General features: G+C 50.0%; 46 protein-coding genes (2 of these 46 cut by a window edge). 12 read left to right on the top strand and 34 right to left on the bottom strand.

Annotated elements, in window-relative coordinates; translation table 11 throughout:
- From E0496_RS19285 to E0496_RS19220, 8 genes are all read right to left on the bottom strand, one after another.
- Positions 1-662, bottom strand: the 5' portion of a protein-coding gene (locus tag E0496_RS19285) for a sugar-binding transcriptional regulator (RefSeq protein WP_241674885.1). 295 nt of this gene lie to the left of the window's left edge; only the first 662 of its 957 coding nucleotides appear in the window; its start codon is at positions 660-662; its stop codon lies off the left edge, out of view.
- A 42-nt stretch (positions 663-704) separates the two neighbouring features.
- The gene (locus tag E0496_RS19280; RefSeq protein ID WP_141503480.1) at positions 705-1,877 is read right to left on the bottom strand and encodes a response regulator; all 1,173 of its coding nucleotides are present in this window, start codon (positions 1,875-1,877) and stop codon (positions 705-707) included.
- Complete coding sequence (locus E0496_RS19275) at positions 1,858-3,681, bottom strand: sensor histidine kinase (protein WP_141503479.1); 1,824 nt, start codon at positions 3,679-3,681, stop codon at positions 1,858-1,860. Before E0496_RS19275 ends, E0496_RS19280 begins: the two co-directional genes overlap by 20 nt.
- A 213-nt stretch (positions 3,682-3,894) precedes the next feature.
- Complete coding sequence (locus E0496_RS35645; protein WP_206669820.1) at positions 3,895-11,358, bottom strand: 5'-nucleotidase C-terminal domain-containing protein; 7,464 nt, start codon at positions 11,356-11,358, stop codon at positions 3,895-3,897.
- A 447-nt stretch (positions 11,359-11,805) separates the two neighbouring features.
- Entirely contained in the window at positions 11,806-13,587 is a 1,782-nt protein-coding gene (locus tag E0496_RS19235) for an ABC transporter ATP-binding protein (protein ID WP_141503478.1), read from the bottom strand.
- A gap of 12 nt (positions 13,588-13,599) precedes the next feature.
- Positions 13,600-15,342 (bottom strand): ABC transporter ATP-binding protein, encoded by a 1,743-nt coding sequence (locus tag E0496_RS19230; protein ID WP_141503477.1) that lies wholly within the window; start codon positions 15,340-15,342, stop codon positions 13,600-13,602.
- Positions 15,343-15,481: 139 nt separating this feature from the next.
- Complete coding sequence (locus E0496_RS19225) at positions 15,482-16,045, bottom strand: hypothetical protein (RefSeq protein ID WP_141503476.1); 564 nt, start codon at positions 16,043-16,045, stop codon at positions 15,482-15,484.
- The gene (locus tag E0496_RS19220) at positions 16,042-16,890 is read right to left on the bottom strand and encodes a hypothetical protein (RefSeq protein ID WP_206669819.1); all 849 of its coding nucleotides are present in this window, start codon (positions 16,888-16,890) and stop codon (positions 16,042-16,044) included. The genes E0496_RS19225 and E0496_RS19220 overlap by 4 nt, the downstream gene beginning before the upstream one ends.
- Before the next feature lie 322 nt (positions 16,891-17,212).
- Here E0496_RS19220 and E0496_RS19215 point away from each other — a divergent pair, with 322 nt between their 5' ends.
- Positions 17,213-18,286 (top strand): glycosyltransferase family 2 protein, encoded by a 1,074-nt coding sequence (locus tag E0496_RS19215; RefSeq protein ID WP_141503474.1) that lies wholly within the window; start codon positions 17,213-17,215, stop codon positions 18,284-18,286.
- A gap of 8 nt (positions 18,287-18,294) precedes the next feature.
- Here E0496_RS19215 and E0496_RS19210 read toward each other — a convergent pair whose 3' ends face one another.
- From E0496_RS19210 to E0496_RS19195, 4 genes are read right to left on the bottom strand one after another with little or no spacing between them, the layout of a single operon-like run.
- The gene (locus E0496_RS19210; protein WP_141503473.1) at positions 18,295-19,062 is read right to left on the bottom strand and encodes an ATP-binding cassette domain-containing protein; all 768 of its coding nucleotides are present in this window, start codon (positions 19,060-19,062) and stop codon (positions 18,295-18,297) included.
- A 21-nt stretch (positions 19,063-19,083) separates the two neighbouring features.
- Positions 19,084-19,857 (bottom strand): aliphatic sulfonate ABC transporter permease SsuC, encoded by a 774-nt coding sequence (gene ssuC / locus E0496_RS19205; protein WP_141503472.1) that lies wholly within the window; start codon positions 19,855-19,857, stop codon positions 19,084-19,086.
- Positions 19,858-19,877: 20 nt separating this feature from the next.
- Positions 19,878-21,017, bottom strand: coding sequence for an FMNH2-dependent alkanesulfonate monooxygenase (ssuD, locus tag E0496_RS19200; RefSeq protein ID WP_141503471.1), 1,140 nt, complete (start codon positions 21,015-21,017; stop codon positions 19,878-19,880).
- Between the two features lie 36 nt (positions 21,018-21,053).
- Positions 21,054-22,043 (bottom strand): sulfonate ABC transporter substrate-binding protein, encoded by a 990-nt coding sequence (locus tag E0496_RS19195; RefSeq protein WP_141503470.1) that lies wholly within the window; start codon positions 22,041-22,043, stop codon positions 21,054-21,056.
- Positions 22,044-22,322: 279 nt separating this feature from the next.
- Between E0496_RS19195 and E0496_RS19190 the strand changes: the two genes are divergently transcribed.
- Positions 22,323-23,522, top strand: coding sequence for a helix-turn-helix domain-containing protein (locus tag E0496_RS19190; protein WP_206669818.1), 1,200 nt, complete (start codon positions 22,323-22,325; stop codon positions 23,520-23,522).
- 81 nt (positions 23,523-23,603) lie between these two features.
- Here E0496_RS19190 and E0496_RS19185 read toward each other — a convergent pair whose 3' ends face one another.
- Both E0496_RS19185 and E0496_RS19180 read right to left on the bottom strand, forming a co-directional pair.
- Positions 23,604-24,644: an anthranilate phosphoribosyltransferase gene (locus tag E0496_RS19185; RefSeq protein WP_141503468.1), complete on the bottom strand. Its 1,041-nt coding sequence runs from the start codon at positions 24,642-24,644 to the stop codon at positions 23,604-23,606.
- A 12-nt stretch (positions 24,645-24,656) separates the two neighbouring features.
- Positions 24,657-25,274, bottom strand: coding sequence for an ANTAR domain-containing response regulator (locus E0496_RS19180; RefSeq protein WP_141503467.1), 618 nt, complete (start codon positions 25,272-25,274; stop codon positions 24,657-24,659).
- A 320-nt stretch (positions 25,275-25,594) separates the two neighbouring features.
- On the opposite strand from E0496_RS19180, the gene nirB reads away from it, so the two are divergent.
- The 5 genes from nirB to E0496_RS19155 all read left to right on the top strand — a co-directional run bounded on the left by nirB (position 25,595) and on the right by E0496_RS19155 (position 31,093).
- Complete coding sequence (gene nirB, locus E0496_RS19175; protein WP_141503466.1) at positions 25,595-28,036, top strand: nitrite reductase large subunit NirB; 2,442 nt, start codon at positions 25,595-25,597, stop codon at positions 28,034-28,036.
- 23 nt (positions 28,037-28,059) lie between these two features.
- A complete protein-coding gene (nirD, locus tag E0496_RS19170) occupies positions 28,060-28,374 on the top strand; it encodes a nitrite reductase small subunit NirD (RefSeq protein WP_141503465.1) in 315 nt (104 codons plus the stop codon).
- Between the two features lie 13 nt (positions 28,375-28,387).
- A complete protein-coding gene (locus E0496_RS19165) occupies positions 28,388-29,254 on the top strand; it encodes a formate/nitrite transporter family protein (RefSeq protein ID WP_141503464.1) in 867 nt (288 codons plus the stop codon).
- Positions 29,251-30,027, top strand: coding sequence for a uroporphyrinogen-III C-methyltransferase (gene cobA / locus E0496_RS19160; protein WP_141503463.1), 777 nt, complete (start codon positions 29,251-29,253; stop codon positions 30,025-30,027). Before E0496_RS19165 ends, cobA begins: the two co-directional genes overlap by 4 nt.
- A gap of 112 nt (positions 30,028-30,139) precedes the next feature.
- A complete protein-coding gene (locus tag E0496_RS19155; RefSeq protein WP_241674886.1) occupies positions 30,140-31,093 on the top strand; it encodes a TRM11 family SAM-dependent methyltransferase in 954 nt (317 codons plus the stop codon).
- An 8-nt stretch (positions 31,094-31,101) separates the two neighbouring features.
- On the opposite strand, the gene E0496_RS19150 is transcribed toward E0496_RS19155, so the two are convergent.
- From E0496_RS19150 to E0496_RS19095, 12 genes are all read right to left on the bottom strand, one after another.
- Positions 31,102-31,896 carry an alpha/beta hydrolase gene (locus E0496_RS19150; RefSeq protein ID WP_141503462.1) on the bottom strand — a complete coding sequence of 265 codons (795 nt, stop codon included), beginning with the start codon at positions 31,894-31,896 and terminating at the stop codon, positions 31,102-31,104.
- A gap of 188 nt (positions 31,897-32,084) precedes the next feature.
- A complete protein-coding gene (locus tag E0496_RS19145) occupies positions 32,085-32,546 on the bottom strand; it encodes a divergent PAP2 family protein (protein ID WP_141503461.1) in 462 nt (153 codons plus the stop codon).
- Positions 32,547-32,697: 151 nt separating this feature from the next.
- The gene (locus E0496_RS19140) at positions 32,698-33,540 is read right to left on the bottom strand and encodes an MBL fold metallo-hydrolase (protein ID WP_141503460.1); all 843 of its coding nucleotides are present in this window, start codon (positions 33,538-33,540) and stop codon (positions 32,698-32,700) included.
- A gap of 6 nt (positions 33,541-33,546) precedes the next feature.
- Positions 33,547-34,314 carry an ABC transporter permease gene (locus tag E0496_RS19135; RefSeq protein WP_141503459.1) on the bottom strand — a complete coding sequence of 256 codons (768 nt, stop codon included), beginning with the start codon at positions 34,312-34,314 and terminating at the stop codon, positions 33,547-33,549.
- Positions 34,302-35,054, bottom strand: a complete 753-nt coding sequence (locus tag E0496_RS19130; RefSeq protein WP_241674884.1) for an ABC transporter ATP-binding protein — start codon at positions 35,052-35,054, stop codon at positions 34,302-34,304. Before E0496_RS19130 ends, E0496_RS19135 begins: the two co-directional genes overlap by 13 nt.
- 106 nt (positions 35,055-35,160) lie before the next feature.
- Positions 35,161-36,870: an ABC transporter ATP-binding protein gene (locus E0496_RS19125; RefSeq protein ID WP_141503458.1), complete on the bottom strand. Its 1,710-nt coding sequence runs from the start codon at positions 36,868-36,870 to the stop codon at positions 35,161-35,163.
- Positions 36,857-38,722 carry an ABC transporter ATP-binding protein gene (locus tag E0496_RS19120; RefSeq protein ID WP_141503457.1) on the bottom strand — a complete coding sequence of 622 codons (1,866 nt, stop codon included), beginning with the start codon at positions 38,720-38,722 and terminating at the stop codon, positions 36,857-36,859. The genes E0496_RS19125 and E0496_RS19120 overlap by 14 nt, the downstream gene beginning before the upstream one ends.
- Before the next feature lie 223 nt (positions 38,723-38,945).
- Entirely contained in the window at positions 38,946-39,959 is a 1,014-nt protein-coding gene (locus E0496_RS19115) for a zinc-binding alcohol dehydrogenase family protein (protein WP_141503456.1), read from the bottom strand.
- Between the two features lie 19 nt (positions 39,960-39,978).
- Positions 39,979-40,923, bottom strand: coding sequence for an aldo/keto reductase (locus E0496_RS19110; protein ID WP_141503455.1), 945 nt, complete (start codon positions 40,921-40,923; stop codon positions 39,979-39,981).
- A 40-nt stretch (positions 40,924-40,963) separates the two neighbouring features.
- Positions 40,964-42,463 (bottom strand): UxaA family hydrolase, encoded by a 1,500-nt coding sequence (locus E0496_RS19105; RefSeq protein WP_141503454.1) that lies wholly within the window; start codon positions 42,461-42,463, stop codon positions 40,964-40,966.
- Positions 42,456-43,952, bottom strand: coding sequence for a tagaturonate reductase (locus tag E0496_RS19100; protein ID WP_141503453.1), 1,497 nt, complete (start codon positions 43,950-43,952; stop codon positions 42,456-42,458). Before E0496_RS19100 ends, E0496_RS19105 begins: the two co-directional genes overlap by 8 nt.
- Entirely contained in the window at positions 43,949-44,779 is an 831-nt protein-coding gene (locus E0496_RS19095) for an amidohydrolase family protein (RefSeq protein ID WP_141503452.1), read from the bottom strand. Before E0496_RS19095 ends, E0496_RS19100 begins: the two co-directional genes overlap by 4 nt.
- Before the next feature lie 97 nt (positions 44,780-44,876).
- Between E0496_RS19095 and E0496_RS19090 the strand changes: the two genes are divergently transcribed.
- The 3 genes from E0496_RS19090 to E0496_RS35890 all read left to right on the top strand — a co-directional run bounded on the left by E0496_RS19090 (position 44,877) and on the right by E0496_RS35890 (position 46,263).
- The gene (locus tag E0496_RS19090) at positions 44,877-45,788 is read left to right on the top strand and encodes an AraC family transcriptional regulator (protein WP_206669817.1); all 912 of its coding nucleotides are present in this window, start codon (positions 44,877-44,879) and stop codon (positions 45,786-45,788) included.
- Positions 45,789-45,881: 93 nt separating this feature from the next.
- Positions 45,882-46,043: a hypothetical protein gene (locus E0496_RS35895; RefSeq protein WP_175598087.1), complete on the top strand. Its 162-nt coding sequence runs from the start codon at positions 45,882-45,884 to the stop codon at positions 46,041-46,043.
- A gap of 52 nt (positions 46,044-46,095) precedes the next feature.
- The gene (locus E0496_RS35890; protein ID WP_175598086.1) at positions 46,096-46,263 is read left to right on the top strand and encodes a hypothetical protein; all 168 of its coding nucleotides are present in this window, start codon (positions 46,096-46,098) and stop codon (positions 46,261-46,263) included.
- An 89-nt stretch (positions 46,264-46,352) separates the two neighbouring features.
- On the opposite strand, the gene E0496_RS19085 is transcribed toward E0496_RS35890, so the two are convergent.
- From E0496_RS19085 to E0496_RS19055, 6 genes are all read right to left on the bottom strand, one after another.
- Positions 46,353-47,144 (bottom strand): ABC transporter permease, encoded by a 792-nt coding sequence (locus E0496_RS19085; RefSeq protein WP_141503450.1) that lies wholly within the window; start codon positions 47,142-47,144, stop codon positions 46,353-46,355.
- On the bottom strand, positions 47,141-48,100 hold the full coding sequence (locus tag E0496_RS19080; protein WP_175598085.1) for an ABC transporter ATP-binding protein: 960 nt from the start codon (positions 48,098-48,100) through the stop codon (positions 47,141-47,143). Before E0496_RS19080 ends, E0496_RS19085 begins: the two co-directional genes overlap by 4 nt.
- Before the next feature lie 21 nt (positions 48,101-48,121).
- Positions 48,122-49,216 carry an ArsR/SmtB family transcription factor gene (locus tag E0496_RS19075; RefSeq protein WP_141503449.1) on the bottom strand — a complete coding sequence of 365 codons (1,095 nt, stop codon included), beginning with the start codon at positions 49,214-49,216 and terminating at the stop codon, positions 48,122-48,124.
- Between the two features lie 646 nt (positions 49,217-49,862).
- Positions 49,863-50,792, bottom strand: a complete 930-nt coding sequence (locus tag E0496_RS19065; RefSeq protein ID WP_141503448.1) for an EamA family transporter — start codon at positions 50,790-50,792, stop codon at positions 49,863-49,865.
- 121 nt (positions 50,793-50,913) lie between these two features.
- Positions 50,914-51,363 (bottom strand): hypothetical protein, encoded by a 450-nt coding sequence (locus E0496_RS19060; RefSeq protein WP_206669816.1) that lies wholly within the window; start codon positions 51,361-51,363, stop codon positions 50,914-50,916.
- A 166-nt stretch (positions 51,364-51,529) separates the two neighbouring features.
- A complete protein-coding gene (locus tag E0496_RS19055; protein ID WP_141503446.1) occupies positions 51,530-51,991 on the bottom strand; it encodes a hypothetical protein in 462 nt (153 codons plus the stop codon).
- 274 nt (positions 51,992-52,265) lie between these two features.
- Between E0496_RS19055 and E0496_RS19050 the strand changes: the two genes are divergently transcribed.
- Positions 52,266-53,138, top strand: coding sequence for a VOC family protein (locus E0496_RS19050; protein WP_141503445.1), 873 nt, complete (start codon positions 52,266-52,268; stop codon positions 53,136-53,138).
- Here E0496_RS19050 and E0496_RS19045 read toward each other — a convergent pair.
- Positions 53,135-53,989 carry a helix-turn-helix transcriptional regulator gene (locus E0496_RS19045; RefSeq protein ID WP_141503444.1) on the bottom strand — a complete coding sequence of 285 codons (855 nt, stop codon included), beginning with the start codon at positions 53,987-53,989 and terminating at the stop codon, positions 53,135-53,137. The two genes, E0496_RS19050 and E0496_RS19045, sit on opposite strands and share 4 nt — an antisense overlap.
- A gap of 158 nt (positions 53,990-54,147) precedes the next feature.
- On the opposite strand from E0496_RS19045, the gene E0496_RS19040 reads away from it, so the two are divergent.
- A complete protein-coding gene (locus E0496_RS19040) occupies positions 54,148-56,202 on the top strand; it encodes a beta-galactosidase (RefSeq protein ID WP_141503443.1) in 2,055 nt (684 codons plus the stop codon).
- A gap of 513 nt (positions 56,203-56,715) precedes the next feature.
- Here the strand turns inward: E0496_RS19040 and E0496_RS19035 are convergent.
- Positions 56,716-57,671, bottom strand: the 3' portion of a protein-coding gene (locus E0496_RS19035; RefSeq protein WP_421924254.1) for a cation diffusion facilitator family transporter. 19 nt of this gene lie beyond the right edge of the window; 956 of the gene's 975 nt are visible here — the last part of the coding sequence; its start codon lies off the right edge, out of view; it ends in the stop codon at positions 56,716-56,718.

The following is a 57,671-nucleotide window of genomic DNA, read 5'->3' as shown; positions in this document are numbered from 1 at the left end:
ACGGAATCGTCAGTCGGCGCACCTACCGTAACCACCGCGATGTTGGAGAGCTTGCCCAGTTCCAAAATATTGCGGATATGCCGATCCGACTCAATCGTCCGCTTCACAAGCTCATGATCGACGAGCGCAGGCAGCGGAATAAAATAGGGGATCGTATGAAAGGCTTGCCCGAATAAATGAACGATTTCATACGCATAGGTATTGGTCTCCGAATGACTGACTCCGCCGTTTAATTGTACGACCCTCACATCGCGAACAGGCTTGTCCTTAAGCTGTGTAGCCATCTGAAACAGCGTCGTGCCCCAGGTTGTTGCAATAATATCGCCGTCCTTAACCGTGTCGTATAAATAAGAAGCAGCAGCTTCGCCTATGTAGCGCTTAACGATGCTGTCCTCATACTGCGGCACCGAGACGATCACTGCCTTCTTCAAGTGAAACTTTGACTCCAGCCGATCGGCTAACACAAAATTGTTTCCATTCGGATTCACAATTTTGATTTGAACATAACCCTCATCCTTCGCCTGTTGAAGAAACCTGGAGATGGTCGGACGCGACACGCCCAGCTTTTGTGCAATTTCTTCCTGATTATAATTTAATTCATAATAAAGTTTAGCAGCGTCTATCATTTTAGAGAGCTTGTCATCCATTCGATCTTCTGCCATCCTGCCTCAACTCTTTCTATATATAGCTTAACCAGCAAGTCGTCACGTTTTTCTAACTGCTGTCGACATTTTTTTATCGATAATATCCACTACAAGCGAATCGTACAAATGAAGCAGCTCTTTTGAGGGACGGATACCAAGCTCCCGGTTTAGGATTTTCACATAGTCGGTGTACTGAACATTCAACGCCTTCTTGTTCCCTTCCTGAGCGTTCAGCTTCATCAGCAGGCGTACAACCGTTTCGTCTAACGGATTGCGGGCATTCAGCTTTAGCAGCAGCTTCATGGCAGCCGTTGTATTCTGAATAGATAGCAGCGACTCAGATACCCGTTTGACAAAGGATGCATACATTTCTGCCAACCGTTCCGTCTCATGAATCGCCCAGACATAGGCTTTACTGCCGAATAAATCTCCCGTGTACAGCTTCTCGCATTGCAATACGCTGTCCACATCGCTGTCAGTCACATTTTCCCAAAGACTAGACCGTTGTTCAAACTCCTCGTAATCGATAAGCGCATGAGACAGCTCCAAAGCGTACCCGTCATTTTCCGAACGGATGGACTCCCGCAAGCCTATCGGCTCCAATGATTTGCGCAGCTGATAGACGGTCGTATTCAAATACTTATCTGCATTTTCCTTGGACATGCCACCAAAAATATCAGCGACCAGCCGAACACGGGCAATTCGCTTCCCTCGATTGAGAAGCAAATACGCAAATAGCTCTGCGCTTTTATTCGAAATCCATTTCACGCGTCCCGAATCGTTTCGTACGGAAAAATCACCTAACGTTGTAATCATGATTTCATTAGCCACTCTGGCGTTCGAATCCTCCAGTGGCAGCGAACGCAGCGCCTGCCTGCCTGCAAGCGTGCGATTGACTGTCCTCTCCAACCTCTCCTGCGATACCGGCTTAACCAAATAATCCACCACGGAAAGCTCATACGCCTTTAAAGCAAATTCCTTATGCGAAGTGACAAATACGATCTGTACCCCACTCCCCGTTTGTTCTATTCTAGCCGCAAATGTCATGCCATTTTCACCTGGCATCGAAATATCGACAAAAGCCAGTTCAATGTCGGCGTTCTCGCTCAAAAAGGCTGCTGCTGACTGCGTATCCGTGAAAGCGCCGGCCACTTCCACTTCGGGAAACTTCATCAGCATTTTCCTCATAATCAGATGCATGACAGAATCATCATCAACCAGTATGACTTTCAAGTACTTCCACCTCCATCCCCTCGTCTCTTCTCATAACCCCTCCGCTAATGAAGCCAGGCAATGTGAATAAAACATTAGTGCCTTCGCCAGGCGTACTTTCAAACTGGAGGCTTCCACCGTGGATGCGAAGAAATTCGCGTGACAGCACAAGACCGAATCTCATCTCACTTCCTGCATGAAGGGAGCCCGACTCCTTAAAATACAATTCTTCCTGCGTGAGCAGATTCGCCGTCTCCTCATCGATTCCCGCTCCGTTATCTTTCACGGACACTTTCACAAACTCGCCTTCAAGGACAGCACCGATTTCAATTTTGCCATCCATGCCGGTGTACTTAATCGCATTGGAAAGCAAATTACGAAGAATGAGATCGAGCATCTCTTTGTCGGCATTCACCGTCAACGTTTCGTCAACAGACTCGATCATTTGGATTTGTTTCATGCCAGCCCGGCTTCCCGCTAGCGACATAGCCTGCCGGACAACCTGCTGCAAATTCCATGCCTGCGGCCGAAAAGCCACTCTGCCATTTTGACTTCGGTACCAATCAAGCAGATTGTCAACGAGATGAAAGGTGCCGCGTACTTGTTTTTTTATCTCCTGGAACACTTCTGCGTTCTCCAAATCCGCATCCTTCGGCTCCTCTCCAAGCAGCTCTGTCAGGCTGACAAGAAGCGCAATCGGATCACGGATATCATGCGCCACCACAGTGAACAGCTTGTCCTTGAATGAATTTAATTGGGAAAGCTGTCTCGCGTTCTCGCGCAAGCGTTCCTCGTTTTCTATCAGCTCTGTAACCTCGTTGAACATCAGCATTTTCCCAATCGGAGATACTCCCGTATCATAGATAAAAGAAAGGCTGCATATAAAATGTTTCAGCTGCTTCCCCTGCATATGTTGGAAAGGGAAACGCTCCTCCTGGTTTCCGGCAGCGGAGATTCTCACCAATAAATCCGGCCAAGACGCAAAAATATCCGTCCCTTTGGCGGAATAGTTCCTTACTGCACCAAGCTCAGGAAACACCTTCTCAGCCGCACGGTTGTAACTCACGATCTGGTCTTCGTAATCAAACAAAACAACGCCGTCTCGAATTGTCTCGAACACTTTGGCAAGCGCCAGCGGCGTTAAGCGAAGCAAATTGAACCGAAAAATTCCCCACACATAAACGACGCCCGATACCGCAAACCCAATCGGTGTCATATCGACGTTCAATCCGAACAAAAAAACAAAATTCAACAGCATCGGTGCAGCCGCACCAAGGATGAGCACTATGATTTGCTTTCTTACAATAGGCAAGGATCGCAGGTACATCGGGATAAACAATAGTATGCCAAACAAGAGAATCAGATAATTATAAACGCCATGAAGAATATAAAAGGAGCCCTTAATTGTCGTATACAAAGGGACCGCTGCATTTGTATTCGCTATATATTCCTTATAAATGAGATGATGCCAATCATTAGTCAAATGAAGTAGAAAGATCAAGACGGGGATGATTAACAGCAAGAAGGTGATGCGCCGCCTAATTTGAGCGGCAGCGCCGGTAAATTGAATGACCAGAAGAAGCCAGAGGGTAGAAACAAATGGGATGCCCATATATTCTAGCTGGAGTGAGAGTTTAACCCCTCTTAGGCTCGTACTCAAAATCTCAAAGGCATAGCCAAGCGCGTAACAAGAAGCTGCCAGCATAATAAATACCATCGTTCTTGCCACCTGTAAGCGACGTTTCTGATAAGACAGCAACGCGATGAACAGCATCAGCGCCGTCGCGAGAATAAGCAATATGGACATCCATTGTCTTGTTTCCACGACTTCGCCCCCCACCTGATAAATCCATCCTTAATCGATCCGAATAATCTTAATCCAATTAATTATACCATCGATATAGGAGTGGAATAAATTCTTTTTGCTAGCGAAACACCTGAATTTATACTTTCCTATATTTCAAGTAAAAGAAACGTCCCGCTCCACTCTTTGCAAAGTGGAATGGAACGTTTCTACTGGGTTTATCTCTTATGTGGCTTAGCTTTTGCTTTTCTCATACGCTAGCGCGGACAAAATAAGAGTTACAATCTCTGCTCGTGTTGCTTTGGACTGAGGTGCAAAACGATTATCGCCCACTCCTCCAACCAAGCCTGCATTTTGCGCTGCCGCAATATAAGGTCTAGCCCAAGCAGGAATATCTCCCACATCTGCAAATGTTGTTTTTGCATTCGGATCAACTTCGATTCCGAGCGCACGGACCAGAATTACCGTCATTTCTGTCCTCGTCAAGGAACTGGATGGCCTTAGCGTATTGTCTTCATAACCCGCTATGACTTTATCCTCGATAAGCTGGGCAAAAAAGTTTCTTGCCCATGTAGGCACTTGGCCTGCATCTGCAAATTCAAGTTTGCCCTCTGATGTTTCAAGCTTGAAAGCTCGGCCAACCATGGTGATAAATTGTGCTCTTGTCGCAATATCTTTAGGATGGAACGTGCCATCTCCATACCCATTCACAAAACCAAGCTTCACAGCGTCTTCAATTGCTTTTGCCGCCCAATGGTTGCCAACATCACTGAACTTAGTTCCCGTTCCTCCGCTGCCACCTGGTGTCGGTGCCGGAGTAGGATTCGTCGGTATGACGATAGGCGTCGACGTTGGTGGTGTCGGTGTTGGTTCCGTTGGTTCCGTCGGTGTCGTCGGCGTTGGCGTCGGTTCCGTTGGTGTTGTCGGCGACGGTGTCGGTTCCGTTGGTGTCGTCGGCGTCGGTGTTGGTTCCGTCGGTGTCGTCGGCGTCGGTGTTGGTTCCGTTGGTGTCGTCGGCGTCGGTGTTGGTTCCGTTGGTGTCGTCGGCGTCGGTGTTGGTTCCGTTGGTGTCGTCGGCGTCGGTGTCGGTTCCGTTGGTGTTGTCGGCGTCGGTGTCGGCGTTGCTGTATTCACTTCGACAATCCGGCCTTCGGTCACCGTATTAATTGTACCTAATTGATCAATATACTCGCGGAATACTTCGTAATCCACAAGGTTCATCTCATACTGGCGCCCCGCATCCTTAGCCTGCTTCATCGAGCGGTAGAAATCCCCGCCACTAGCCATAAAGGAGTTGGTTGCCACGAAATAGTAGGCTTCTAAATCAATCGGACTGAAGCTGCCATCCGCATTTTTGATTTCCACCTTTGTGATTCGTTTGCCTTCTTGCGTAAGTTGGCCATTCGCGTCCAATATTTCCGGCTGCTGCTTGATATCATAGTAGAAGCGCATGCCAGACACTTGCGGGAAGCGTCCTTGACCGGTTTCGATTCCGCTCACGCCATTCTCCAGTGCAGCAACAATCTCCGTGCCAGTCATGTGCAGTGACGTCAGATTGTTACCGAAAGGCATAACGGTAAGCAGCTCGCCTAGCGTAATATCGCCATCAACCTTGCCTTCTGCGGTCTGCTTAATGGAAGCGCGAATGCCGCCGCCATTTTGTATCGCTACAAAGCCTTTGACATCCAAATCCTTCAAGCTCGAATTGCTGTTCACGAAGCTTTTCACTTTAGAAATCATGCCATCCGCCATCAGGTTTCCGAGATTGGTTTCTTTAAAGCGGACAGAAGCGCGCTCGCCATCCAAAAATACATTCGTTTTGCCGATGACTTCTTTTTGAATCTCAGCAACACCTTTACTGTACTCTTTTAACATTTCCGTCGCTGTTGCGTCAGCAGCATAACCACTGACCGTCAGCAGCTTGCCATTCCATGCCGTCAATACGCCAGCATGGTCGAATTCCAGATCCAGACGGCCCAGGTAATTGCCATACTCCTCAGCTTGCACGACCAGTGTAGGCTCTCCGTCCGCATGATAAACGAGAGGAGCATCTACCTTCGTATGGCTGTGGCCGCCAACAATCACGTCAATGCCTGTTACGGCTTCAGCCAAAATCTTATCAAACTCATTGCCCAAATGCGTCAGGGCTACGATTTTGTTAATGCCTTCATCCTGAAGCATCTTCACTGTTTCTTTAGCCTTGGCAATATAATTTTCGAACTCGATGTTATCGCCAGGTGACGCTAGGAATTTCGTATCTTCGGTCGTCAGACCGAACACACCGATCTTCTCTCCATCACGGTCCAAAATAATCGCGTCGTAAATTTTGCCATCAGCCGCCGGATTACCGATAGCTTGCTCAGAGACAAGCCCATTCAGCGCCGGTTCTTTGCTGAAATTAATATTGGAGCTTACAAATGGGAACTGAGCTTTCTTCACAAAATCAGCGAGAGTAGCTGGCCCCTTATCGAATTCATGGTTTCCGAACACCATGGCATCGTAACCAATGTAGTTCATAAACTCCAAATCCGCCAAACCTAAATATTTATTAAAATACAGCGTACCCGAGAATACATCGCCTGCATCAAGCAGAATCGATTGCTCGACTTCGGAACGAATCTCATTAATCGCCGTGATTCTTTTGGCAACCGAGTCCAGATGTGCATGAGTGTCATTGACATGCATCAGTGTAACCTTGAATGGCTCATCGCCATCGGATGGAAGCGGCTCGCCTTTCAAATCAGTCGTCCGGCCTTCCGTACCTGTGTTAATTGTCCCTAGTCCCTCAATATGCTCCAAGAATACTTCGTAGTCAACGATGTTGAGCTCATGCTGGCGACCTGCATCCTTCGCCTGCTTCATCGAACGGTAGAAATCGCCGCCATTAGCCATGAAGGAGTTGGTTGCTACAAAGTAATAAGCATTCAAGTCAATCGGGCTAAAGCTGCCATCCGCATTTTTAATATCTACCTTCATCACGCGTTGGCCAGCTGTCACCAGGTTCCCATCAGCATCCAGAACTTCAGGCTGCTTCTTGGAATCATAGTAGAAGCGCATGCCCGACACTTGCGGGAAGCGGCCTTGGCCGGTTTCAATTCCGCTTACGCCATTTTCCAGTGCACCAATAATTTCAGCGCCTGTCATACGAAGCGCCGTCAGGTTATTGCCGAAAGGCATAACTGTGAGCAGCTCGCCCATCGTGATTTCGCCTTCTTGTTTGCCAGCTCCGGTTGTCTTAATCGAAGCACGGATACCTCCGCCGTTCTGAATGGCAACAAAACCTTTTACATCATACTGGCTAAGCTCTGCATTGCCGCTCACCAGGCTCTTCACCTTCGCTACCATGCCGTCAGCCATCAGATTTCCAAGATTGGTCTCCTTGGCGCGAACGGAGGTGCGCTCGCCATCAAGCATTACATTCGTGTGTCCAATGACTTCAGCTTGAATTTCCGCAACGCCTGCTTGGTAAGGGACAAGCATCGCAGTTGCTTCCGGATCGGAGGCAAAAGTCGCAATGTCGAGCAGCTTGCCATTCCATCGGGTAAGCACGCCTGCTGCATTAAATTTAAGCTCCAATTTGCCTAAATATTTGTTGTACTCTTCCGCTTGCACGACAAGCGTAGGTTCGCTATTTGCATGGAATACCTTTGGAGCATCTACCTTCGTATGGCTGTGTCCGCCGACGATGACGTCGATGCCGGCAACTTCCTCAGCTAATACTAGATCGAATTCATAACCAAGATGAGTTAAAGCTATAATTTTGTTAATGCCTTTGTCTTGCAGCTTTTTCACTGCCAGCTTTGCTTTCGCGATATGATCCTCAAATTTAATATTTTCGCCAGGCGAAGCAAGGAATTTCGTGTCTTCCGTCGTTAAACCAAATACGCCGATTTTCTGCCCGTCTCTGTCCAAAATAATAGAATCATAAATCTTGCCTTTTTCCGCTGGTTGGTCCGCAGCTTGCTCAGATAAGTAGCCGCTGAGCGCTGGTTCTTTGCTGAAATCGATGTTCGAGCTTACAAATGGGAACTCAGCATCCTTCACAAAGTTTGCAAGCACCGATGGCCCTTTATCAAACTCATGATTGCCGAATACCATCGCATCGTATTTGATCTTGTTCATAAATGCCAGATCGGCCAGGCCTAAAAACTTATTGAAAAACAGCGTGCCTGAGAATACGTCCCCGGCATCAAGCAAAATCGAATTTTCCGTTTCGTTGCGAATTTGCTTAACAGCCGTGAACCGCTTCGCCACATTCGCCAGATTCGCATGCGAATCATTCACATGCATAAGCGTCATTTCAAAATCTGCATCCTTCTTAGCTGATAGATCAAGCTGTGCAAGAAGAGGATCATGATCGCTCACTCTACCCTGCTGTGTAGAGAAGTCTGCATTAACATGAACAACATCGATGGCCGCTTTCGCAGCGGTACCTTTGTCTACCAAAATATGATCCAGCGTTTGCGAATTGCCGTCATAAATATAGGAATAACGTTCCGAAACCGGAAGCGCATCAACCAAATTGGATAATTCCGCGCCCTTGAGCTTATTAAGCGTACCTGAGAATTGGAAATCATTGAAGTCTCCCAATACTACCACGCTAGCTTCTGGGTCTTTTGTCGTCAGCTCTTTAACGAAGCTGTTCACCGCATCTGCCTGCTTCGCGCGTTGTACCTCACTGCTGCGGACTACCGGCTGAATATCGCCCCAAGGCTTGCCATCCCCGCCTTTGGAATTCAAATGGTTCGCGATAGCCACAACGCGTTTCCCTTGGAAAAGGAATTCTGCGACCAGCGGCTTGCGGGATGAAGCGAAGGTCGTTGCGTCCGCCGATCCGATTCGCCCAGGATTTTGCGTCAGTCCTCCGACTCCATTTACCTTAACCGTTGATGAGAAATCGCCTTTTTTCCCTTTGGCAAGATCTACGCGGTCAGGATTGTACAAGAAGCCTACGCGGATGTTGCCTCCCGGCGCGCCGCCATCCTTATTATTTTCCGGAGCGATGTCCGTATAAGCATAAGTTGGGCCGCCTTGCGCCTTGATGGCGTCAATCAGCGTTTTGAAGCTTTGGGAAGCATCGGTTGTGCCGGTATCCTTCTCGCCATCATTGTCCTGTACTTCCATCAAGCCGATAATATCCGGTTTCTTCATGTTTGTGACGATGATAGCCGCGATTTTTGCAGCCTTGGCCGTTTCCGAGGCGCTGAAGTTCTCTACGTTGAACGTAGCAATCGTCAGCTTGTCCGGGTCTGGCACAAGACTCGTTACCTTCTGTGCATTCGTGCTGCGGATAACCGCTGGCAGAGCTTCCGTCGGAAGCAGCTTGTAAAGGTCGCTTGCGTATTGAATGACGCCAACGATATTGCCGTCAAAGGCATCGCCGGTTTTAATCTCGCTGCCCGCAGGCTTTGCGGCAACGAACAATTTTTGCGGATTCAGGCTGCTGTCCGTCTCGTTTAGGCCATTGCCTTGCAGCACAATACCGCCAGCAGCTGTTTTAACCGGATTGTTAGAACCATTGTCAAAAGTAACTGGAGTCACCGCATTGGCATACGGTCCTGTTATCGTAGGATTTGTAATTTCAACAAGCATGCTCTCCAAGCTCTCGAAGAAATCAATCGCATCGACAGCAGGATTAAACTGGCCAAAGCTGTCGGAATCGATCAAATTCGGAATCACACGTCCGCCTGTCCCGATTAGAGTAGCAGTAGGAAGCGGATTGTTGCTAGATAGCTTATTAATGGTTGATGCATTGATTTGTGTAACAGTCAGGGAAGGGCTATTGCCATACTCCTGAACCGTACCCGTTACCGATATGCTATCTTTCACGGCTAAGCCATGAGCCTTCTTATAAACCTGAATGGCCTCAGAGGTATTCGGATTATGATCCTGCTCCGCATCTGGCGCCTGCAAATAGAAGGAATCCGTGCTTACGGAAGTAATAATGCCCGCTACATTGGATACCTGTACATTATTATAGATCGATTGATGCGTTTCGCCTTGAATCGTATGAATGGCGATGCCATTTGTGTTTTGCAGTACTTTGTAAGTAAAAGTGGCTACTTCGCTTGTCACTCCGCCGGCCGTAACGACTGCCTTGATGACGGTATCTTCACTAATGACAATTGGTGCGCTGTAAACCGTACCCACCGTTGCGGAAGGAATCGTTCCATCCGCCTTGTAACGAATGACGCCGTTCTCTGCAAGCGTGCTTAGCTTGACCGAGCCTCCTGTATTAATGCCGCCGGAAGGAATGCTTGCCTGAACAGCCAGCCTTTTCTCAACAATGTCAAGCGATTGGCGAGGAAGCAGCTCCAGCCCTACGCTCGAATGATAGGTCATAACGCCTGTTACCTGCTCAAAGGTTTTTCCAGCGGCAAAGGACGCGTCCGAGGAATAGATAATGACTTTGCCTCCGTTAACAGCATCTGTAGCCGTAACAACACCGCTGGCCACACTTTCAACAGTAATATTGTTCACTTGAACTAATCGACCTTCGAATTTATTGCGGTTTTCCGTTGTTTTGCCAAAGCTCGTTGAATCCACAATCATCGGCGCTGGTACCGCAACAATCCCCGTTACCTTCGTGTTCTCGGCTGCGGCTTCGAGCTGGAGCAAGCCGTTGAATTCCGTCAGCTTTCCGTAAGCTTCAACTTGATCACCTGGCTCAGCAGAGACTGTACTCGGAACTCTGACTACAATGCCGTTATTGGCATCCTGAACGAACAAATTAACGAAAGCTCCAGAATCGGCGCGGTGCGAAATGACGCCGCTAAGCGTAACGCTTGTACCAACCGCAGCAGCACGAGCTTGCGCGATGGTCATCATGCTGGAGAGCGTATAAGTAAATTCTGTAAGCGCACTGTTTGCCAAACCATCCTTCATTGCGTAGGCATGGACGGTTGTTGGTGCTGTAATCACAATGGACGAAACTCCCGGTTGATACAATGTGAAGTCTTCCGGAGCGATTTGCTCATCGCCTGATCCGTATACACTGTAATACACGCTTGCGCCAACCGTTGGCGATGAGAGCTTAATAACTGTTCCGGATGGCACCGCTCCTGGGCTGACGTCAGCAGTTACCGCTTCAACTCCGTCCGCAGCTGCGCCGTAGGAGGAGTTACGTGGATCTGGCGTGCCCACCTCAAAATCAGTGCTGTTGTTATTCGTGTCCAAAGCACGATTGCCCTTACGTATAGCTGCTGTAACATTTGTAAGTGCGACTCCAGTTGGACCCGTACCTTCAAACTCGCCAGCTGTACCGTAACCAACCAAATCAATTGTCTGGTTGCTGCTGTCTACCAGCTTCACCTTGCCACTGGCTCCTGCCATATTCAGCGTGCCAACCGCATCCGGGTTCACCAGATTAGGGGCATTTGTATCCGCACCCGCAGCTTGCTGGGTCAAATAATATTTACCTGGCCCTATTTTACCCGTTAATGCCATCGTATTGCTGCCCGTCGTTGGCCATGCCCCCGTTGCAGAACCGTATAGCAACGTCATCCCCGTTAAAGAAATTTCATGATTTGTCGGGTTATATAGTTCAATGAAATCCTGTCTAAAGGTCGATCCCGTACCATTTCCCCCTGCGCCGTAAACTTGAGAAATAATGACATTGTCCCCCGCAGGCGTTGCATAGGCCGGACTTCCCAGACTGCCCAGCATACCGGATACGACCAGTACCGCCGCTAACAGCATGCAGACTTGTCTTTGTATGCGTCTTGTCAATCGCTGCATTCTTTTTTACTCCTCTCTGAGTACCCTAAATAGTATTTAACATCTGGCATACCTTTACTAGCGTAATGAAAAAATGTCATGAGAGTATCAAAATGAAATTAAGTTCTAGTAAACATGCACATTTGTTCATAGGCGGCAACGAAAATCCCCTTCGCTCCAAAACATGCATGCCATCTGTAAGAAGATTATTTGCATTAAGGAAAAAAGGGGATTTCAGCTTTGGGCCCTAAAGCATGTTGAGCCGTCTATTAATGTAATGTAAACTGACATTAAACTTAATGAAGAGTATACAGCGGAACATTTTTCCTGTCAATTGGTAGAAAGGAGTAATGTTATTGATTGTTCCCACAAAAAAAGTGCCATATATATGACTTATGAAGTCGTATATATGGCACTTAAGACTCTGTTTTACCTGATATCCACTTCCTGGGTCGCACTCGTCGCAGTGACTCCCGCCTTCTCGCCTTTCTGGAGCTGATACATTTTGAAATATCTGCCCTCCAGCGCCATCAAGGCTTCATGATTGCCGCGTTCGACAATTTCACCACGGTGCAAGACGAGAATTTGATTAGCTTCCCTGATGGTAGACAGCCTATGGGCGATGACAAGCGTTGTCCGTCCTTGACTCACTACGCGCAGCGCTTGCTGGATGAGCCCTTCCGTCTCGCTATCGATGCTCGCTGTCGCTTCGTCAAGGATTAGAATCGATGGATCAAAGGCAAGCGCTCTGGCGAAGGAAATCAGCTGTCTTTGGCCAGAGGAGAGCGTGCTTCCGCGTTCCACGACCTGTTCATCATAACCGCCAGGCAGTTGTTCGATGAAAGGAGCTGCTCCGACATCCTTCAGCACGCTTTTTACGCGTTCAATGGAGATGTCCTTCTTGTACAGGCTGACGTTGAACTTAATATCGCCGGCAAACAAATACGGGTCCTGCAGTACAATGCCCATATGCTTGCGCAGCGCCTGCTTCGAATAGGTGGATATGTCGCGTCCATCGATAGAAATCACACCTTGATTCGGCTCATAAAAGCCGAGTAAAAGATTCATAATCGAGCTTTTTCCCGAGCCCGTATGACCAACTAAAGCGACCGTCTCTCCTTTGCGTGCCTCAAAAGAGATCTCCTTCAGCACATTCTCTCCGTCATTGTAGGCAAAGGTGACGTTGTCGAATTTCACAATCCCCTCCGGACGCTTCACCTGTCCGGCTTCTTCAACCTCCACCCCATCCATATCCAATATGGCGAATACCTTTTCCGCCGATACGAACGCCCGCTGCGCATTCGTCAGCTGATCAAATATCCCGATAATCGGCTGGAAGATACGGCCCAAATAATCGATAAAGGCATAAAATACCCCGAACATGATCACGGTTTCAAGCGAAGCACGGCCAAAATACCAAATGACAAGCGCTGTTACAAGGCTTCCGATGGTGCCCACAATATTTCTCGAGGACATGGCGAATACCCGGAATTGCTTGATTTGATTGACATACCTGTCCTCATTCAGCACCTCGAATTCATCCAGCGTGACTCGCTCGCGGCGAAAGGCCTGAATAATGGGCATGACCACGATGGATTCATTGATCATCGCATTCATATCGCTAAGCCGTGCACGCATAATGGTAATATACCGCTTGGAATATTTTAAATGGATGACCATAATGAGCGCGAACAACGGAGGCAGCAGCAGGCAGAACAAGGCTAGGCGCATGTCCAAAATAAAAAGCGCCGTAAATATGCCCAGCAGCTGCACGAAGCTGACGACGAAAGTCGCCATAAAGCTCATGAACAAATCGCGTACAGCCTCCGTATCATTGGCTATTCTCGATACAGTCTGTCCGATCGGCGTGTTATCGAAGTAACGCAGCGGAATTCGTTGAATATGGCCCATAAGATCCATCCGCATATTTTTAATAATTTTCAAGGCTGTCGATTGCAAAATATACGATTGCGAGAAATTGCCGATGCTGGCGATGAGCAGCAGCCCCATGTAGAGGGCAAGCAGCCAAAGCACTGGCTTCAGGTCATTTCCATCGACTGCCAAGTGCTTATCAATTATCGTCTTGATAATGAACGGACCGCCAAGCTCGGCGCCTACTGCGCAGCAAAGAATAAGCAGTGCGCCGATAATTCTGTACTTATAGACGAGAGCATATTCGAATAGTCTTCTCGCCGTTGATTGCTTTGGCATTAAACAGCCTCCTCATTCTTCCAAGCTTGCTTCCATTTGCTGTCGATCCCATTGCTGCTTATACCAACCGCCGAACAGCATCAGCTCTTCATGCGTGCCTTCTTCGATGACGCGCCCCTCATTCAATACAATAATCCAATTCGCATGGCTGACCGCCGATAGTCTGTGTGTCGTAATAAACGTCGTTTTCCCTTCGCGTTCGAGGCGGATATTGTGCAAAATGCGACTCTCCGTACGGGCATCGACCGCCGACAAGGAATCATCCAGCAGCAAGATTTCGGAGTCAATGAGTAAGGCTCTCGCAATGGCTAAGCGCTGCTTCTGGCCACCAGACAGCATAACGCCATTTTCACCGACGATCGTCCCCAGACCCTCCGGCATAGCTGCGATATCCTCCTTAAAAGAAGCCATTTCTACCGCACGGGCGACTTCCTCCAGGGTAGCGTCTGGTTTTCCCAGTGCGATATTTTCTCGGATCGACTTGGACAGCAGCAAATGCTCCTGCGGAACATAGGCAGCCCAGCGCCGCATCTGATCGATCGCAATTCGCTCGATCGGAACGCCTGCAATATACAATCGCTCCTGTTCCAGCGGATATTGCCGAAGCAGCTGCTTAAGAAGCGTGCTTTTTCCGCTGCCCGTTTTCCCAACAATGCCAAGCGTTTGCCCTCGTTCGAGCTGAAAGGATACGTTGTCCAGGCTGGGCTGGCTCGCCGTAGGATAGGTAAAGGTAAGGCTCTTCGCTTCGATGCTTGTAGGCACTGCTACGACAGCTGGCTTATCCAAATCCTTAAGATCCGGCTTTTGAGTAAGTGCCTGATCTAACCGTTCAGCCGATGCGCTGCCGCGCTGCAGCACATTAATAAACTCGCCGAAGGAAATCATCGGCCAAATCAACATGCCCAAGTAAATATTAAACGTCACCAGCTGGCCAAGTGAAATCTCGTTTTGAAAAACCAGATAAGAGCCATACCCTATTCCGATGGAATAACTGACGCCAACAATTAAAGAAATAATCGGCTGAAACAACGCATTCAAGAGGGATACTCGTTTATTCTTCTGCATAACCTCGCTAGTCACTCGATCGAAGGCAGCAAGATCATCAGACTCCTGTACATAGGAACGGATGACCCGTATGCCGGAAATTGACTCCAGCGCGTGATCATTCATTTTACCGAAGGAGGCCTGTGCGTCCAGAAACCGTGTTCTCACCTTCTTGCCAAGCTTGCTGATAACAACCGCAAGCAGCGGTAGGGGAATAAGCGCCGCCAGCATTAATTTAAAGCTGACGAGCGAGATCATCATGATGACAACAACCGAAGCGCCCACAAGCGTATTCACCAGCGTCATTACGCCATACCCTGCGGTTTGCCCGATCGCCAAAATGTCATTAGTGGCCAGTGCCATGAGCTGTCCCGTGCTGTTCCGCTGAAAAAAAGCAGGCGTCATCCGCGTCATATTCGCAAGCAGCCGACCTCTAAGCAGCTTCTCGACCAGTGCCGAGTTCCCAAACAGCCTCGTTATCCAAATAAAGACCATGACGTAGAGCAGCAGCGCCAGTCCGACCAGCAGCAGCACCGTTTGCGTTAAGTCCGCTGAGGTAAGCTGTCCTTCTCTAATATGGTCAACCGTCTTGCCGATCAGATTGGGAGGCACCGTAGAGAGCAGGCTTACTATCGCCATAACGCTGATCGCGAGCGTGTAGCTCCCCCATCTATCCTTTAAAAACCATCGCAACCGATGTACAAATGACATCTAATCCCCTCTTTCTTACGAACATGTGTGCCATTTTTAAGTATAGCAGTTTGCTTGTTCACATTTCACCCTTCTGTAGGACGAAAAAAAAAAAAAAAAGAAGAAGGCGACATAATCCCTGCTTCTTCTTTATCGTTTTTCACAATTCGTCGCTCGCCTTGGCGAACCGAAACGGCAATCGAAGGAAAAGAAGCCCCGCAAGCAAAGAAATGATACTCGTAAGGATCAATACGGATATCCAGCCGTCGTTTATGTTCATTAAGAATGGATAGAAAACAAGGACAGCACCATAAACGATCATGTAAAAATCCCTGCGAAATATAACCAGCTCCCTTAAAGGGTCTTGACCTGCCAGCTGTGCAATTTCAGCAAGTCCGTTGAAAATCCAAAAGGCCAGCACCAAATGAATCAACAAAATGGATTGCGCGTAAATATGCGTGACAAGAGACACGGACATAAAATCATTCAGCGGTATATTCGTATTGATCACCATATCAGGCATCGTCAGAAAAATCATGAGGAAAGCCGCCCATTTGGCTTTGCCAAACACTGGCTGCTTCTCATTCAACCGATGAAGCGCCGATGCTATCAAAATATAACCGATAAAGTCAGGAAGCACATCGATCACCATTCGAATATCAAACAAAACAATTACAATTCCCCAACCAAGCCGCCGAAACGCACCCTCGCGCGACATCATCATAAATGCTCGCCTCCCGAGCGTACGAATCGCCTTAGCTGCTTTTCGCTAATATAGGTATTATGGTTGATGGGGATTTCTTCAAGGACCGAGCGGCCGTCTTCCGTCTTGAAGTACAGACGCAGCTTTACCTGATAGATTTCGAACGCAGCAGGAGCATGGTCCGGAATGGACCATTTGTAATCCACCGATAACGAATTTCCTTTTAAAAAACGGACAGGCATATTTAAATGTCCAATCGGCCTTCCAGATATATTCACCGTTAACCAAGGCTCAATCTTGTCGTAGTGAGTTAACTCTATTTTTTCCAAGCTTGCCGCTTCATTGAGTAGTAAGGACGAGCTGCCCGTGCCATCGGAGGATGAGCTACCCCAATTGTGACTGAGCATTTCTCCCTTTTCCTGCCACTCGACAGCAATTTCGCCGATCGGCACCTTGCGGGGCTCCCCCTCACTGAAATAGACAGTAGCTTCACGGATCGTAATGGGTGTTTTATCCATGGTTTCAATGTCATCCGCCCCCCATACGCCAGATGCCTTCATCATCGTTTGATGAGCGTAGCTATTATCGGGATACAGATTAAATTGAACCCAAGGCAATTCCTCGATTCGAATACTCGTCACCTTGCTGCTTCCCCGCCTATTCTCAAAATAAACAAGCTCCAGCATATCGGATTGGTAGCCGTTCACGGTTATATAATGCTTCAAAAAAAGTGGTTCCTCTAGCTGCGTGCTATCGTAATACCACAGATTCCCAATCCAGCTTCCTGCAATCATCACCAAAAGAGCTGGCCACAAAAAAATACGCTTCAAGTTCGCATCACCTTCCCCCAATTTCCATATTACCATTTATTTAGGAAGTTGATGCCGATCAGGAAACAATTTTTCCTTTTGATCGGTGTTCAGTATAAATTACAGTTTGTTCTTTATAACGAATATGTTATGATGATATAGAATGAATTTAATTTTAAAAAAACAATTGTGGAAGCGAGCTGCTGTTATAGGAATTAATAGCATTCTCACAAATTCTATAATTCTTCTTCAAACAAAAAGCCATCTCCGACAATGATTTAATGCCTCTGTTTTTGATCTCGCCTATAGCTCTTTTTATATCGTTTATGGTTAGGATTCGTTAAGCATCGCAATCACGCTTAATTCCGAGGTGGAGCAAATGAATTGTGCCATTAGTGTAATCGTGCCTATTTTCAATGCTGAAAAATGGTTGCTCCGCTGTTTAAATCGCATTCTGCATCAGCCCTTCCACTCGATTGAGCTGCTGCTTGTCAATGACGGCTCCACCGACCAAAGCGGCGCTGTTTGCGAGGAATTCGCTGCAAGCGATTCCAGAATCAAGGTGCTGCACAAATCTAATGGGGGCACAAGCAGCGCCAAAAACGCTGGCCTGCAAGCAGCCAGCGGCAAGTATGTCGTTTTTCTCGATGCGGACGATGCCATAGACGAATCCTATTTCGTCAAGCTTTATGCAACGGCGGAAGAGCATGCCTGCGACATCGTTGTGAGCGGCTACGAGACCGTCCCTAATAAACTTTCCGTAGTCCCCGGCTTTCAGCTGCATACGCTGATGAATGGGAAGCAATTCGTGCTTAGCGCCCCATCGGTGCATTCCGGCAATGATTTATGTTTTGTTTGGCGGAGCTTGTTTCTGCGAGATACGCTGAAGAAGAACGAGGTTTTGTTTCATGAAGGGCTTACCGTTGGCGAGGATACCATCTTCCATTTGCAAACCATGCTGGCCGCAGAGCGTGTTTATGCGATCCCAGACCCTTTATATTTTTATACCGTCAATAATTTAGACAGTCTAATGAGCTGTCCCTATAAGCCATATTTGGAGAAGAGCCTCTCGCTGCAATACCAGCTGCGTCAGCAACTTTCGGAAAAAAGCGGACTTATCGCCCACAAGCATTATAAAAAAGATATGGCGGCCTATCACATCCGCTCCATTCTTGGCATGCTTTTGCGAAATGTGAGAAACAGCCCTATCCCCGTCAGTAAATCGGATGTAGCCAGAGTAATCAACCTCGACATGATTACAAGGAGCGCGAAGGAGCTTGGCTTCACCTACGCGTGCCTCAGCTTCAAAGAATATCTCTATTATTTGGCGATCAAGTTCAGGTGGTCTGCTGTACTATTCCACTGGGAATTCCATCCGCCTGCCATCGCCTCGATCCTGTCCTTTGGCATCCTAGGCCGAAGCAAGCGAATGAACAACCGAACCTTTCGTTAATCAATCGGTCAAATCGAATAAGAGACCGCTCTTTGCTCATGTTTGCCCCTCTCCAAAATCCGGTCCAAAATCAGCTTTTCAAAATGAACAAAGTCATTATCTCTCTCTCGCGGCCGATCTAGCGTAATCATCAAATCAAGCGCGATATGACCATTTTCAATGAGGATGACCCGGTCAGCGAGCGCTACCGCCTCGCTGACATCATGTGTAACAAGCACTGCGGTAAATTGTTGCTTTGCCCAAAGCTCCTCAATGAGCTGCTGCATATCAATTCGCGTAAGCGCATCTAGTGCGCCGAGCGGTTCATCGAGCAGCAGCAAGCGAGGCTCGCCGACCAAGGCCCGCGCCAGTGCAACGCGCTGGCGCTGCCCTCCCGACAGCACGCCCGGCCATTCCTTGGCCCGATCCCTCAGCCCTACGAGGCCCAGCGCTTCAAGCGCCTTTTCCTTGTCGCCAGAACCGGATTTCACACCGATCTTCACATTGTCTACGCAGCGCTTCCAAGGCAGCAAACGGGCATCTTGGAACAGCATCCTCGTGTCCTCGCGGATGCCATTGATTTCTGAATCATCCAGTGCAAGCCGTCCCTGCGTCGGCTCCTCGAGGCCCGCAATAAGCCGCAGCAGCGTGCTTTTCCCGCAGCCGCTCCGTCCAACAATCGCTACAAACTGCCCCTCAGGTATGTCCAGCTTCACGCCTTCAAGCACGATTTTATCCCCAAAGCGCTTTCCTGCTTCCTCTATGAGCAGCCTCGCTCCTGATGAATGGTTTCGCATAAGCTTACCCCCTTCCACTTTCTAACGTTTTACGTAATTCGGATGCCATTTCAACAGCTTTTCCTCTAAGATTTTGGCGGCTGTATCCGACAGCTTCCCTAATATGGCATACATGATGATGGCAAGCACAACGACATCGAGACGCATAAATTCACGGGCATTCATTGCCATATAACCGATGCCCGAATTGGCCGAGATCGTCTCAGCCACGATAAGCGTAAGCCACATAAATCCAAGAGCGTAACGGACGCCAACCAAAATAGACGACAATGCACCGGGCAAGATTACTTCCTTATAAAGAGCAAAGCCCCGCAGGCCATAGACCTTGGCCATCTCCACGAGACCGGGATCTATCGAACGGATGCCATGCAGCGTGTTCAAATAAATCGGGAAAAATACGCCGAGCACCACCAAAAACACTTTGGCGGTCTCCCCTATGCCAAACCACAAAATCACAAGCGGAATAAGCGCCAAATGCGGCACATTGCGAATCATTTGGATAGAGCTGTCGAGCAGCCGGTTCGCCGTCTGCGATAAACCGTTAAGCAATCCCAGTAGAAAGCCGATTCCTCCACCAATGGCGAAACCAATAAACGCCCGCCACGTGCTGCTGCCGATATAATGAAACAACTGTCCGGATTTTGTCATGGCAATGCCGGCCTCCGCTACCTGTAGCGGGGTCGGCAAGGTACGGCTGGAAATCCAACCAAATTGGCCAAGCAGCTGCCAAATCATTAAGATAAAGATTGGGACGATGGCAGGAGCAATACGACTATTGATCAATCGGGTAAACATGTTTATGATTGCTCCTTCCGTTACGTTGCACTGCCCGTTTTCGGGCGTTTATTATAAGCGACCAGCTCTCCGGAAGCTGTAATAGCACCATGCTCTTCACTTGCCTGCGCCTTCAGAGGCAAACGCGGAAACAGCAGCTCTGCTGAGCGGTAGGCTTCCTCTAAGTGTGGATAGCCCGATAGAATGAACGTTTCGATGCCAAGCTCAGCATATTCCTTCATTCGTTCGGCGACAGTATCCGCATCTCCTACAAGCGCCGTACCCGCCCCGCCGCGGACTAGACCGATACCTGCCCAAAGATTAGGCGAGATGACGAGCGAGGCTTTGTCTCCGTTATGCAGCTCCCCCATACGCTTCTGCCCTACAGAATCATAACGGGCAAGAATTCGCTGCGCCTCGGCAATCGTCTGCTCATCGACATGACTGATGAGTTGATCGGCTGCGGCCCATGCCTCTTCGTTTGTCTCTCTGACAATGACATGCAGCCGAATGCCGAATTTCACCTTTGTCCCTCTCGCTTCAGCAAGCTTTCGCACCTCAGCGATCTTCTTCGCTACTTCCGCAGGCGGCTCTCCCCAAGTCAAATAACAATCGACATGATCGGCAGCAATTTGCATCGCCGCAGGCGATGAGCCTCCAAAATAAATCGGCGGATACGGCTTCTGAAGAGCAGGAAACAGCACTTCACCCGCCTCCACCCGTACATATTTGCCTGCAAAGTCCACTTCCTCGCCCTGCATCATCCGCCGCCACACCGTCATAAACTCATCGGTTTGCTCGTAACGCTCGCCATGCGAGAGGAAGATACCATCCCCACCAAGCTCGTGCGGATCGCCGCCGGTAACGACATTGACCAGCAATCTTCCGCCGGAAAGCCTGTCGAAAGTCGATGCCATCCGGGCAGAAGTCGAAGGGGACATGAGACCCGGACGAATAGCAACCAAAAACTTTAATCTGCGCGTCATTCCAATAAGGGAAGAAGCCGCAACCCACGCGTCCTCACAAGCCTTGCCTGTCGGAAGAAGCACCCCATGGTACCCTAACCGATCAACCGCTTGAGCAATTTGCCGGATGTAATCATAGTCTACCGCACGGGCACCTTTCGAGGTGCCCAAATACCTGCCGTCCCCATGCAGGGGAATAAACCAAAACAGTTCCATATTCGCTCTCCTTAATCCTTTGCAGGGTATGAAGGTTTATTTGATTACCGCATCGCTGACTTTAAGTTCAGAAGGGATCAATTCCAGCTTGAAAAAGGTATCCGCTATGCTCTGCTGTGCTTGAAGCGTCTCATCGCTTACACGGATGACGCCCCAGCTGCGGTGAGCTAGCGCTTGCTCAAGCGGAGCTGTGTCAAGTCCGAGCGCGGGCGCAAGCAGCTTTGCCACTTCAGGCTGATTGTCCTTTGCCCATTTATCCGTTTCTTCCAGCTGTTCAAGAATGACATCTACAGCCTTAGTATTCGACTTCGCAAAATCGCGTGAAGCTAAATAGAATTCATAGTTTTTCACAAGTCCTTCGCCATCCGCCAGCACACGTGCTTTCGTAGCAAGCTGTGCAACAGAATAGAATGGCTCCCAGATCACCCAAGCATCTACATTTCCACTCTCGAACGCCGCTCTCGCGTCTGCAGGCGGCAGATACACAACTTCCACATCACTGTAAGCCAAGCCCTCGCGCTCCAAATATTTTACGAGCAGATAATGAACGTTCGAACCTTTGTTTAACGCAATTTTCTTGCCTTTGAGGTCAGCCGATGATTGAATCGGTGAGTTTTCAGGCACGAGAATGCTCTCGGCTTTAGGACTTTCAGGCGAATGCGCCAAGTATACGAGCGGCGCACCTGCAGCCTGAGCAAAAATCGGAGGCGCCTCGCCGGTATGGCCGAAGTCAATGCTTCCAACGTTTAAAGCTTCTAGCAGCTGCGGGCCACCGGGAAATTCCGTCCATTCTACCGCGTAGCCGGCTTCCTTCAGCTTTTCCTCCAGGCCTCCACGCTCTTTCATAATGTTTACGGATGCATACTTCTGATAGCCAATTCGAACCGTCTTCGCTTTCGCGTCATCTCCTCCCGCATCCTTGCCCGAGTTATTTGCGCTGCATGCCGAAACGACCAGCAATACCGCCAACATGAGGAGAACTGCCCAGCCCCTGCCCTTTTTTTGAACCCATTTGCCCTTATCCATCTTTGCTCACTGCCCCTTTTCTTCATCTCGGTTTACTAAAACTTATAATTCCAATTAACTTACTAAGGTTTGTATAACTCGAAATTATCATCTCCTTTTTGCACTGTCAACAAAATGAGGAAAGAAGAGCAGCTGTGAGGAGGAATGAGGAAAATCAGCCTTCATTTGCATTTATCAATTGAAGTTTAAGAAGCTATAGCTTATCATTATAAATAACTAATAATTCCTATGTATTAACTTTGAATTAATGGTGCAATAGAAATGGAGTGCTCCCATATGATGAATGAACGCTTAAATCTTCTAAGCCTGCAGGAAGCGATGGATATACTGGGCATCAGCCGTGCGACCATCGACCGCTGGCGCAAGGATAAGCAGCTTCCTCATATTAAAATAGGCAAGGAAGTTTGGATTGATCCCCAGCAACTGCAAGCTTGGGTGAAGCTCCATGGCATTTCGGGAATACAGCAGCGAAACGCCATGTCGGGCAGCTCCAATGAGAAGACCGTCACCATCGGCTACCAAAGCGGAGCTGCCCTGCTGTGGAGTCCTTTAATTATTAAGCAGCTGGGCTTATTCGAAGAGGAGCTGCAAAGGGTCTCGCCATCGACCCGCTATCAAATTGTTTGGGTCAATGCCCCAAACGGAATGGAGCTGGTCGAGGAGCTTATTGCCGGACGCGTCCATATTGCATCGGTTGGTGATTATCCGATTATCGCCAGCCGTGCGCTTAGCAATATCCTTCCGCGTTTCCAACCTCAGGTCATCGCCTTTGATGGAAAAACGAGCAGCGGAGGTGGCATCTCGTTAGTCGTTCCTGCCGGCAGCAAGGTTGATCATTTAGATGCCTTATCCTCGTTATCCATTTCTACGGTAGGCAACTCCAGCTCCTCTTATCGCCTGAAAGAGTGGATGAATACGTTCGGCCTGCACTCAGAGCCCATCGTACACCGCGGTATGGGCGATTGCCTAAGCGGTATTCTTGGGGGCCAAGTGGGCGCAAGCATGCTGTGGGAGCCTTATTTAAGCTGGGTTCAATCCATCGGCGCAGGCATACCGCTGCTATCGGAAGGGATCGGTGGCGATTACTTGACCGGTTTAGTTACTGACGGCAATTGGTCCAGAGACAATGAACCGATCGTCATCGCTTACTTGAAAGCGCATCTGAGAGCTCATGAATTCATCCGCAGCGAGCAGGAGCGGGCAGCGGAGCTTATCCATCAGGCAAGTGGCTTCCCGCTCCCGCTCGTAAGCCGGGTGTTAGCGCAAATTCGCTGGGACGCCTCCATTTACAGCCGTGATCTGCAAACCTTGAATCGGTCGAGCGAAGGAAAAACCGATTGGCTTTCCGGGCATAAGAGGGATACCGGTGGCCTAGAATTCCGCAAGCAATACTTGCAGGAAGCCGTCGAGGCGCTGAAGTTACCCCTATTGCCGGATTCTCCGTTGCCCGGGGAATGGTCGAGCGATAATCTTTATTAGCGATCCGTCCATATACTGTGAAACGCTGAAGAGGCTGCCGGGTCATTGCACGGCAGCCTCTTCTTTAACCTGTTAAGTTGTTCAGCAATGTAAAGCATTCTCTCCCTGCATGGCATGCTGCCATTTGTGATAAAGTTCCAAAGGCGCACCTTGATCAAGCAAATCCTTGCAGATATACAACCCTTCTTCGACCGATTCAACCTTCTCCGCCAAATGGAGCCGAACTGCGGCATTAAGAAGCACTTGATTGGTGAAAGCCATGTGACCGCTACCTTGCAGCACGGCCTCCGCCTCATGAAGCTGTCCGGCCGCCGTCCATTCAATTTCAGGAGCGGAAGTTAAAAGCCCGTATGCGTCCGGATCAATGATATGAAGCTGTGATTGCCCGTTTTCCACAAAGTAAGTGCGGGTTGGCCGCTCGATAAACAAATCCTCGGAGCCCTCCATTCCTTGCACGATGAGCGCTTTATGATAATGCAGATGATTCGCTAGCTTCGCTATCCGCTCAAATACGGTATTATGATAGACTCCGAATATCAAATAAGGAGAATGAGAATAGTCAATCAGCTTCTCGGCTGTATTAAGCACTGTGCGCATGCCGAGCTCTATTCGAATCGAACGGAGCGCCTTCAGCGGCGGACACCATTCCTCAGCCGGAACATACAGAACGCCTGTATCAGCCGCCGCCTTAACGATCTGCTCACGGGATAGAAGCGCCGCATCGATGCCGGCTTCATGTAGCAAATCATGCAGCGTAATTCCCCATTTCGGCGGCAAAGATTCCGAGCCGTGCAGCGTTACTGGCAGACCTGCGGCAGCAAGGACAAAGGAGGTGGGAAAGGTCGCGTAGAACGACTTTTTCCTTCCGTCATAGGGACCTGCACAATCAAGCCCCTGCTGAATTGGCGCCCGATAAGCGCGGCTTCGGCATACCGCCGTGAAAGCTTCAAGCTCCTCTACGCTTTCCATCTTAATTCGCTCCGCAATAAAAAAAGCTCCGATTTGGGCAGGGGTCGCCTTGAGATCAAGGATCGCATTCGCCGCGAGCAGCGCTTCCTCATAGCTAAGATCCCGCGCTCCCCGTTTTCCTCGGCCTACTTCCTTTAGCAGATTCGTAATCATGGCATAGCCCCCTTATTTCTGATCCTGAAGAATTTGATAAACTTTCACGATCGACGTGGCGACGTCAACCATTCGCTTGCGTTCATTCATCGCCTGCTTTCGAAGCACATCATAGGCCTCTGCTTCGGAAATGTTTTTTATTTTACACAATATTCCCTTCGCCATATCAATCCACTTCCGCTCTTCGAGGCGTCCCTCCAACTGCTTCTTCTCATTCATCCATTGTAGCCGCTCAAAACATTGCTTTGATCCAAAATGAAGCGCCCAGTGCAGCTCCTGCTCACCCATAGAAGGCGTTAATATCCCATCTACAGGCACCTCATCTTCGCAAAAGGCTGCAGACATAGAAGCAGCCCCAGCGCTGCACCACCACAGCATGGGTACGGTTTTATGCTTTAGAAGCCTTACGCCCCACATCTTCACTTCATTGAGTGGCAAATGCAGAATTACTGCGTCTGCACTGCCCATTTGCACCTCGGCCTTCTGTTCGTCCCCAGCCCGCAAAACCTGATAGCCATACGATTCCAGCCTGTATTTTGGCGTTTGCTGTTTGGACAATTCCTCAAACTGAGAGTCATGGAGCGCTCCCCTGATTGCCGCACGTTGCTCGACTACTAACAAAGAACGCATGTAGAAGCGCCCCCTCCTATTCGACTTTTATCTAAACAGAGCACAAGTCGATACATTTGTGATTATATATAACATAAAATTCTTAGTTTTGTCACCCCACAAGTTTTTCATTGCAATCATGTTATGTATATTGACACAAGTTCTGATGTTGTTGTATATTTACGTTATCAACCACATATCATTTTCGAATACAACGATGTATTCGGCTATAAGCGGCAAAGAAGCCTGCTTTCGTGTTCAAGGGAAACGTACGTTTTCCCAGGATACGGAGCAGGCTTTTATTATTTTACAGAGACAGCGTTTGAGAGGAGAGAAACACAATGACATCATCCAAAAAGAAGTTAGTGCTTATCGGCAACGGCATGGCGGGGGTTCGCGCAATCGAGCATTTATTGAAGCTTTCTCCTGAAAGCTACGACATTACCATATTCGGCGCCGAGCCGCATCCCAATTACAACCGTATCATGCTTTCCTCCGTTTTGGCCGGCGGCGCCGATATGCAGGAAATCATCATTAACGATTGGAGCTGGTATAAAGAAAATAACATTACGCTGCACACGGGCCACAAAATAACGAACATCGATACGAAACGCAAAAAAGTAACTTCCCATCTGGGTGTTGAAGCAGCTTACGACGCTCTCATCATCGCCACCGGCTCCAACCCGTTCATGCTGCCTCTTCCCGGCGCAGACAAGGAAGGCGTAATTGCTTTCCGTGATATTCACGATTGCGAAGTGATGATGGATACGGCCAAGAAATACAAGAAGGCGGTCGTCATTGGCGGCGGTTTGCTTGGACTAGAAGCCGCACGCGGCCTCCTTCATCTCGGGATGGAAGTCAACGTCGTCCATATTCATAGCTACTTAATGGAACGGCAATTGGACGAGGCAGCCTCCAAAATGCTGCAGCGCGAGCTCGAAGCGCAAGGGATGCAATTCTTATTGAAAAAAAGCACCGCGGCCATTAAGGGTAAACGTCGGGCCAGCGGACTCGCCTTTACGGATGGAACTGAGGTTGATGGCGACCTTGTTGTGATGGCTGTCGGGATTCGGCCAAACATAGAGCTCGCCAGAGCGGCAGGCATTGACGTCAACCGCGGCATAGTCATCGATGACTATATGCGAACGAGCATGCCAGACATTTATGCTGTCGGCGAATGCGCCGAACACCGCGGCATCGCCTATGGCCTGGTTGCTCCACTTTATGAGCAAGGCGCAGTGCTTGCCAAACTTCTGGCGGGTGTGGAAACCGCTGGCTATGCTGGCTCTGTTACCTCAACCAAACTAAAAGTATCCGGCGTTGATGTATTCTCAGCTGGACGATTCGGCGAGTCGCCGGGCACTCGCTCATTGAAGCTGCAGGATGATCTGGCTGGCACCTACAAAAAAATTGTGATCCAGGATGGAAAGCTCGTTGGTGCAGTCCTGTTCGGCGACACTTCCGATGGTGCTGAATTATTCGCTTCTATTAAGAAAGGCGAATCTGTAGCAGGGCGAGAGAAGGAAATTTTGCTTGGCATCTCCTCGGAGCTGCTTGGACAATCGTCCGGAGGCAGCCGCCTTGAAGCGATGGCCGATGACGAAATCATCTGCGGCTGTAACGGCGTATCCAAAGGAGCTATTGCCGATGCCATTACGAATAAAGGCTGCAATACCGTTGGTTCTATCAAATCCTGCACGAAAGCTTCCGCTTCCTGCGGCGGCTGCAAGCCGCTTGTTGAAGGCTTATTGAACCTATATTCGGGCGACTCGCTTGGCGAACCGGTCAAGGAAGGCATTTGCGGCTGCACGACGCTTAACCGGGATGAAATCGTCGAAGGCATCACGAAGATGCGCCTCATGAGCACGAACGAAGTCATGAACGTGCTTGGCTGGCATCATCCCGAAGGCTGTACGAAATGTCGTCCGGCTCTCAACTACTATCTCGGCATGCTTTATCCGGAAGAATACGTCGACGAGAAAGAATCCCGTATCACCAATGAACGCTATCATGCTAATATTCAAAAGGATGGCACGTTCTCCGTCGTCCCCCGCATTTACGGCGGTGTAACCTCCCCTGCGGACCTTAAAAAAATTGCTGAGGTTGCTGAGAAATTCGAAGTTCCTATGGTTAAATTTACTGGCGGGCAGCGCCTTGACCTTCTTGGCGTGAAGAAAGAAGACCTTCCAAAAATTTGGGCAGAGCTCGACATGCCTTCGGGGCACGCTTACGGCAAAACGCTTCGCACCGTTAAAACATGCGTGGGCAATACCTTTTGCCGATTCGGCACACAGGATTCCATCGGTATGGGCATTCGCTTGGAGAAGGCCTTTGAGCGGTTGAACGCTCCTGCCAAGGTGAAACTTGCGGTATCCGGCTGTCCCCGCAACTGCGCGGAATCCACGATCAAGGATCTTGGCATCATCGCCATCGACGGCGGCTGGGAGCTGCATGTTGGCGGCAATGGCGGCATTAAAGTAAGAGCGACCGAACTGCTTACGATTGTAAAGACCGAAGATGAAGTGATGGAATGGTCCTCCGCCTTCCTGCAGCTGTACCGTGAGCATGCGCAGTGGAACGAGCGTACCGCCCAGTGGATTGAGCGTGTCGGCCTTGACTACGTCAAGAAAGCGCTTGAGAAGCAAGAGGATCGCCTCGCCCTGACGGAGCGAATCGAGAAAACGCTTAGCCTGACTACGGACCCATGGAAGCAAATCATCGAAACTGACGAGCTCCGCAAGAATTTCGAGCAGCTCTCCAGCGCTCAGCCTGCGCAAATTTAGATTACTAAGGGAGGTTTACACTAATGACGACGAAGCTGCTCGTAGCCAACCTATCGGATATCGATGTGAAGGGCTCACGTACCATTAAGATTCAAAATACCGAAATTGCTGTATTCCGTCTTACCGACGGCAGCGTGCTGGCGGTAGAAAATAAATGTCCGCATAAAGGCGGCGTATTATCGGAGGGAATGGTGTGCGGCACAGCCGTGCACTGCCCGCTTCACGATTGGAAGATCGACCTTCGCAGCGGACGCGCGCAAGAGCCGGATGAAGGCTGTGTGACGACCTTCGAAACCGAAATCGATCGTGAGAGCGGCTCTATCTATGTAACCATTTAAGGAGGGCACCAAATTGGCGTATATAAAACCTGCTGAAGTACTAGACGCCATGATCGACGCCGGAACTGCAAAAGCAAGCTTAGGCGCCTTTCAGATGATTATTCGCGGATTTCTAGGAGGCGCAATTCTTGCCTTTGCCACAACGCTCGCATTCACGGCTGTCAACCAGACCTCCATCGGCCTGGTTGGAGCCCTGGTTTTCCCAGTAGGCTTCGCCATGATTGTCCTTCTTGGCTTTGAACTGGTGACCGGCAGCTTCGCACTCCTTCCGCTAGCCGTGCTTGAACGCAAAACAACCCATACCCGGATGCTGTCGAGCTTCGGATGGGCGATACTCGGCCATTTGATCGGCTGCGGATTGTATGCCGTGCTTTATGGCTTGACTGTGACGAAGATGGGGACAGACATGAGTAATCCTTTGGTTCAAACGCTCATTCAGACCAGTGAAACCAAAACCATCGGTTATGCGAAAATGGGCTTTAACGGTTTGCTGCTTGTCACCATCAAAGCTGTGCTATGCAACTGGATGGTAACGTTTGGCGTCGTAATGGCTTTCACGTCCAAATCAACCGCCGGCAAAATTTTAGCGATGTGGCTGCCGATTCTAACGTTCTTTGCCCAAGGCTTCGAGCATGCCGTCGTCAATATGTTCGTCATTCCCGCAGGCATGCTGCTTGGCGCAGACGTTACACTAGCCGATTGGTGGCTCTGGAACCAAATTCCCGTATTGATTGGAAACTTTATCGGCGGCGCTTTGTTTACCGGCCTCTTCTTCTATTATTCTCAGCGCAAGCCCTCTTCAACATCAGCTGCGGCATTGCAAGTTGTAAAGCCGGTAGCCACTAAAACGGCGGAAAAAGCCAAAGGGAGCAGCTTATGAGACATTTAACGTCAGGCAAAGTCTATATTGTCGGTGCAGGTCCTGGTGATCCGGAGCTTATTACGGTGAAAGCGATGCGACGTATCCAAGAGGCTGAAGTTATTTTGTATGACCGGTTAATCAGCAAGGAATTGCTCAGCTACGCCAGCCCCGAAGCCGAGCGGGTTTACTGCGGCAAAGCGCCAGGCTCACATGCGATGTCCCAACAGTTAATTAATGAAGCGCTCGTCCACTATGCGCGGGAAGGCAAAACGGTCGTCCGTCTCAAAGGCGGCGACCCGCTCGTCTTTGGAAGAGGCGCGGAAGAAGCCTTGGCACTCGCCGCATGGGGGATTCCTTATGAGATCGTGCCCGGCATTACGTCCGCCATTGGAGCCGCAGCCGCGGCTGGCATTCCCGTCACTCACCGTGAATATGCCGCTTCCTTCGCTTGCGTTACCGGCAGCCGCTGCCATGGTGATAAATCGCCGATCCGCTGGGATTTACTGGCGCATAGCGTAGATACGCTTGCCATCTATATGGGTGTCAGCGAACTCCCCGCTATTCGTGAAGAGCTTCTCAAGCATGGCAAAGCCGCTTCCACTCCCGTTGCGCTTATCGAACGCGGTACGACCCCTCAGCAGCGTACGCTGATTGGCACACTATCCGATATTCATACGATTGCTGTCTCGATGAAGCTAAGCAATCCGGCGCTGATCATCATCGGTGAGGTCGTAAGGGTAAGGGAACGCCTTCTGCATGCCGAGCAGCAGGCCCTGCAACAAATCGGCTAACCTCCTTATCTGTCCGCCTTTTGCTGCTTCTATTACCCTGTCGCATGACGGCGCTCATTCATTTGGCGTATAATAGAAGACTCAGCACGTTAATGAAAAGGATGCGACAACACTGACGACAAAAAAGCATGAGCCATTATATATATACACCTACGGATACCGCTTGGAGGAAACCGAGCTTTGCCAGCTGGAGATGCGTACTTTTTTTGGAACCCATTCGGAAAGCGGTCTTCTGGGGAGCGATATTGCCATTCATCCCGACCGCAGCCCGTTTATGAGAGAGCGCCTTGAAGTGCTCTATGAAGGTGAATGCCTTGAGGAGATATGGGAGCAAGTCAAGCAGATTGAACTGAAGGATGAAACCTTTAAAGTCATTTTTATCAAAATGAATGATTTAACGCCGGACAATAAAATCGAGTTTGATGAGCAGCGAAGCATTGAGCGAGATATTGGCATTTATATAGAAGGTGAAGCGGATGTTCGTCAGCCCGACCATGTTTTCGGCATTTTGACCTGGGGAGGACGCTGGTACTTCGGGAGTTATCTCAAAAGCAAAGCCGTCTGGCTGACGCATATGCAGAAGCCCCGCAGCTATTCCATCGCTTTAAGCACTCGCGTAGCACGTGCAGTTGCCAATATCGCCGTGCCCGACCCAGCTACGGTTAAAGCGATTGATCCTTGCTGCGGCATCGGAACTGTGCTCGTTGAAGCCCTATCCATGGGTATCGATATCGTAGGACGGGATATTAACCATTTCGTCGTACAAGGCACCCGTGAGAACCTGGTTCATTTCGATTTGCATACGGAAGTGGTCTGCGGTGACATTTCGGAAGTAACGAGTCATTATGATGTTGCGGTTGTGGACATGCCGTATAACCACTTTTCCCACACTACGCCAGAGGCCCAGCTTTCCTTGCTCCAGCATACCCGCCGAATCGCGGACAAAGCCGTTATCGTAACGGTTGGCGCGATCGACGAGCTGATTGCAAGTGCAGGCTTTACGATTCAGGATCGCTGCACGACCCGGAAAGGCAATTTTATCCGGCAAATCATCGTTTGTACGTAGCAGGTTGTTTATTTAAAATCTTGAAAAGCAAGCCAGGACGCGCACGCATCCGTCCAGCTTCGCGTGTGCTCCTCGTCGTCCGCTAAGCCTAAGCCATGACGCCCTTTAGCGTAGACATGCAAATCAAATAGGACCTTGTGCTTGCTGAGTGCTGCAGCGAACAAGAGACTATTTTCTACGGGAACAGCTGCGTCATCTGACGTGTGCCATATAAAGGTAGGCGGCGTATCCTCCGTTACATTGAGCTCACTGCTGAGCTGCTCTGCTTGGGCAAGCTCCGCCCCTTTGCCCAGCAAATTGTCACGCGATCCCTCATGCGCAAACGGTCCTTGAAGCGTGATGACAGGATAGCATAAGACAAGCAAGTCTGGCCGGCATGACACTTGCTCAATGACGTCTTCCGCTTCTTTATTTCCTTTGTCGTAGCTTGTTCCGGCATTGGACACTAAATGGCCGCCGGCAGAGAAGCCCAACACACCGATTTGATCCGAATTAATGCGGAATTGCTCTGCTTTGAATCTTACGGTGCGGATTGCGCGCTGAACATCCAATAAAGCGCATGGATACTGATAAGGAGCAACTCGGTATCGAAGCACAAAAGCAGAAATACCAAGTCCATTTAGCCACTGCGCAATCGGTTCTCCCTCATGATAAGCTCTGGTACCATACCCTCCACCTGGACATACGATCACGGCAGGACGATTGTCGCCTTCCACAAGATATGGCGTAATGGCCGGACAATCCTCATCTGCATTTCCAAGCGCGTAAGGCGCTCCATGCATCCATAACAACTTCTCTGTCATCCGCATTTCCCCCTAGATTATCTGCATATAAAATGATTGCTTTTCCCATTATATAACGATGAAAGCGCTACATCCATTAAAAAGTATAAGCTCAAACTCGACGATCAGCAATCACGTACGGCAAGCTTAAACAGGCTTAAGCCGCGGTGAGCCTAAGCCTGTGCAAAAACCATATTATGGCTGCCGTTTTACCTATTCGCCGATACAGCACTAAGAAAGCCTATAACCGCGCCAAGCACAGAGCCCGCCGCCACCTCGCGAGGCTGATGGCCCAGACTTTCCTTCAATCTCTCGCGCCTTCGCTTATGGTATATACCGGGTTGACGACCTGCAAGCCGCTCCATATCTTCGTCTAAATCATTCACCTGCACCGCGATTTCTCCCGCATGCCTGCGAATATTCATCGCATCATACATCACAACGATGCCAAGCATCGCTGATATGGCAAAGGCCGGAGTCCTCACCCCATAGCGCGTTGCCGTATAAGCGGCCAACGCCGATACTCCGCTTGAATGCGAGCTTGGCATGCCGCCAGAGCCTACCATTTTTCTAACGTCGCATTTGCCGGTTTTTGCATAATGAATGGGCAGCTTAAGCAGTTGTGCCGCTCCTACCGCCGCAAGCGCCGTAACCAAACCTCGGTTAGCCAATGGTGATCACCCTCTCCCATTTGTTGATTACACCGTAGGTTGCCCTTTATCCAGCACGATCATGTGAGGGATCCGTCAAAAGATTCATTGGCATAGGCATCATGATTGCCAAGGTTATCGTATTTAAGCTGAAATAAATGTCTCTGTGCCGTTACTTCATATAGATGAATCGCTCGCCGGGAGCGAACATATGAAACTTTTGGGCCGGATAATGGCGATAGATGTAGTCAACGAAATAAGCCGGATTCTCATCGTTGTGCGGAAATAAGCCATAATGCATCGGAATGAGCAAATCAGCATGGCTTTGCACCGCAATTTCAATCGCCTCGCGGTAATTGCAATTGCCAACGATGCCTTGTTCGCCGCGAACGAAGTCCCTTCCGTTAATAGGCATCAACGCGATATCGACCTGCCTGCTTTGCAGCCAGGTCACCAGCTCAGGAAATCCGACCGTATCTCCCGAATGATAGAGACGTATGTCTCCAAAGCTCGCTGCAAACCCCAAAAACCGATGCTCCCCCGCTTCATCCTGCTCAAACTGCTCATGCTTGGCAGCGAAGGCTTCCAGCGTAATTCCTCCATCCAGCTCCAAGGTTTGCCCGTGGGAGATGCCGATGAGCTGTTCGTCCCGCAGTCCCCAGTCCTTGACTAGAGGCAAATGTGCTTTTGGCACGATAAATCTCGTTTTGGATGATTTCCCGATGGCTTGCAGCGTTAGCTTGTCCATGTGGTCCTCATGATGGTGCGAGCAAACAACATAATCGACATCCAGACATTGCGAAGGCGCAAGCGGCGATTCAAACGCCCGCATCCACGGGTCTCCGCTGAGCTCATGCACCCAGTTTGTTAAGTAAGGATCGAAGAGCACCTTCGTCTGCTTCCATTTCACAAGAAAACCCTCTTGCCCCAGTGCCCAAAGCGCAAGCGCCTGCTCTGGCAGTTCGGTAGCTGCAATTTGCTCCTCTAATGCGGTGCCGCTGTTATATACCTCCACTAACGATCATCCCTTCCGCTCTGGCTCTATGCTTAATAAACGCAAATCTTTGGTAAACCACTCCCGATAGCTTAACAAGCTCAAAATAATGCTTGTAACGGCTGCCGAGCTAGCGAATGCAAATACGATCAGAATCTGGTAACGCACCGCTTCGATCGGATCGGCTCCTGCAATAATCATGCCTGTCATCATGCCAGGAAGCTGAACCAGTCCAACCGTTTTCATGCCATCAATGGTTGGAATCATGCTGGATTTGACCGAGCGCTTCATCACATCCTGAATCGCCTGCCTGGCCGTTGCCCCAAGCGAGAGCAGCGTCTCGATCTCTCCTTTGGAGGAACCGACCTCTCTTCTCATTTGATTCAGCAGCAAGCCTGACACCACCATTGCATTCCCAATCGTCATGCCGCTGATCGGAATGATATATTGCGGCGTAGCCTCAATGATGCGAAAACCTAGCAGCAGGCCCATCATAAGCAGCTCCGTCGTAGCGATCGCAATAGCAATCTTCCAGACGATGCCCCGCAGTCCCTTGCCTCTTTTGCCAGCATGGTATGCAGCTACCCCAATCATTAACAGAAGGATCAATGCAATAAACCATGGATTGCTGGTATTAAATATAAATTGAAGCACATAACCAACTAACAGCAGCTGAATCGCAGAGCGGATCGTTCCGATTGCAATATCCCGCTCCAGCCCGAGCTTCTGCCACACCGATACGAGCATCGTAATCATCACAAACAGCAGCGTAAAGCTGAGACCTAGGATAGACATGGCTGCTCCTTAGAGGCGGGACCCTGCATGTAATTCCGCGCCGTCTCCGTTGCAGGGCTATCAAAAAAAGTAGTCGTAGCACTGTTCTCCAGAAGCGTCCCTTCTCCCATGAACCATACCTGACCGCTTATTTGCCTCGCCTGCTCCAGATCATGCGTAACCCAAATCATGGTCGTGCCCTCCGCAGTATGCCACTCCTGCAGCACCTGTTCCACAAGCTCCTTACTGCCGCGGTCCAGCGAAGCCGTCACTTCATCCAGCAGCAAAACCTCGGGGCGCAGCAGAAGCGAGCGCAGCAGCGATATCCGCTGCTTCTCCCCACCTGAGAGCAGCTCCGCGTTTTTGCCAAGCTCCAGATGCTCCAGCCCTAGACGAGGCAGCAATTGCTTGACCAGCTTATCCTCATAAGGAATGCGGTGGAGGAAGCTAACGGCACGAAGATTTTGCTCCACGCTTCCTTGAAGCATGACCGGCTGCTGGGCAACATAACAAACCTTCATTCTCCAAGCCTTCGGATCCATCTCGCTTTGCGGAACATCATGTAAGCGAACGCTGCCTTCATCGATGCGATCCAAAGCGGCCAGCATGCGCAGCAGCGTGCTTTTCCCTTGGCCTGACACACCTAGAAGGGCAATCATCGATGGTTCGGTTATTTGTGCCGATACATCCATAAATAGAGGACGCGTATCCGCACCCGTTCGGTTTTTCTTTACTTGTTGTAATTCCAAAACTGGCTTCACGGTTGTCCTCCTTGCTTCTTCCTTTCCATTATAGCGTTATAGGCGCTATTCGAGAATCGCGAAAACCAATGGGATGCCGACTTGACCAGCAACAAATAGAAAGCCCTTAATGCTGGGCCATTAACAGCTGCTGATATACCTTGCCGCTCGCAAGCAGCTCCGCATGCGTGCCCGTTTCAGCTAATGCACCTTGATCCATGACAAATATGACATCAGCATTCTCTATCGTAGACAGGCGGTGGGCAATCATAATCGTCATCTGCCCTTTTCTTCTCTCCTCAAGCGCGCCGAGCAGCTGCCGTTCCGTCTCCAAATCAAGGGCGGAGGTGGCTTCATCAAGCACCAAAATTTCCGGGTTGCTGACAATGGCCCGCGCAATGGCAATACGCTGGCGCTGTCCGCCAGACAGCTTAATGCCCCGCTCACCGATGTCAGTATTATAACCGTCAGGCAGGCTCAAAATAAAATCATGGATCTGCGCGATGCGGCAAGCCTCCTCAATGTCCGCTTCCGATACACCGTCCCTGCCCAGCATCAGATTTTCCCGAATCGTATCGGAGAACATATACGGGTCCTGAAATACAATCGCTACCTTCTCTGCCCATTGCCTGCGGTCATATTCCTGTGCATGTACACCATTGAGCTTTAAAGTCCCCAGCGGCATATCATAGAAACGGACCAGCAGCTGGGCGATTGTCGACTTGCCGCCGCCGCTTGTGCCGACGAATGCTATTTTCCTTTTCACCGGAAGATCGGCCGTGAATCCACGAATCACCTCAGGAAGGTCTGGCGAGTAGCGAAAGCTCGCTCCTTCAAAGCTTAAATTGCTGATTTCCCCGTCTATACTTCTCCTGCCCTCATCCTGCTGCTCCAGCTCCAAGATGCGCTGCACTCTGTCTATATTCGCTAGTTGAGAAGACATTCCCATCATAAATTGAAACAAGTTATAGAAGGCATCCGACATTTGGGTAGCAAATTGGAACAGAATAACGAAAGTTCCGATGGACATTTGGTTTTGAATCAGCTGCATACCGCAGTAGCCGAGGACAAGGATACCGATGCCCCATTTCATGGGATCGCTGTACCGGATTTGCCGATTTACGAGCTTCCCTTCCTCCATAACCTGTTCAAAATATTCCGAGAACATTTTCTGGTATAGCTTCTCTTCCCATTTCAATCGGTGGTAAGCAACGACCTCCCGTGTCGATGCTACCCCTTCCTCAATCTGAATAAGCAGTGCCGTACGCTTCTCCGCCACCCGCTTAGCCTGCGCCTTCAGCTTTGGCGTAAAGTAGTAGCCGATCAATACGTAAATGGTGCAAAGCGCTACGATCATCAACAGCAGGACTGGGCTGGCCAAGCCGATAATGACCATCAGAATGCACAGGTTCAGCGCCTCCTGCATGCCGCGCGGAATTTGCCAGCCGATGACGCTCGCCGAAAGGAACAAATCCTGCGTGAAAGAGTAAACGTACTTCCCTGTCCTCTCGCTCTGGAAACGTTCGATTGGCACGCCTTCAAGGCGCTTCAGCATGCGGGAGAGCAAGGATCGGCTAACCGCAAATTCATTGCGTACCAAGCTTCGGCTTGTCATCGTAAACATAAGGGAATATACGGTGCCCGCCAAGGCGAAGACAGCAATCACAATCGGTAGCAGCTCGTAATTCCCTTGCGTGAACACGTCATCAATTAATATTTTTTGAACATAGACAAGTGTGTAGTTGGACACCGATTCCAACGCGAGGTAGAGCAGCACGGTTAAATACGTTCCTTTTAACATCACCGAGTTGGACCAAAAGATTTTAAGATATTTCATGAGCTACTCTCCCCTCCGCCGCTTCCGATTGCCCGATTTCCAGCTCATACAGCAGGCCTTTGCGGGCAAGCAGCTCATCATAACTGCCTGACTCCGCTACGCGGCCCTCGTGAATAACCACAATTTTGTCAAAATGCTTAACCGTCGACAGCCGATGCGCGATCGCAATCGTCGTCCGGTTCACAAGCACCTCGTCCAGCGCGCGCTGGACCTCGTACTCGCTGACGTTATCTAAGGAGGACGTCGCTTCATCGAGCAAAATAATAGCCGGCTGCTTCACGAACATACGCGCGATGGACACGCGCTGCTTCTGTCCGCCGGACAGCTTCATCCCGCGTTCGCCAACCAGCGTGTCGTAGCCCTCCGGCAGCTTCATAATAAAATCATGCGCATAAGCCGCTTTGGCGGCTGCGACCACTTCATCGTCACTGGCTTCCGGCTTGCCGAACCGGATATTTTCTTTAATCGAAGACCCGAACAAGTAGGTTTCCTGAAAGACGTAGCCAATCGATTCCCGGAGCCGCTCCAACGCCAGTTCGTGAATGGGAACCCCGTCAAGCCGAATGACGCCGGACGTCGGATCATAAAACCGGCCAATCATTTTGAACATTGTCGTCTTGCCGTTACCGCTCGCTCCTACGAAGGCAACCTTCTCCCCCGGTTTAATCGTCAGCGAGAAACCGTTGATTACAGGGGGCTGCTCCGGATATTGAAAGCGGACGTCTTCAAATACCAGCCCGCCTCGCACCTCGCCCAGTACGATTGGATCTTCCGGGTCTTCAATTTCGATAGGCTTATGCATGAAACGAAACAGTGGAATGGTCTGGTGGATAATCAGCTTCTGCTCTGTGAGCTGCGTAACGAGCAGGGTAAGCCTGAACATCGTAGTCATGTACAGGAGGGTGAATGCGATGAAGCCGCCCAGCGTAATCCAATTGTTTTGCAAAGAGTAGTAACCGGCAATGAATAAAGCGATGGCGCCCAAATAAAAGGTGAAGCGCCTGAAGCTTCCCCGTCCGAAGCTGTAGGTTGCGGCAAGCAAATAAGAATGAGACCAGTTTTTGTGCTTGCCCAGGGTGCGCTCATGGTACCATGGCTGTGAGCCGAATGCGCGGAATTCGCGCAAGCCGGATATGCTCTCGTAGATGGATTGATTGTACTCAATCCGGGATTGGCCCGATTGCCTTCCATAAAGAGCGGCTTTGCGCTCAAAATACGGACCGAACAAATAATACAGCCCGAACGTCGGCAGCATAATCAAGCATAACCATCCGCTTATGCTTAGGAGCAGCACGATGGCTACGGCAATGAACAGCAGGTTATCGATTACGCTCGGCAGCACGTTCCGGTATATTTTCTGAACGGATGCGACCTCCGAGTTGAACATGGACAGCGTCTCTCCAGCTGGATGCCGTTCATAATGAGCAAAGCCTAGCTTGCGCAAATGTTTGAAAATGGCGGTCTGCATATCTCGCGAAGCAAGCTCGCCTATCGTCCGCTGCAGCAGGTTCCGATAGTTTTTGGCGACGAGCATCAATAAATTGATAGCGGTAAGCACCGCCAAAATAATAAAGAAAAGCGAGGTATCCTTGCTCGGCACAACTTGATCAATCACGTATTGAATCATTTTTGGCGTCAGCGTTTCTCCGGCTACGGCCATGGTGCCGCAAGCGGCAAGCGCTGCAATTTGTTTCTTGTATGGCGTTAGAAACCGCAGTGCCCAGACATAGGAACGCTTGGACTCGTCAAGCTCATGCTTTTGCTTTTCTTTTTCCGTTTGTTTCTTCGGATGATCGTCTTCCTCGCGTGCGATACGACTATCAGCCTCCGCTTTCTGCTCTGTCTTTGGCATCGTTATTCCCCCTTGCTCTTTCTTGCTAGCCCCTATCGGCAGCCTAATATTTGGCAGTTAGCTACCAATCATAATTCCGCTCTGCCTCCATTGTCAACGGTCGAAATTATTATAGACGTTCTATACCGCAATCCCTCTTGGAAGCCCAAACGAACAGAAAGTCCGGCTCAAGGCTAAAGCGCCTTTTTTCGCCGGACTTTCTATTGTATTTGCCATAACTAAATTATAATTCCACCATTGCTTTGATGACCTTGGATTCCGGTCTCAACCAGCTGTCATAGTGGCTGATCATTTCGGTGAACGACGAGCGGTGTGTAATGAATCTGTCCACATCGATGCTGCCGCTTGTTACCGCCTCTTGAACAGCGGCAAAATCCTCAATCGTCGCGTTGCGGCTCCCCATCAGCGTCATTTCCCGCTTGTGAAACTCCGGGTCGTTAAACGTAAGATCCGCCTTCACCAGGCCAACATACACAAGCTTGCCGCCATGTGCCACGAGCCCGAACGCATCCGTCATCGACCGTGCATTTCCGGTTGCATCGAATACGACGGTCGGAAACTCACCGTCCGTTAACTCGGCAAGACGCTCCTTGGCGCCCTGCAGCGCATTTACGGTTTCATCCACTCGCGCCCATTGCCTGCAAAACGCCAGACGCTCCTCCTGAATATCCATCGCGATGACACGCGCTCCGCGGTGCTTCGCAAATGCCATAACGCCGAGCCCAATTGGCCCTGACCCAATTACTAATACCGTCTCTCCCGCACGAAGCTCCGAGCGGCGAACCGCATGTGCGCCAATGCTCAGCGGCTCCAGAACCGCTGCTTGGTCCAGCGTCAGCCCACTAACAACGAGCAGATGCGTCACCGGTACAACGATTTTCTCCCGCATGCCGCCATCGATATGAACGCCAAGCACCTGCATAGCCGTGCAGCAATTCGTTTTTCCATGGCGGCATGCAATACAGACTCCGCAATGCATATAAGGGATAATACTCACTTGATCGCCTGGCCGAATGTTTCCCGCTGGATCATCTACCTGTTCAACGATCCCCGCCAGCTCATGCCCCAGCACACGCGGATAGGAGAAGAAGGGCTGATTTCCTTTATACGCATGCAAATCTGTGCCGCATATGCCAATTCTCCGTATCCGAACCACAGCTGTCCCGGGCTGCAGCGCCGGATCCTCCTGCTCCACCAAACGAAGCTGGTCGATCTGCTCACATACGATTGCTCTCATCTTGCCAGCTCTCCTTTTTTTATACGATAACTCCCGTATTGTATTCTGCTTGTCCGCTTTCCCAGCTCCGATTGTGCACCGGCTCCAAAATCGCAAGCACCTCTGCCAGCAGCTCCTCGTTCATGGGCTCATCTGTCCATTCGATATTTTTACGGATATTGTCCGGATTGGCCGTACTGACAAGCGTCGTCGGAATCCGCTCGTTGACCGTAGCGAACTGGATCGCCAGCTTCGCAATGTCTTCGCCTTTGGCTGCGCAGTGCTCAGCTGCTTGCTTGCATACCGCACGCAGCTCGGCGCCCGCAGGATGCCAATCGGCTAGCGGACGGTTGCCAAGCAGTCCCATCGACAACGGCGAAGCGCTGACGAGTCCCACCTGCTTCTGCTCCAGCAGGGGCAATACGTCCAGCAAGGAAGTATCGTTCAGCGAATAATGGCAATAGGAAAGAACAGCGTCAATCTCGGTATGGGCAAGCGATTTCTCGAATACGGCAAGCGGCAGCCCCGAGACGCCGGAGAAGCGGATCTTCCCCTGCTGCTTAAGCTTATCCAAAGCAAGAAATGCGCCTTCAGCCACTTGCTCAAATGGCACAAATTCGATGTCATGCAAAAACAAAATATCAACATAGTCTGTTTGCAGTCTTTGCAAGCTTTCATCCAAGCTGCTGATGATCCGCTTCTCTGAGAAATCGAACCGATCAGCGCCATAGCGCCCAGCCTTCGTTGTCAAATAAAATCGGTCACGCGCCATTTCGCCAATCGCCTTGCCCAGCACCGTCTCCGCCTTCGTCAAGCCGTAATAAGGTGATACGTCAATGAGGTTGATGCCTCCATCTACGGCTGCATGCACCGTACGGACGCTTTCCGCGTCATCGGTCTCCCGAAACACGGAGCCTAGCGATGACGCGCCAAAGCTAAGCGCCGATACTTCCAGTCCTGTCTTCCCAAGCTTTCGGTATTTCAACGTTATCCACTCCTGTTATGAGAATTCGTTCGCTAGACCTCTATAAAATAACGCCGTCCTTGAAAATCGCAATTTCCTTAAAGCCATTACGCTCGTTATTCGTTTGGATATCGCCCGATGCGAGGCTGATCAGCTGCTCCCACAACTCGTCGGTCAACGTTTCCATGCTTTTATCCTCAAGCAGCTGCCCCGCGTTGAAGTCGATCCAATTTTTCTTGCGTCCGGCTAGCTCGCTGTTCGTTGCGATCTTCACCGTCGGCACCGGCCCGCCAAACGGGGTTCCCCTGCCTGTCGTAAACAACACGATATGCGCGCCGCCAGCAGATAGAGCCGTAACCGACACGAGATCGTTCCCCGGTGCCTCAAGCAAGTTGAGGCCGCTGCTTGTGATCCGCTCTCCGTAAGGCACAACATCCTGTACGATGGCGTGTCCGCCCTTTTGCGTACAGCCAAGCGACTTCTCCTCCAGCGTACTGATGCCGCCAGCCTTGTTCCCTGGTGACGGATTCTCATAGATTTCCTGGTCATGCTTAATAAAATATTGCTTGAAATCGTTGATCAAATGAACGATCTTGCCAAATACCTGCTCATTCGCTGCACGTCTCATCAGTATCGTCTCCGCGCCGAACATCTCCGGCACCTCGGTCAAGATCGCCGTCCCGCCTGCTTCGATCAAACGGTCAGATACCGCGCCTACGAGCGGGTTCGCCGTTATGCCCGACAAGCCGTCCGAGCCACCGCATTTGAGGCCCAGCTTCAGCTTGGACACCGGCACGGGCTCGCGCTTAAAGCGCTCGGCATAGCCGACAAGCTGCTCAACAAGGTCAAGCGCCTCTTCAATCTCGTCCTCGGCTTCCTGCGACTTTAGAAACTTCACCCGTTCCTCGCTATGCTCGCCAATCGCACGCTTGAACGCATCGATTTGATTGTTCTCGCAGCCAAGGCCGATGACGAGCACCCCGGCTGCATTGGGATGATTGACAAGCGAGGCAAGCAGCTTCTGCGTATGAACAAGATCGTCGCCAAGCTGGGAGCAGCCAAACGGATGCGCGAAATGATACACCCCATCCACCCGTCCCTCATAAAGCGCATGCGCCTTTCGAGCCACGATTTCACACGTTTTGTTAATACAGCCTACCGTATTGATAATCCAGATTTCGTTGCGGATACCAACCTCGCCATTGTCGCGAACGAAGCCCTGAAAGCTTCGGCCAGCATCAGGCGATGCCCCCTTCACCTGCTCAGAAGTCGTCTGCTCGTAGGTATACTCGAGAAAGCCCTTTAAGCCTGTTCCCATATTATGCGTATGAACCCAGCTCCCCGGCTCAATATCTTCCTTCGCCACGCCGATGGAATAACCGAACTTCAGCACATGCTCGCCCTGCCGAACCGCGCGCGTCAGCACCTTATGCCCCTTGGGCACCTCGTCCATGAGCTCAAGCGTGATTCCGCCCTCAAGGGTAAGCTTCTCCCCTTTAGCAAAAGGCTGCAGCGCAATCACGACATGATCATTCTCATGCAATCTGACCCAGTTATTCATTGGCTTGTCGCTCCATTTCGGTTATATTCGCGCTTACCGCTGCCGTCAAAAGCGGCCACTCGGCAGCTAAGTTCCGACCCCAGACGCTCTTTAGGCTAAGCAGCTTGCCGACCGTCTGTTCCAGCGTCCAGCCCTGCGTTTCCGCCTCCGACCACACGCCCGCAATCATTTCAAGCAGGCTGGCGTCATCCCGTACGATATAGGAAACACCGCTCAAAGTCTGGCCCTCGAAGCCCGCCTCTGACGGTTTCACCTTATAATAACGTAGCAAGCCCGCCAAGCCTTGTGCCAAGCCGCCCGGCACTGGCTTGCCGCCTTCCACGTAATGAAGCAGAGACGGCAGCAGCCTTACTTTGAATTTGCTCAAGCTGTTCATCGCTATATCTGCCAGCCTGTGGCGAATGAACGGATTCAGAAAACGCTCGTACACATCGCCTGCGTAAGCTTGCAGCTCATTCTGTGCAATCGCGAGCGATGGAATGATTTCTGTCTCCACTGCCGCGCGCACGAGCGCTCCCAGCTCCGGATGCTCCATCGCTTCTCTCACCTGCTCCATATCATGCAGCAAGCCAAGTGGCGTCATCAGCGTATGGGCTCCGTTCAAAATGCGGACCTTGCGCAGCTGGAACGGCTTCAAGTCCTCTACCCATTGAACATTGAGCCCTGCCTTGCGCAGCGGAAGCAGCTCCTCAAGCTCCGGCTCAGCTTCTATCGCCCAGAGATGGTAAGGCTCAGCTGTCGTCAGCATCGGATCAGAGTAACCCCATTCCTTGAACCATGCCTCTGCCTGCGCTTCCTCTGGATATCCCGTTACAATACGGTCTACGAGTGAATTCAAGAAACGGTTATGCTCGTTGATCCATGCTTTAAATGCTTCGGAATAACCCCAATCGTCACTGTAGCGCAATATGCAGCCGCGAAGCTCATCGCCGTTGCGCTCCAGCAGCTCGCAAGGCAAGCAAACCAAACCGCGTTCCGGATCTCCGGCAAAATGGTTAAACCTGCGGTATAGCAGCTGCGTCAGCTTTCCTGGGAACGACTGAACCGGCTGGCCATCCACAAGCGCCTCCGGCCGATAGACAAGTCCTGCCTCCGTCGTATTGGACACAACGACCTTCAGGTCTGCATTTTCGGCTAGGCTAAGAAAGGTTTCCCAATTGGAATAAGGATCGAACGCTTCGTCAAATACGGAAATGACTTCTGTGCGCTCGACGCGCTCGCCATTTTCCAGCCCGCGAATGACCAACGTATATAGCCCATCTTGGGCTGCAAGCGCATCGATCTTCGGCTTGCCTCCCGGCCGAGGCTGCGTAACCACGACACTGCCTTCGTATAAGCCTTGCTTCCTGCACTCATGCAGCATCCAATCAAAGAAGCCGCGCAAAAAATTTCCTTCCCCGATTTGCAGCACGGTTACCTTTGCTTGCTTTGCTTCCTCATATAAACGTTTCTGTCCCTCATTTAACTGGTTAGCATTCAAAGTTGTCATAGTCGATAGAACTCCTTCGCATTTAATCCGAACAGCCGCTCCCGCTCCGCCTCGGTCCATGTGCCTGGCAGTGCTTTCTCCAGCACTTCAACCTGTTCATCGTAACTGGCCGCAAGCAGACTCACTGGCCAATCGCTGCCATACATAATTCTCTCTGTTCCGAATGCCTCCACGACATGCTTAATGTAGGGCACAAATTGTTCCGCTTTCCAGTTGCCGTGCTCAGCCTCCGTAACCATCCCTGACAGCTTGCAGTAGATATGAGGATAAGCGGCGATCTGGCTCATTTGGCTCTTCCAAGGCTCAAGCACACCATCCTTAATACGCGGCTTCGCGATATGATCAATAACCGCATGAAGGTTAGGCACTTGATCAAGCAGCTTCACCAGCGGCTCCAGTTGATGCGATACGACTAAGATATCCACGGGCACGCCCTTCTCCGCAAAAAAAGTGAGCGCTTCCACAAAGCCCGGCTCTAAGATCGCATTTGCGTCTGGCATCTCTTGAATCATCGTACGGAAGCCTACAAATTTAGGATGCTTTGCGAAACGCTCATAATGGCTCCTATACTCTGGGTCCGCTAGGTCCAGCCAGGCCACGACCCCTAATATGGAAGCCTCCCTCTCGCATAGCGATAACAGATAATCAGTCTCGGCAAGCGTCGCTGCCGCTTGAACGACAATCGAGCCGTCCAGCTGATGCTTATTTAAAAGAGGCTCCAAATGCTGCGGCAGAAAATCCCGGTACAGCACCGGAATATCAGGCGTAATCCAGCCATAATCCCCTCGTTCTATACTCCAATAGTGTTGATGCGCGTCTATTCTCATCTTTTCCGCCTCTTTTCTAGCAGATTAGCTTCCCTTTTATTATAAAAAACAATATCGATCTCTGAAATAATCAATTAGCGCTTATTTGTACTCTTTTTTGATATTTGCTACAATCAGGCTGACAAATGCTCAAAGTGAGGTGAAGCTCTTGAATCCCTATCGCAAAAGGTTCGACGCTGCAACACCGTTTCCTTTCGAATGCGTCTATCGGGATACGAAGAGCGCGCAGAACGAGCTGCCCGACCATTTTCATGACTGGTATGAGCTTGTTTACATTTATAGCGGCCAAGGCACTTTTTTTATTGACCAGACCTTTTACGATGCTGCTCCGGGCGATGTATTTCTTATCCCCGGCAACACGATCCATCGCTCCTTCCCTAATCCCGACAATCCCAAAACGTCTACCGCGCTGTTCTTCAACGCGTCGCTTGTGCATACCCCGCCGCTCGGCGAAGCCTTCTCCTATTTGCGCTGCTTCGAGCAGGCCAAGCGCCGCAAAGCGTACCGCCTGCCGCTGAGCGAGGAGGACCATTCGGCGCTCGCCGCTTGGATCGATCACATTCATGCCGAGGAAACCGGCAAGCTGCCGGGCTATCGCCAGGCCGTGCTGCTTCAGCTGCAGCAAATATTGCTGCTGCTCGGGCGGTCCCTTCATCCGGCAGGCGCGGAGCCGGAGGTATCATCAACAGCGCCAAGCTGGATGACATCTATATTGGCCTACATCGATGGGCACCCAGGCAGTCCGCTGGGATTGTCGCAGCTGGCTTCGCAAGCATCCGTAACGCCAGCCCACTTCTCGCGTGTATTCAAGAAATTGACGGGCATGAACGTCACGGAATACGTAACGACCAAGCGCATTATACGAGCAAAGGAGCTGCTAGTGGAGAGTGATGCCAACGTCGCCTCCATTGCCGAGCAATGCGGGTTTGAAAGTCTTCCGCATTTTCACCGTATGTTCAAAAAACTAACAGGCACTACCCCCTCGCAATACAAAAGGAGCGAGAATTGATAGATTTGACGGTTATCATTGGCGGATACAAGCTGTCAGCCCCGCTCATATAGTAATCCTGTAAAGCAAACATGCTGGCAGGGGGGTTCATCCATGGTTCGCTCAAGCGTCAAAACCTTAAAATATCGCGTAGGCAAGAACAACTATCTCGTTATTAATATTTATCAAACATCCGAGGCAAGCGCGCAGCAAGGAAACGTGCTCGCAAGCAACGCCGCTACCGTGCAAATTTTCAAAAAAACAAAAAAACGCTAAGCTCACTCCGCCGCGGCTCTGTTCTGCAGAACGCTTGAAAGGGGGTGAGATCATGTCACGCAAATACTCTAAGCATGGCAATTCCGTCAAGAAGGACAACGGCAAAACCTTTGTCAACGTTAAGCAAGGCGCTAACGCCTCCATTAACCAAGGCGGCAACGCCTTTGCGATCAACGCATCCGACATCGGCGTCGTTCGCATCCGTCCAGGCCAGCAGTAATGTTCCAAGCAAAATAAGGGCTGCTCCAGTAGGTTTATCTCCAACGGAGCAGCCCTTATGGCTGAATTCGATGCTCGCCTTGGGCTCAGTTACACCCGCCAGCTTACTAAACGATTGACAATGAAGATGGTTAGGCAGCTGTACAGGAGCATCATCGCGCAATCCAGCATGACGCCATTCGTCCAGCCATGCAGCAGCACCGTGCGCAGCGCATCCGCCGCATAGGTTGTCGGAAATAGATACGACAGCCATTGCAGCATTTTGGGAAGCTGGTTCATTTCGACCATTACGGGCGACAGAAAGGTGACCACCATCATCAGAAGCTGGGCAAGCATGCTTGTAAGCTGTTGATTCGGCGACCAGAATCCGATACATACGCCTAATCCCACAATACTCGTTAGCGACAGCAGCATAACAAACGGAAGCGCCCAAGACAGCTGCAAATTCACGCCGTAAATCCAATAGCCAATCACGCCAAGCAGGACGAAGGAAGGAACCGTGCTCATTAAGCCGCGCAGCAAATTAGCGGCAACAAAGTTTAATTTCAATATGGGCAATGACGCATAAAACGTAAAGTGGCCTTGATGCTTTTGCATCGATATCTCTTGCCCGATACTGTTCAGGCCCATAATAATGACCCCAAAGATCATATTGCCTGCAATGATCTGAACCATCATCTCCGGCGTCGGATCGGCAACAAAGAATCGCATAAACAAGATCGTCGTTAGCGGAAACATTGTCGCGAGCAGCAAAACGATCACCCAGCTGTCGCGAATAAGCGCAAATTGAATACGGAACAAAATGCTCAGCTCCGTCCATAACCGGCTTGCTCCAAAGGGCTTCGGCTGCTTCAACCTCATTTGCATCTGTGCTGTATTCATGATATTAAAGCCTCCTTGCGCGCTGCATGATCTATATGGAAATAAACATCTTCCAGGCTAGGGGGCATTAGGGCATACTCCAAAATCGGCAGCTCCTCTTGTTCAACAATAAAAGCTAATGCTCGGCTTGCCTGCTGTTTCTCTACAAGCAGCTGCAGACGGTTTTCCGCGCTCTCCTGTACGATGCCGAATGGCTGCAGCGCTGCCACCGCTTCCGCACGCCGCCCGCTCCCAATCGTCAGCTCAAACTTCAGCCGCTGATCCACCTTCTGCTTCAGCGTGCTGACATGATCGATCGCTAGCAGCCTGCCATGGTTGATAACAGCAGCCCGGTCAACCACCTGCTCTGCCTCCAGCACATTATGCGTGACCAAAATAACCGTTGCTCCCTCCCGATTGCGCTCCTGAATTAACTGCCAGACAAGCCGCCTTTTTTTGGGATCAAGCTCATTGGTCGGCTCATCGAAGATCAGCACAGGCGAATGCCCAATTAAAGCAGTACCGATGCCGACCATCCGTTTCTGGCCGCCGGACAGCTGCTTCAATTGCTTGCCGCCCCAATCTGCCATATCGAATTGCTCCAGCAGCTCCTTTGCCTGTTTCTCTGCATCCCTAGTTGCCATTCCCCTCAGCCTTCCAGTAAAGGCCAGCGCTTCATGTACTTTAAGCGCCGACAGCACATGCGGCTCCTGCGCGTAATAGGCGACCAGACTAGCAGCGGAACGCGTATGCTTGATAATATCCTCCCCGCAGAATAACACTTGCCCTTTGGTCGGCTTTAATTGGCCTACCAATTGCTTGATCAAAGTCGATTTGCCCGCGCCATTTGGTCCAAGCACGCCCAGAATCTCTCCCTCGCGGATCGAAAGCGAAATCCGGTCATTGGCCGTTACCATCGTTTTGCCTTTCTTGTAAACCTGGCTGACATCCTTCACTTCATATACAAATTCACTCAACCTGCATTCCTCCTTCGTCCGCTACGGAAGCAGTATCCGCTTCGTCTGCTCCCAGTAATAACCGATCTTGTCTTTATCCAGCTCATAATAAATACGGTTGTCTACGCGTATCAAATGAATGAGATTAAGGTCAAATAACATATTGGTGTGATAGCTGATAGCCGCTGGCGTTAAGCCCATCACCTGGGCAAGCTCATTGCCGTAGTAATTTTTATGGTGGAGCAACTCGATCATTTCCAGCCTGCGCTTATCTGCAATTACCTTCAGGAATCGTTCAATCGTCTCCTGATCCTCGCGCTGCCATGCAAAGGCGTCATTATTTACGCCAAGAATGATGAGATGAGAGCGACCCTCCTGCTCCTCGCGATGGATCGCTACCCGTACCTGTGAAATGTAACTGATATGGACTTCGGTTTCCTTATCAATGAGATCGACATCGCTCCTCATAATTTCGCGGATGGCCAGCTCTGGCTGTTCTGCGAACAAGGACTGGTATTTCGTAACTCCAGCCTCGCCGAGCTCACGCAAACGGTCCCGCATCGGCAGATAGGCGCGCTCATGAAACTGTTCAAGAACAAGCAGGGTGCGCTGCTTGTATTCCTCTGCATAACGGATATGCTCCAGCAGTACCTCATGCTCCGCTTGATCCTGCAAACGGGCAGCCTCAACGAGCCGAAGAAGCAGCCCGTGGTCCTCCATAATGAATCGCCAATCATGTCCCTGCGTCCATTCCATCTTTTCATCGTTATATATGGTGGCAGCCAAATGGCTGACTAGCTCCATTGCAGGCTTTGCGCGATAACAAGCCAAAAACTGCTCCGAGCTGCTCAGTGTCTCCCGATTTCCCAGATACACCTGCACCATGACATAGTCCAATCTCCCTGTAAATAGGTTATCCGAGAAGAAAACCGCCATTTCCTCTTTTATATGCTTGCTGAGGCGCGCCTTCACCTCGTCAATCATTTGAAGCAGTTCATCATCTAGTGAAAAATGCACCTCGCGCGCAAACTCCTTCATATGCTTCTCCTGCGCAATGAGTGATACGGCAATCATAAATTCAATCAACTCATGGTACTTAAAATGCAACCGTTTTGTTGCAGCTTCCCATTCTGTCATTGGCCTTGCCTCCTTCTTACCATTAACATTCAATTAAAATTAAATGTTTTTTTAATATTTTCAATTAATGTTTAATAACCATTTAACATTAATGTAAAGGAAGATGGTTTGGTTGTCAATAAGTTCCATTATCAAACGTTGTTTACTCCCTCGCATTAAATTATGAAGGTTCGGCCATTTCTCGTGTATATGTCATTATGAATCCGGATAAACTTCAAAGCGCTGTCCGTTTGTTCGAAAGGGAATCCTATATTTTTTATTGTGGTCGGGAAGAACTTCGATCTCATCTCAGCAGAAGCGCGGCAGCAAGTCGTCGAGGCTTTTCCTCGCAACCAGTTCAAACACAAACCGGAAACCACATTCGGAACGATTAACGCCGATGTGTGTGAACTACTTCTTCCGGGATTTAAGCGCCCCAATTTTTGCCATCACGTCCATCATTCCAAATGGGATGAGTAATTGACTTGAATGGGCGGTTACCTTTCACACTGGCGGCTTCATGCTGACACCCCTATCATGAATTTGTGCTTACCCCTTAACTATTGCGCTAAGTACGGTATGAACAGCTCTTCTATAAACAAAAACAGGCCTTGCATTAGCTGCTGTAGCTGCTGCAAAGCCTGTTTTAATGAAATTCTGACTGCCTTTATGATCCGAACAAACGCATAAGCAGAATGCCGGCGAACGCCAGCGAGATACCTGTCACCTCCAGCGTCGTAAAACGCTCTTTGACAATAAAACGTGTGTAGAGAAGCACGATGAGCACATTAAGCGCGGTAACCGCGGAGACGAGACCGGCCTTCCCAAGCTCGAAAGCAGTGACAATCAGCATCATGCCAACCGCGTTTGTAATGCCGACAGCTAGGCCTACAAAATAGGTTTTTTTGCTGCCCCAGTTCGGCGAAGCAGATGGAGAAGCGCTTGGCGCTTGCTGGGCTACGCGTACCGTCCCACCGCCTGCGCTTTGAAGCACTCGCTTGCCCCGTTCGCGCTGCACATCCCTCAGCCACCAAATCCCAAAGCAGCTAGCTCCCGTTACAAACATAAAAAACATCGTTGGAAACAAGTCCGCTTCCATAATCGTCGACCATTTTCCGGATAAATCATTGGCTGCAAACAGCAGCATCGCAAGCAGTCCCCACTGCGCCCCCTGCAAGTTGCGAAGCGAAATATCATTGGACAGCCGGACTAGCAGAACACCGCCAATAATAACTACAAAAGCAAGAAGCTGCATGACATGCAGCTTCTCCTGCCAAAGCCCGTAAGCAACGATAACGACGACAACAGACGGCAGCGCCGTCAATATCGCTACCAGCGATGCCTTGCCAACCGCAAACCCCTTGAACATGCTCGCATTAGCACCAAAGGAAAACAAACCCATCTGTACCCCAATTAGCGCAGCCATTGTCCACTCCGAAGAGAAAACCAGCGCGCACATGCCGTTGACGATAGCTCCCATGCTAAAGGTTCCGCAAAGCAACAAATTGCGGTTCAGCGGCTTTTGGCTCGTCCAATGGTACAGAATGCCTCGCAGACCGAAGCATAGGGCGGCGAACACCGAATAAGTAAGCCACATAAGAGCAAAAAGCACCTTCCTCCAACCATCCAGACAGGACGATAAACATAATAGCTCCTATCATAACAAGGTTAAGCGGATTTGTCTGTACACTGGGGGGCGACAACATGCTTATTCGGATTTATTCGGATTTATCCGTATCGCTTCTGATTTCTCTTCGTTCCCGATCCAGCTCGTAGAGCAGCTGTCCATTCTCGTCATATGCGAACAATTTGTCATCACCGGATTGCAGTTCGTCATCCTTCGTGATTCTTACTGTTCGTGCAGCCTGGTAAAGACCGTCCTTGATTTCTGCCTCCTGTTGAAAACCATCGTACCATCGAATTTGCAGCCTGCTAATTTGCGGATCGTTCAACTGGCCGACATAATAATAATGAAGATACTTTCCAATGGTAGCTCCGCCACCTTGAAAACTAAGAAGCACTTCCGAATCAATCGGCATTCCGACTGATCCCCCTCTATAGCTCCATAGGAAGCCGAATGAATGTTTAACATTCAATTGATGATACATGCCGTGTTCACGGTCCTTAATTAACAGCAGTTCATAGCCTTGCCCCATCTTGGTTCTCATTGAGATTGGCGCAACCGGTACCTCCATATTGTTAAGAGCTGTTTCAACGACTCTTTCTATCCGAAGGCTACTGTATCCCAATCCAAGGAGAGCCTTACAGATAACTAAAAGCGAGAGAAGTATAACCAGCCACCTGACTCCATGGCCCAGCAAACCTTTCACATGGCTATTCATTGGTTTGCCCCCCTTTAACTAAGGAAATCGGGAAGGAAAAAGATTCTCCATAGGCCTCTTGAAATACAGTAATGCTCTTTAGGCCCTCCGGCACTTCTTGGAACGTGAAACGTCCCCTTGATCTGAACAAGGTTGACGTTCCTGCCGAAGAGGATCGATTCAACTCCTCTTTTCGATCGGTAATGACCTGAATCGTATTAGGCAGAGCGGGCCAGGAAAATATCCCTTTGGAGGTCATATACACATGTAGTTCTCCATCCTTATAAATAACACCATCCACCGTAAAACTTTTCCCGTAGAACGTTTGTTTTGGCGCATGTACCGCAAAGTAAGCCCCCTCTTTCCTAGCTGCTTTGATCCGGGCGTCGGGTTCAAAATGCGTGAGCTCCATCAGCAAGAAATACAGGGCTAATCCTCCCAGAATGATGAGCAGTGTCCATTCCACTTTGCGCAATAATTTAATGATAATGCCTCCTTTTTCTGCAAACTGAATGTCAGTTACTTTATATTAGTTACTTTATTTTAGTTAATGATTATGCTATGATGAACTTACTTGGAAGAGAAAAGAACCGTATTTCATCGCTCGTGCTGTTGCATCCTTTCTATCACTTGGGATTTTTGTGTTTCTTTTTCCAATATTGTACATGATATACCCATTACAGGCTACGCTGCGCCAAAAAAATCAATCCAAACGTTTGAATAAACCATAACCTATAGGAGGGTTTCCCATGTCAACATTTTTGGACCCGGCAATTACGCTCGGAGAAGTAAAACTGAAGGTTAGCCAGCTTGAGCATTCGATTCAATTTTATACGGAGGTCGTAGGACTGAAGGTTTTGCAGAAGGATGAGGCTAACCGAACAGCTTCCTTCACGACTGACGGAGAACATACGCTGCTCATCCTTGAAGAGGTAGCGAATGCTATCGTGCCGCAACGAAGATCCCATGCGGGGCTGTATCATTTTGCGATCCTGCTGCCCGATCGCCGTTCCCTGTCGCTTGCCTTGCGCAATCTGATTCAAAGCGGCATTCATATCGGGCAGGCGGACCATCTTGTGAGCGAGGCGCTTTACATTGAAGACCCCGACCATAACGGAATCGAGATTTATGCAGACCGTCCGCGGGAGCAGTGGAGACGCGACTCCGGCGGCAACTACGTCATGGCTTCCGATCCACTCGATTGGGAAGGCTTGCTGGCCGAGAGCGAAGGCCTTACATGGAACGGTCTGCCGCAGGGCACCGTGATTGGGCATATCCATCTACACATCGGCGATCTGAGAATAGCAAGGGCCTTCTATGAAGGCAAGCTTGGCTTCGATGTTGTTGGCGACTACGCGCAAATGTCCGCCGTATTCGTCTCCGCAGGAGGCTATCACCATCATATCGGCATGAACATTTGGGCGGGTGTGGGCGCTGTTTTGCCACCAGCTCATTCGGTAGGCTTGTCTTACTTCACGGTTGTGTTTCCAAGTGCCGCTTCCCGTGAAACAACGCTTGATCATCTACGCAGCGCGGACGTCGATGTCTCTGCCCAAGGCAATGCTTATGTGGTCCATGATCCTTCGGGCATTACCATTCATCTTACTGTTCAAGCTGCTTAAGCCGGACTTGCCCCTTGACCATAGATCAAACGGTACTTTTTTGGAGATACGCCCTCAGATGAACGAAATACGCGTATAAAATAACTCGCTTGCGCGAATCCACACTGCGCTGCAACCTCTGTCACGGTCAATGCCGTTGTCGCCAGCAGCAGCTTAGCTGCATCGATGCGGCATTCCGTCACAAAGTGGTTGGGCGTCTTTCCCATGACCTGCTGAAACAACCGTAGGAAATGAAAGCTGCTGTAGCCTGCGAGGGCGGCCATCCGCTCCAGGCTCCATGGCTCCTCGCATTTATAGCGGATCTGGTCAGCAGCCACTCTGATCGCATTTTGCTTCTCTAGCGCTGAAGAACCTTCCAATCGTTCCGAATGCTGAACCAGCTCCACCAAGATCTCGTACAGGAGCGCGGATAAGCGCGGCTCATTGCCAGTCTCAAATGGACTGCATAGCTCATACATCTCCTCTGTCAGCGCCTTAAACCGTTCCCTGTTCGAAAAGGTAAACAACCACCCTCCCGAATCATCAGCCTCCCTCAGCATCGGTAGCGGGATTTGGGTCTCAAAATGAATCCATCGCACATCCCACGGATGATCCACACTTGAGCCATACTGCTGGAAGGCATCCTTAGGGAACAGAAATCCATCACCTGCCCCAAGCGCCAGACGCTCCCTCCCGCTGCCATTCATGACGTAACCGCTTCCTTCAAAAATCAGATGCAAATTATAATGCTTCAACTGGCCCTGTTCTCTTCGTTCCGCATGCTGCGGAAAGTTATTGTATCTACCAAATAAATCAGGGTAACATACATACTGCGAAAACGATGGATTAGGGACTATAAAATGGCTGATCATCGTCTCAGGCTCCCTTTATCAAGTTCGCAATATTGTATCATTAATCGCAGGATTTTGTCATTTACGCTTTATATGATTGATTTTACAATTAGTAGGGAGAGCAATGATTCGCAATATATTCGCATAATATATTCATTACCCCTGAGGAGGAACAACGAATGAAGCCTATCGATGCGCTAAAAGAATTCCGGCTTGGCGTCTGCTATTACCCGGAGCATTGGCCAGAAAACCTATGGGAAGATGACTTCCGCCGGATGCGGGAGCTCGGCTTCTCGATCGTTCGCGTAGCGGAGTTTGCCTGGTCTATTTTCGAGCCGGAGGAAGGCGTGTTTTCGTTTGACTTATTCGACCGCGCGCTTGAGCTTGCTCATAAGCATGGGCTAAAAGTGATTGTCGGCACCCCGACGGCAACACCGCCAGCTTGGCTGACCCATAAATATCCAGAGGTGCTGAATGTGACGCAAGACGGCGTCACGCTGCATCACGGCTTGCGCCGCCACTATAACTACAGCAGCCAAAAATACCGGGAGCTATCCGCTATTATTACGCGCAAGCTGGCGGAGCACTATAAAGGCCATCCCGCTGTTATCGGCTGGCAGATTGACAATGAATTCAACTGCGAGATCAGCGAGTTTTATGCGCCTGCCGATCATGACGCGTTCCGCGCCTGGCTGCAGGAGAAATACGGCACGCTGGACAAGCTGAACGAGGCATGGGGAACCGTATTTTGGAGCCAAACCTATTCCGCTTGGGAACAAGTATTTTTGCCGCGGCCGACGCCAGCGGATAAACAGCCTAACCCCCATCAGGCGCTGGACGAGAAACGGTTTATTTCTGATAATACGATTTCGTATGCGAAGGTCCAGGGTGACATATTGCGCGAGGTCGCGCCTCATCAGTGGGTGACAACCAACGGCCTATTCGGCCACCTCGACAGCCACCGGATGACCGATGAGCTGCTCGATTTTTTCAGCTATGATTCCTATCCGCAGTTCTCTACGCTTTACTCCAACGAGAACGAAGAAAACCCATTGGCAGATCGAGGCTGGAGCCAATCGCTTGGCGCCGTTCGCTCCATCTCGCCCAATTTTGCCATTATGGAGCAGCAATCCGGCCCTGGCGGCTGGGTCAACCGCATGGATATGCCATCGCCTAAGCCGGGGCAAATGCGGTTGTGGACGTATCAGTCGATTGCGCATGGCGCGAATATGGTGCTCTACTTCCGCTGGCGGACAGCTACGGTGGGCAATGAAATTTATTGGCATGGCATTAACGACTACCATAATCAGCCTAACCGCCGCGTTCGCGAAGCTGGCCAAATCGGCGCAGAACTGGCGCAGGCCGGCAACCGCATAGCGAATACGCAGTTCAAAGCGGAAATCGCACTCGTTCGCGACTACGATAACCAATGGGACGGCGAATATGATATTTGGCATGGCCCGTTCTCATGGGATAGCGGCAAAGCTTGGTTTAAAGCGCTGAATTATCGACATATTCCAAGTGACACCCTATATGTCCGCAATACGACGACAATTGAGGATCTGAAGCGGTATAAAGTGCTTGTGTATCCGCATCCTGCCATCATGCGCGATGATACGGCTGCGCTGCTGGAGCAGTATGTACGTGAAGGCGGCATCATTATCTTTGGCTGCCGGACGGGTTATAAGAATGAGCATGGCCACGCCTATATGCGTCCTTTCCCTGGCGCTGCAGCCGGACTATGCGGCATCTCCGTTGAAGAATTTACGATGGTGAAGGGTACGCGCGTTCCGACATCCATGAAGTGGGTCGGCGAAGCTGGAACCGTAACCGGAGCCAACTCCTTCAACGATGTCCTATTCGTAGAAAGCGATTCGGTGGAGGTTGTCGCTCATTACGCAACCGACTACTACGCTGGCAAACCGGCTGTAACCAAAAACACATTCGGCGCAGGAGAGGCATGGTACTTCGGGGCAGTCTTCAACGAAACATCTGCTGGCGAGATCGTTGAACGGCTCGGCCTGGTTTCTCCGACAGCAAGCTGGCTAACGCTCCCTGCAGGGGTGGAGCTCGCTATCCGCGAAGGCGAAGACGGACCGCTGTACTTCCTTCTTAACTATAGCGAGCAACCTGCGCTTATCACGGTCAAGGAAGCCAAAACCGACCTACTCACTGGTAATAAGCTAAGCGGTGAAGTCACTTTAGAAGGTTTTGGCGTGGTTGTTTTAAGCTAGTTTGGGAAGGCTTTGACGTGGTTGTTTCTGGATCGTTTGGGATGGCTGGTGTGAAGGGCCAACTGTGGTTAATTGAAACTAACCAACCAAGCGGCAAACCGTTGTCTATGATACAAACCAATCTATATTGCTCAAACAAGAGCTGTCCTTTAGACCTATTAAAGCCTAAGGACAGCTCTTTCCGCTTACTGCGGATTATGATTTCAAATATGGTTTTGCGGTTTAGGATTTTAAAATATCATTTATAATAGCTACATTACTCGAAATAGGTTTAAAAATTAGATCTATTCCAGTCTCAACCCACCAATTTGCCACTAAAACGCCATTCCAGAGTCATTTTGATCTAAAAAAGTAGACCTATTTCTCTCAAACTATATAAGTTGAACTACAGTAGAAAATCAAGTATATAAGCATGTTCTGTAGTTTGAGTACTTTTCTATGTGGTCGTATCTCTTCTTCATACTGTATCGGTGTTAGCAGCAGCTTTTTGGGATTGAGATTATACGGCTCAAGCTACACTTTTAGAACCGGATGCTTCAGTTCAGATTTTTCGATTTGGATCGTCGTATGCTCAATATGAAAGTCTTCTGCGATTTGCTGAATCGCTTCCTGTAATACATTTTGGCAATCTACGTTGTCCTCTACGGTCAGATGGCAGCTTAAGGAATCGAGCCCCGACGTAATTGTCCAAATATGCAAGTCATGGACATCCTTTACACCAGAAATGCGAAGCAGCGTCTGCTTGACTTGCTCGGCATCCACATGCGCAGGCGTTCCTTCCATCAAAATATGAACGGTCGACTGTATGATCCCCCATGCGCTCTTCAAAATCAGCAATGCAACGATAACGCTTATAATCGGATCGGCGATATACCAAGAAAATAAAGACATTAAAATACCAGCGACAATCGCGCCTACAGAGCCGATTGCGTCTCCCAGGACATGAAGATAAGCGCTGCGTACGTTTAAATTTTCCTTAATATCGGCCTTCCGCATCAGAAACCATGCACTGGCAAGGTTGGCAAGCAAGCCAATTATCGCGATAATCATCATGGACCCGCTTGCCACCGTTGGCGGCTCTGCGAATCGCTTGATCGCTTCCGCAACAATAAATGCCGCGATTACGAATAATGTAACGCCATTGAGCAAGGCGGCTAATATTTCAAAACGGTGAAAACCAAAGGTGCGGCTAGATGACTTTGGACGAACCGCAAACCACATCGCCACCAAGCTAAGCGCCAAAGCAGCGGTATCACTCAGCATGTGTCCGGAATCGGACAGCAGCGCCAAGGAGTTCGTAACTAGGCCACCCACAAATTCCAATACCATAATACTTGCCGTAATGATAAGTGCGATCAGCAGCCCCGCTTTATTATTGGGCGCATGCGAATGCCCATGGTGACCATGACTATGACTATGTCCATGATCGTGTCCTTTCTTGCGCCCTTTAGTATGCTCATGGCTATGCC

It is taken from the genome of Paenibacillus luteus (assembly GCF_006542765.1).
GTDB classification, from domain to species: domain Bacteria; phylum Bacillota; class Bacilli; order Paenibacillales; family Paenibacillaceae; genus Pristimantibacillus; species Pristimantibacillus luteus.
The sequence above is the reverse complement of the archived record's forward strand: the minus strand, read 5'-3'. Positions and strand labels throughout refer to the sequence as shown.

What these genes read in the sequence shown, in the direction of transcription:
- E0496_RS35645 (WP_206669820.1), bottom strand. Translation starts at nt 11,358, where the DNA reads ATGCTGTTAGCGGCGGTACTGGTCGTATCCGGTATGCTGGGCAGTCTG.
- E0496_RS19235 (WP_141503478.1), bottom strand. Translation starts at nt 13,587, where the DNA reads ATGCCAAAGCAATCAACGGCGAGAAGACTATTCGAATATGCTCTCGTC.
- E0496_RS19230 (WP_141503477.1), bottom strand. Translation starts at nt 15,342, where the DNA reads ATGTCATTTGTACATCGGTTGCGATGGTTTTTAAAGGATAGATGGGGG.
- E0496_RS19225 (WP_141503476.1), bottom strand. Translation starts at nt 16,045, where the DNA reads ATGATGATGTCGCGCGAGGGTGCGTTTCGGCGGCTTGGTTGGGGAATT.
- E0496_RS19220 (WP_206669819.1), bottom strand. Translation starts at nt 16,890, where the DNA reads ATGGTAATATGGAAATTGGGGGAAGGTGATGCGAACTTGAAGCGTATT.
- E0496_RS19215 (WP_141503474.1), top strand. Translation starts at nt 17,213, where the DNA reads ATGAATTGTGCCATTAGTGTAATCGTGCCTATTTTCAATGCTGAAAAA.
- E0496_RS19210 (WP_141503473.1), bottom strand. Translation starts at nt 19,062, where the DNA reads ATGCGAAACCATTCATCAGGAGCGAGGCTGCTCATAGAGGAAGCAGGA.
- ssuC (WP_141503472.1), bottom strand. Translation starts at nt 19,857, where the DNA reads ATGTTTACCCGATTGATCAATAGTCGTATTGCTCCTGCCATCGTCCCA.
- ssuD (WP_141503471.1), bottom strand. Translation starts at nt 21,017, where the DNA reads ATGGAACTGTTTTGGTTTATTCCCCTGCATGGGGACGGCAGGTATTTG.
- E0496_RS19195 (WP_141503470.1), bottom strand. Translation starts at nt 22,043, where the DNA reads ATGGATAAGGGCAAATGGGTTCAAAAAAAGGGCAGGGGCTGGGCAGTT.
- E0496_RS19190 (WP_206669818.1), top strand. Translation starts at nt 22,323, where the DNA reads ATGAATGAACGCTTAAATCTTCTAAGCCTGCAGGAAGCGATGGATATA.
- E0496_RS19185 (WP_141503468.1), bottom strand. Translation starts at nt 24,644, where the DNA reads ATGATTACGAATCTGCTAAAGGAAGTAGGCCGAGGAAAACGGGGAGCG.
- E0496_RS19180 (WP_141503467.1), bottom strand. Translation starts at nt 25,274, where the DNA reads ATGCGTTCTTTGTTAGTAGTCGAGCAACGTGCGGCAATCAGGGGAGCG.
- nirB (WP_141503466.1), top strand. Translation starts at nt 25,595, where the DNA reads ATGACATCATCCAAAAAGAAGTTAGTGCTTATCGGCAACGGCATGGCG.
- nirD (WP_141503465.1), top strand. Translation starts at nt 28,060, where the DNA reads ATGACGACGAAGCTGCTCGTAGCCAACCTATCGGATATCGATGTGAAG.
- cobA (WP_141503463.1), top strand. Translation starts at nt 29,251, where the DNA reads ATGAGACATTTAACGTCAGGCAAAGTCTATATTGTCGGTGCAGGTCCT.
- E0496_RS19150 (WP_141503462.1), bottom strand. Translation starts at nt 31,896, where the DNA reads ATGACAGAGAAGTTGTTATGGATGCATGGAGCGCCTTACGCGCTTGGA.
- E0496_RS19135 (WP_141503459.1), bottom strand. Translation starts at nt 34,314, where the DNA reads ATGTCTATCCTAGGTCTCAGCTTTACGCTGCTGTTTGTGATGATTACG.
- E0496_RS19125 (WP_141503458.1), bottom strand. Translation starts at nt 36,870, where the DNA reads ATGAAATATCTTAAAATCTTTTGGTCCAACTCGGTGATGTTAAAAGGA.
- E0496_RS19120 (WP_141503457.1), bottom strand. Translation starts at nt 38,722, where the DNA reads ATGCCAAAGACAGAGCAGAAAGCGGAGGCTGATAGTCGTATCGCACGC.
- E0496_RS19115 (WP_141503456.1), bottom strand. Translation starts at nt 39,959, where the DNA reads ATGAGAGCAATCGTATGTGAGCAGATCGACCAGCTTCGTTTGGTGGAG.
- E0496_RS19105 (WP_141503454.1), bottom strand. Translation starts at nt 42,463, where the DNA reads ATGAATAACTGGGTCAGATTGCATGAGAATGATCATGTCGTGATTGCG.
- E0496_RS19100 (WP_141503453.1), bottom strand. Translation starts at nt 43,952, where the DNA reads ATGACAACTTTGAATGCTAACCAGTTAAATGAGGGACAGAAACGTTTA.
- E0496_RS19095 (WP_141503452.1), bottom strand. Translation starts at nt 44,779, where the DNA reads ATGAGAATAGACGCGCATCAACACTATTGGAGTATAGAACGAGGGGAT.
- E0496_RS35895 (WP_175598087.1), top strand. Translation starts at nt 45,882, where the DNA reads ATGGTTCGCTCAAGCGTCAAAACCTTAAAATATCGCGTAGGCAAGAAC.
- E0496_RS35890 (WP_175598086.1), top strand. Translation starts at nt 46,096, where the DNA reads ATGTCACGCAAATACTCTAAGCATGGCAATTCCGTCAAGAAGGACAAC.
- E0496_RS19085 (WP_141503450.1), bottom strand. Translation starts at nt 47,144, where the DNA reads ATGAATACAGCACAGATGCAAATGAGGTTGAAGCAGCCGAAGCCCTTT.
- E0496_RS19075 (WP_141503449.1), bottom strand. Translation starts at nt 49,216, where the DNA reads ATGACAGAATGGGAAGCTGCAACAAAACGGTTGCATTTTAAGTACCAT.
- E0496_RS19065 (WP_141503448.1), bottom strand. Translation starts at nt 50,792, where the DNA reads ATGTGGCTTACTTATTCGGTGTTCGCCGCCCTATGCTTCGGTCTGCGA.
- E0496_RS19060 (WP_206669816.1), bottom strand. Translation starts at nt 51,363, where the DNA reads ATGAGAACCAAGATGGGGCAAGGCTATGAACTGCTGTTAATTAAGGAC.
- E0496_RS19050 (WP_141503445.1), top strand. Translation starts at nt 52,266, where the DNA reads ATGTCAACATTTTTGGACCCGGCAATTACGCTCGGAGAAGTAAAACTG.
- E0496_RS19045 (WP_141503444.1), bottom strand. Translation starts at nt 53,989, where the DNA reads ATGATCAGCCATTTTATAGTCCCTAATCCATCGTTTTCGCAGTATGTA.
- E0496_RS19040 (WP_141503443.1), top strand. Translation starts at nt 54,148, where the DNA reads ATGAAGCCTATCGATGCGCTAAAAGAATTCCGGCTTGGCGTCTGCTAT.